The sequence below is a fragment of the Mycolicibacterium vinylchloridicum genome (assembly GCF_013404075.1).
Lineage (GTDB): Bacteria > Actinomycetota > Actinomycetes > Mycobacteriales > Mycobacteriaceae > Mycobacterium > Mycobacterium vinylchloridicum.
The window spans coordinates 1-56761 of sequence record NZ_JACBJQ010000022.1 but is presented as its reverse complement, the minus strand read 5'-3'; the positions used below and the strand labels follow the sequence as shown (position 1 = coordinate 56761).

At 68.7% G+C, this 56761-nt stretch carries 54 protein-coding genes and 1 pseudogene (1 of these 55 cut by a window edge); 14 read left to right on the top strand and 41 right to left on the bottom strand.

Going from position 1 to position 56761, the window contains the following annotated elements:
• From HPC46_RS19135 to HPC46_RS19035, 21 genes are all read right to left on the bottom strand, one after another.
• Positions 1 to 1062, bottom strand: the 5' portion of a protein-coding gene (locus HPC46_RS19135) for a TIGR01777 family oxidoreductase (protein ID WP_179472736.1). Its footprint begins 291 nt before the window's first position; only the first 1062 of its 1353 coding nucleotides appear in the window; its start codon is at positions 1060 to 1062; its stop codon lies off the left edge, out of view.
• Between the two features lie 62 nt (positions 1063 to 1124).
• The gene (locus HPC46_RS19130) at positions 1125 to 1598 is read right to left on the bottom strand and encodes a hypothetical protein (RefSeq protein WP_179472734.1); all 474 of its coding nucleotides are present in this window, start codon (positions 1596 to 1598) and stop codon (positions 1125 to 1127) included.
• Between the two features lie 27 nt (positions 1599 to 1625).
• On the bottom strand, positions 1626 to 2444 hold the full coding sequence (wag31, locus tag HPC46_RS19125) for a DivIVA-like cell division protein Wag31 (protein WP_179472732.1): 819 nt from the start codon (positions 2442 to 2444) through the stop codon (positions 1626 to 1628).
• Positions 2445 to 2648: 204 nt separating this feature from the next.
• Positions 2649 to 2939 (bottom strand): YggT family protein, encoded by a 291-nt coding sequence (locus tag HPC46_RS19120; RefSeq protein ID WP_005144500.1) that lies wholly within the window; start codon positions 2937 to 2939, stop codon positions 2649 to 2651.
• Positions 2940 to 3051: 112 nt separating this feature from the next.
• Positions 3052 to 3726, bottom strand: coding sequence for a cell division protein SepF (locus tag HPC46_RS19115; RefSeq protein WP_005144501.1), 675 nt, complete (start codon positions 3724 to 3726; stop codon positions 3052 to 3054).
• 64 nt (positions 3727 to 3790) lie between these two features.
• Positions 3791 to 4537: a YggS family pyridoxal phosphate-dependent enzyme gene (locus tag HPC46_RS19110; RefSeq protein WP_179472730.1), complete on the bottom strand. Its 747-nt coding sequence runs from the start codon at positions 4535 to 4537 to the stop codon at positions 3791 to 3793.
• Positions 4534 to 5238, bottom strand: coding sequence for a peptidoglycan editing factor PgeF (gene pgeF / locus HPC46_RS19105; RefSeq protein WP_179472728.1), 705 nt, complete (start codon positions 5236 to 5238; stop codon positions 4534 to 4536). Before pgeF ends, HPC46_RS19110 begins: the two co-directional genes overlap by 4 nt.
• A gap of 30 nt (positions 5239 to 5268) precedes the next feature.
• Entirely contained in the window at positions 5269 to 6429 is a 1161-nt protein-coding gene (gene ftsZ / locus HPC46_RS19100) for a cell division protein FtsZ (protein ID WP_179472726.1), read from the bottom strand.
• A 185-nt stretch (positions 6430 to 6614) separates the two neighbouring features.
• The gene (locus HPC46_RS19095) at positions 6615 to 7574 is read right to left on the bottom strand and encodes a cell division protein FtsQ/DivIB (protein ID WP_179472724.1); all 960 of its coding nucleotides are present in this window, start codon (positions 7572 to 7574) and stop codon (positions 6615 to 6617) included.
• A complete protein-coding gene (gene murC, locus HPC46_RS19090; RefSeq protein WP_179472722.1) occupies positions 7571 to 9016 on the bottom strand; it encodes a UDP-N-acetylmuramate--L-alanine ligase in 1446 nt (481 codons plus the stop codon). Before murC ends, HPC46_RS19095 begins: the two co-directional genes overlap by 4 nt.
• Positions 9013 to 10131 carry an undecaprenyldiphospho-muramoylpentapeptide beta-N-acetylglucosaminyltransferase gene (gene murG / locus HPC46_RS19085; protein ID WP_179472720.1) on the bottom strand — a complete coding sequence of 373 codons (1119 nt, stop codon included), beginning with the start codon at positions 10129 to 10131 and terminating at the stop codon, positions 9013 to 9015. The genes murC and murG overlap by 4 nt, the downstream gene beginning before the upstream one ends.
• Positions 10128 to 11789, bottom strand: coding sequence for a putative lipid II flippase FtsW (gene ftsW, locus HPC46_RS19080; protein WP_179472850.1), 1662 nt, complete (start codon positions 11787 to 11789; stop codon positions 10128 to 10130). The genes murG and ftsW overlap by 4 nt, the downstream gene beginning before the upstream one ends.
• A gap of 14 nt (positions 11790 to 11803) precedes the next feature.
• A complete protein-coding gene (murD, locus tag HPC46_RS19075; protein WP_179472717.1) occupies positions 11804 to 13267 on the bottom strand; it encodes a UDP-N-acetylmuramoyl-L-alanine--D-glutamate ligase in 1464 nt (487 codons plus the stop codon).
• A gap of 1 nt (position 13268) precedes the next feature.
• Positions 13269 to 14348, bottom strand: a complete 1080-nt coding sequence (gene mraY / locus HPC46_RS19070) for a phospho-N-acetylmuramoyl-pentapeptide-transferase (protein ID WP_179472715.1) — start codon at positions 14346 to 14348, stop codon at positions 13269 to 13271.
• Entirely contained in the window at positions 14345 to 15883 is a 1539-nt protein-coding gene (locus HPC46_RS19065) for a UDP-N-acetylmuramoyl-tripeptide--D-alanyl-D-alanine ligase (protein ID WP_179472713.1), read from the bottom strand. Before HPC46_RS19065 ends, mraY begins: the two co-directional genes overlap by 4 nt.
• Complete coding sequence (locus HPC46_RS19060; RefSeq protein ID WP_179472711.1) at positions 15880 to 17421, bottom strand: UDP-N-acetylmuramoyl-L-alanyl-D-glutamate--2,6-diaminopimelate ligase; 1542 nt, start codon at positions 17419 to 17421, stop codon at positions 15880 to 15882. The genes HPC46_RS19065 and HPC46_RS19060 overlap by 4 nt, the downstream gene beginning before the upstream one ends.
• Positions 17422 to 17458: 37 nt before the next feature.
• Positions 17459 to 19408, bottom strand: coding sequence for a peptidoglycan D,D-transpeptidase FtsI family protein (locus HPC46_RS19055; protein ID WP_179472708.1), 1950 nt, complete (start codon positions 19406 to 19408; stop codon positions 17459 to 17461).
• A complete protein-coding gene (locus HPC46_RS19050) occupies positions 19405 to 20544 on the bottom strand; it encodes a cell division protein FtsL (protein WP_179472706.1) in 1140 nt (379 codons plus the stop codon). Before HPC46_RS19050 ends, HPC46_RS19055 begins: the two co-directional genes overlap by 4 nt.
• Entirely contained in the window at positions 20544 to 21704 is a 1161-nt protein-coding gene (gene rsmH, locus HPC46_RS19045) for a 16S rRNA (cytosine(1402)-N(4))-methyltransferase RsmH (RefSeq protein ID WP_179472704.1), read from the bottom strand. Before rsmH ends, HPC46_RS19050 begins: the two co-directional genes overlap by 1 nt.
• Positions 21679 to 22110, bottom strand: a complete 432-nt coding sequence (gene mraZ / locus HPC46_RS19040) for a division/cell wall cluster transcriptional repressor MraZ (protein WP_005144518.1) — start codon at positions 22108 to 22110, stop codon at positions 21679 to 21681. Before mraZ ends, rsmH begins: the two co-directional genes overlap by 26 nt.
• Positions 22111 to 22380: 270 nt before the next feature.
• Positions 22381 to 22788: an SCO2097 family morphological protein gene (locus tag HPC46_RS19035; protein ID WP_179472702.1), complete on the bottom strand. Its 408-nt coding sequence runs from the start codon at positions 22786 to 22788 to the stop codon at positions 22381 to 22383.
• 274 nt (positions 22789 to 23062) lie between these two features.
• On the opposite strand from HPC46_RS19035, the gene HPC46_RS19030 reads away from it, so the two are divergent.
• From HPC46_RS19030 to HPC46_RS19015, 4 genes are all read left to right on the top strand, one after another.
• Positions 23063 to 23662 carry a GNAT family N-acetyltransferase gene (locus HPC46_RS19030; RefSeq protein WP_179472848.1) on the top strand — a complete coding sequence of 200 codons (600 nt, stop codon included), beginning with the start codon at positions 23063 to 23065 and terminating at the stop codon, positions 23660 to 23662.
• 23 nt (positions 23663 to 23685) lie between these two features.
• Positions 23686 to 24384 carry an LppM family (lipo)protein gene (locus tag HPC46_RS19025; protein WP_179472700.1) on the top strand — a complete coding sequence of 233 codons (699 nt, stop codon included), beginning with the start codon at positions 23686 to 23688 and terminating at the stop codon, positions 24382 to 24384.
• 114 nt (positions 24385 to 24498) lie between these two features.
• Positions 24499 to 25557: a bifunctional (2E,6E)-farnesyl/geranyl diphosphate synthase gene (gene idsA2, locus HPC46_RS19020; RefSeq protein ID WP_179472846.1), complete on the top strand. Its 1059-nt coding sequence runs from the start codon at positions 24499 to 24501 to the stop codon at positions 25555 to 25557.
• A gap of 3 nt (positions 25558 to 25560) precedes the next feature.
• Positions 25561 to 27069, top strand: coding sequence for an alpha-(1->6)-mannopyranosyltransferase A (locus tag HPC46_RS19015; RefSeq protein WP_179472698.1), 1509 nt, complete (start codon positions 25561 to 25563; stop codon positions 27067 to 27069).
• Between the two features lie 230 nt (positions 27070 to 27299).
• On the opposite strand, the gene HPC46_RS19010 is transcribed toward HPC46_RS19015, so the two are convergent.
• Positions 27300 to 27635: a hypothetical protein gene (locus HPC46_RS19010; protein ID WP_179472696.1), complete on the bottom strand. Its 336-nt coding sequence runs from the start codon at positions 27633 to 27635 to the stop codon at positions 27300 to 27302.
• Between HPC46_RS19010 and HPC46_RS19005 the strand changes: the two genes are divergently transcribed.
• Positions 27622 to 29424, top strand: coding sequence for a YVTN family beta-propeller repeat protein (locus tag HPC46_RS19005; protein WP_179472694.1), 1803 nt, complete (start codon positions 27622 to 27624; stop codon positions 29422 to 29424). The two genes, HPC46_RS19010 and HPC46_RS19005, sit on opposite strands and share 14 nt — an antisense overlap.
• Positions 29425 to 29448: 24 nt before the next feature.
• Here HPC46_RS19005 and HPC46_RS19000 read toward each other — a convergent pair whose 3' ends face one another.
• A complete protein-coding gene (locus tag HPC46_RS19000; RefSeq protein ID WP_325096701.1) occupies positions 29449 to 29853 on the bottom strand; it encodes an Rv2175c family DNA-binding protein in 405 nt (134 codons plus the stop codon).
• Between the two features lie 38 nt (positions 29854 to 29891).
• Here HPC46_RS19000 and HPC46_RS18995 point away from each other — a divergent pair, with 38 nt between their 5' ends.
• Positions 29892 to 31106 (top strand): protein kinase domain-containing protein, encoded by a 1215-nt coding sequence (locus HPC46_RS18995; protein ID WP_179472690.1) that lies wholly within the window; start codon positions 29892 to 29894, stop codon positions 31104 to 31106.
• Between the two features lie 78 nt (positions 31107 to 31184).
• Positions 31185 to 32819, top strand: coding sequence for an FAD-dependent monooxygenase (locus tag HPC46_RS18990; RefSeq protein ID WP_179472688.1), 1635 nt, complete (start codon positions 31185 to 31187; stop codon positions 32817 to 32819).
• Here HPC46_RS18990 and HPC46_RS18985 read toward each other — a convergent pair.
• From HPC46_RS18985 to HPC46_RS18975, 3 genes are read right to left on the bottom strand one after another with little or no spacing between them, the layout of a single operon-like run.
• Positions 32775 to 34172 (bottom strand): class II 3-deoxy-7-phosphoheptulonate synthase, encoded by a 1398-nt coding sequence (locus HPC46_RS18985; RefSeq protein WP_179472686.1) that lies wholly within the window; start codon positions 34170 to 34172, stop codon positions 32775 to 32777. The genes HPC46_RS18990 and HPC46_RS18985 overlap by 45 nt on opposite strands.
• Before the next feature lie 32 nt (positions 34173 to 34204).
• Positions 34205 to 34714 carry a polyadenylate-specific 3'-exoribonuclease AS gene (locus HPC46_RS18980; protein WP_179472684.1) on the bottom strand — a complete coding sequence of 170 codons (510 nt, stop codon included), beginning with the start codon at positions 34712 to 34714 and terminating at the stop codon, positions 34205 to 34207.
• Positions 34715 to 34725: 11 nt separating this feature from the next.
• A complete protein-coding gene (locus HPC46_RS18975; protein WP_179472844.1) occupies positions 34726 to 35538 on the bottom strand; it encodes a hypothetical protein in 813 nt (270 codons plus the stop codon).
• A gap of 146 nt (positions 35539 to 35684) precedes the next feature.
• Here HPC46_RS18975 and HPC46_RS18970 point away from each other — a divergent pair, with 146 nt between their 5' ends.
• Positions 35685 to 36983 (top strand): glycosyltransferase 87 family protein, encoded by a 1299-nt coding sequence (locus HPC46_RS18970; protein WP_179472682.1) that lies wholly within the window; start codon positions 35685 to 35687, stop codon positions 36981 to 36983.
• Here HPC46_RS18970 and HPC46_RS18965 read toward each other — a convergent pair.
• The 5 genes from HPC46_RS18965 to HPC46_RS18945 form a co-directional block, all read right to left on the bottom strand.
• Entirely contained in the window at positions 36925 to 37665 is a 741-nt protein-coding gene (locus HPC46_RS18965) for a lysophospholipid acyltransferase family protein (RefSeq protein WP_179472680.1), read from the bottom strand. The two genes, HPC46_RS18970 and HPC46_RS18965, sit on opposite strands and share 59 nt — an antisense overlap.
• 70 nt (positions 37666 to 37735) lie before the next feature.
• The gene (locus HPC46_RS18960; RefSeq protein WP_179472678.1) at positions 37736 to 38101 is read right to left on the bottom strand and encodes a hypothetical protein; all 366 of its coding nucleotides are present in this window, start codon (positions 38099 to 38101) and stop codon (positions 37736 to 37738) included.
• Positions 38098 to 39384, bottom strand: a complete 1287-nt coding sequence (locus tag HPC46_RS18955; protein WP_179472676.1) for an ArsA family ATPase — start codon at positions 39382 to 39384, stop codon at positions 38098 to 38100. The genes HPC46_RS18960 and HPC46_RS18955 overlap by 4 nt, the downstream gene beginning before the upstream one ends.
• Positions 39385 to 39819, bottom strand: coding sequence for an SRPBCC family protein (locus tag HPC46_RS18950; protein ID WP_179472674.1), 435 nt, complete (start codon positions 39817 to 39819; stop codon positions 39385 to 39387).
• Between the two features lie 96 nt (positions 39820 to 39915).
• Complete coding sequence (locus HPC46_RS18945; protein WP_005144535.1) at positions 39916 to 40305, bottom strand: hypothetical protein; 390 nt, start codon at positions 40303 to 40305, stop codon at positions 39916 to 39918.
• 63 nt (positions 40306 to 40368) lie between these two features.
• On the opposite strand from HPC46_RS18945, the gene HPC46_RS18940 reads away from it, so the two are divergent.
• Positions 40369 to 42141: an AMP-dependent synthetase/ligase gene (locus HPC46_RS18940; RefSeq protein WP_179472672.1), complete on the top strand. Its 1773-nt coding sequence runs from the start codon at positions 40369 to 40371 to the stop codon at positions 42139 to 42141.
• 3 nt (positions 42142 to 42144) lie between these two features.
• Here the strand turns inward: HPC46_RS18940 and HPC46_RS18935 are convergent, their stop codons facing one another.
• The 7 genes from HPC46_RS18935 to HPC46_RS18905 all read right to left on the bottom strand — a co-directional run bounded on the left by HPC46_RS18935 (position 42145) and on the right by HPC46_RS18905 (position 48292).
• Complete coding sequence (locus HPC46_RS18935; protein WP_179472670.1) at positions 42145 to 42909, bottom strand: SDR family oxidoreductase; 765 nt, start codon at positions 42907 to 42909, stop codon at positions 42145 to 42147.
• On the bottom strand, positions 42840 to 44048 hold the full coding sequence (locus HPC46_RS18930; protein ID WP_179472668.1) for an acyltransferase family protein: 1209 nt from the start codon (positions 44046 to 44048) through the stop codon (positions 42840 to 42842). The genes HPC46_RS18935 and HPC46_RS18930 overlap by 70 nt, the downstream gene beginning before the upstream one ends.
• A gap of 17 nt (positions 44049 to 44065) precedes the next feature.
• Positions 44066 to 44710 (bottom strand): cutinase family protein, encoded by a 645-nt coding sequence (locus HPC46_RS18925; RefSeq protein WP_233716503.1) that lies wholly within the window; start codon positions 44708 to 44710, stop codon positions 44066 to 44068.
• 16 nt (positions 44711 to 44726) lie between these two features.
• The gene (locus HPC46_RS18920) at positions 44727 to 45875 is read right to left on the bottom strand and encodes a glycosyltransferase family 4 protein (protein WP_179472664.1); all 1149 of its coding nucleotides are present in this window, start codon (positions 45873 to 45875) and stop codon (positions 44727 to 44729) included.
• Positions 45876 to 45887: 12 nt separating this feature from the next.
• Positions 45888 to 46676, bottom strand: coding sequence for a hypothetical protein (locus tag HPC46_RS18915; protein ID WP_407665527.1), 789 nt, complete (start codon positions 46674 to 46676; stop codon positions 45888 to 45890).
• Positions 46677 to 46728: 52 nt separating this feature from the next.
• Complete coding sequence (gene ripC, locus HPC46_RS18910; RefSeq protein ID WP_179472662.1) at positions 46729 to 47904, bottom strand: peptidoglycan hydrolase RipC; 1176 nt, start codon at positions 47902 to 47904, stop codon at positions 46729 to 46731.
• 166 nt (positions 47905 to 48070) lie between these two features.
• The gene (locus tag HPC46_RS18905) at positions 48071 to 48292 is read right to left on the bottom strand and encodes a hypothetical protein (protein WP_179472660.1); all 222 of its coding nucleotides are present in this window, start codon (positions 48290 to 48292) and stop codon (positions 48071 to 48073) included.
• 135 nt (positions 48293 to 48427) lie between these two features.
• On the opposite strand from HPC46_RS18905, the pseudogene HPC46_RS18900 reads away from it, so the two are divergent.
• Positions 48428 to 50230 (top strand): annotated as a pseudogene (locus HPC46_RS18900) (DEDD exonuclease domain-containing protein); the annotation flags it as partial.
• Here the strand turns inward: HPC46_RS18900 and trpD are convergent.
• Complete coding sequence (gene trpD, locus HPC46_RS35050; RefSeq protein WP_233716500.1) at positions 50168 to 51271, bottom strand: anthranilate phosphoribosyltransferase; 1104 nt, start codon at positions 51269 to 51271, stop codon at positions 50168 to 50170. The pseudogene HPC46_RS18900 and the gene trpD overlap by 63 nt on opposite strands.
• A gap of 91 nt (positions 51272 to 51362) precedes the next feature.
• Between trpD and ctaE the strand changes: the two genes are divergently transcribed.
• From ctaE to qcrB, 4 genes are read left to right on the top strand one after another with little or no spacing between them, the layout of a single operon-like run.
• Positions 51363 to 51974 carry an aa3-type cytochrome oxidase subunit III gene (gene ctaE / locus HPC46_RS18895; RefSeq protein WP_179472656.1) on the top strand — a complete coding sequence of 204 codons (612 nt, stop codon included), beginning with the start codon at positions 51363 to 51365 and terminating at the stop codon, positions 51972 to 51974.
• A complete protein-coding gene (qcrC, locus tag HPC46_RS18890; protein WP_179472653.1) occupies positions 51971 to 52828 on the top strand; it encodes a cytochrome bc1 complex diheme cytochrome c subunit in 858 nt (285 codons plus the stop codon). Before ctaE ends, qcrC begins: the two co-directional genes overlap by 4 nt.
• Entirely contained in the window at positions 52825 to 53979 is a 1155-nt protein-coding gene (qcrA, locus tag HPC46_RS18885; protein WP_179472651.1) for a cytochrome bc1 complex Rieske iron-sulfur subunit, read from the top strand. Before qcrC ends, qcrA begins: the two co-directional genes overlap by 4 nt.
• Entirely contained in the window at positions 53976 to 55655 is a 1680-nt protein-coding gene (qcrB, locus tag HPC46_RS18880; RefSeq protein WP_179472649.1) for a cytochrome bc1 complex cytochrome b subunit, read from the top strand. The genes qcrA and qcrB overlap by 4 nt, the downstream gene beginning before the upstream one ends.
• 57 nt (positions 55656 to 55712) lie before the next feature.
• Here qcrB and HPC46_RS18875 read toward each other — a convergent pair whose 3' ends face one another.
• Positions 55713 to 56402: a DUF2561 family protein gene (locus tag HPC46_RS18875; protein ID WP_179472647.1), complete on the bottom strand. Its 690-nt coding sequence runs from the start codon at positions 56400 to 56402 to the stop codon at positions 55713 to 55715.
• Positions 56402 to 56761 (bottom strand): MmpS family transport accessory protein (locus tag HPC46_RS18870; RefSeq protein ID WP_218894375.1); only part of this gene is annotated, 360 nt, incomplete at its 5' end. The genes HPC46_RS18875 and HPC46_RS18870, both read right to left, overlap by 1 nt.

The following is a 56761-nucleotide window of genomic DNA, read 5'->3' as shown; positions in this document are numbered from 1 at the left end:
GATGTCGAGCAGATCGTCCAGACCGATCCAGGACAGCCACTGCTGGCCGCTGCCCAGCCGGCCTCCCAGGCCTGCGCCGAACAGCGGCCGCATCAGCCGCAGGGTGCCCCCGCGGGCGGACTGCACGATGCCGGTGCGCACGCACACGGTGCGGACCCCGGCGCGGGCCGCCGGTTCGGTGGCCGCCTCCCAGTCGGAGACCACATCAGCCAGGAAACCGTCGCCGCGGGCACTGTCCTCGCACAGGACCGCGTCCCCGCGGTCGTACCCGTAGATCCCGACCGCCGAGGCACTGACGAACGCGCGCAACCCGGCCGTCGCGGCGGCCACTTCGGCCAGCCGCCGGGTCGGTCCGATCCGTGAGTCGCGGATCGCGCGGCGATGGGCCTCGGTGAACCGCCCGGCGATCGAAGCGCCCGCCAGATGAATGACGGCATCGATCCCCTCGAACAGGTCGGCAGCGGGATGGCTTGGATCCCAACGTCGTTCATCGGGCCGGACGGGATCGTTGCGGACCAGCCGGATCACCCGGTGCCCACCGGTGCTCAGCAGGGCGGTCAGCGCGGTTCCGACCAGTCCGGACGAGCCGGTGATCGCCACGGCCAGCCCACTGGCACCCGCCTGCGCGGCGTCCCGGTGAGCAGCGAGATCGTCGGCGAGCTGGCGATGCCGGTAGACGAAGGTCGCGCGCAGTGCCGCACCGGGCACCGTGGTGTCGACCTCGTCGCGCACTTCCGTCGCACCCGGACCCGCTTCGCTGAATCGGTGGGTGTGCCGCCACCACCCGATGATCCGCGGCGGCAGGGTCATCAGGCCGTCCGAGGACAGCACGTCGACGAACTGATGCGGCGGGTCGAAGCCGGCCGGATCGTGCCGCGCGATCCACCGCAGCCCGCCAGGCAGGCCGAGGACCGCGCGGCCGTCGGCCAGTGATTCGGTCTCGGTGACGACATGCATCGGTTGCCACGGCGGAATCAGCCGCCGCATGGCACCGGGTCGGGTGTGCCAGGCGAACACCTCGTCGATGGGATGGTCGATGACGCTGGCGAATTGGATGCCCATGCTGCTCCTTTACCCGTACGGGCAGAAACTGAATATGGGCCCCAACCCGGTGAAGAGCGCAATCAGCGTGAGCCGGACTCGTCCGGTTTCTCCTCTTCGGGCCCTGATTCGGCCTCGGGTTCGGGATCGGCTTCGGGTTCGGGCTCGGGTTCGGCCTCGGACTCCGCTTCGGCAGGCTCCTCGGCCTGTTCCTCGGCCTGTTCCGCGGCGACCGCCTCGTCATCGGGATAGTCGGCGTCGAACGTCGAATACGTGGAGTCGACCGTCTCGTCGGTGTCGGCATAGGCGGTGGTCTCGGCCGTGGCCGAGGACTCCATGGATTCGGCGATGTTTTGGCTGGCCACCGCCGCCGTCACGGGCTCGGCGTCATCGACGCGGCGATGCTGCCGTTCCCGGATCGCGTCGACGATCAGCAGGATGACGCCGATCACGCTGGCCGCAATGCACACCCACGCCACGAGCTCATTGCTGGTGACGACGGCCGTGACCAGGGCCGCGAGGCCGATCACCGCCAGTACCAGCGCAACGATCAGCATCGATCAACCCTCCAGTCCGACAGGAGCTTAGTTATTGCCCCGGTTGAACTGGTTGAACCCGCCGGCGTCGTTGTTGGCACCGGAATCGACCGGCGCGGCCGAACCGCGCTGCCCGAGCTCTTCGAGCTGAGACTCCAGGTAGGTCTTGAGCCGCGTGCGGTATTCACGCTCGAACGTCCGCAGCTGCTCCAGCCGTCCCTCGAGGACAGTGCGCTGCTGGTTGATGGTGCCCATGATCTCGGTGTGCTTGCGCTCGGCATCGGCCTGCAGGGCGTCGGCCTTCTCCTGCGCCTGCCGCAGCTGGGTCTCCGACCGGGTCTGCGCATCGCTGAGCATGGCGTCCGCGCGCTGCTTGGCGTCGGCGACCGTGGTCTCCGCGGTGTGGCGGGCCTCCGAAACGATCTGGTCGGCATTGGCGCGGGCATCGGCGAGCAGCTTGTCAGCCTCGGCCTTAGCGGTGCCGGTCAACCGGTCGGCGGTGTCCTGGGCCAGGGCCAGCACGCGAGCCGCCTTGATGGCCTGCTCCTCGCTGGCAGCCGGGCTCGGCGCCGGGGCCGCCTGCGGGGCGGGAGCGGGAGCCGGTGTGGGCTCCGGTTCCGGCTCGGGCTTGTACAGCGGAATCGCCTGGGTGGGCTGCGGCACGGCGCCCCCGGAGCGGGCGGCACCCAGCTCCTGGTCGAGCTCGGCGACCCGCTGACGCAGATCGGAGTTCTCCTCGATGAGTCGGGTCAGCTCGTTCTCCACCAGATCGAGGAAGGCGTCGACCTCGTCCTCGTTGTAGCCTCGCTTGCCGATGGGCGGCTTGCTGAATGCCACATTGTGCACGTCGGCCGGTGTAAGCGGCATCATCTGCCCCCTCGGGTCTGGGCGGTCAAACCGGTTGCAAAGTTGTAGAACGCGTCCAGCGTTCGTTCCGTACTGTAACTGGCGTCCATCCTGTCACACCAGAACCGCCGGTTGCCTAATTAAGAGCTAATTTCAATTTTTCAGATACCGCTTCCACGGCGTGGCTAATCGCATTTCGCGGCCTCCTGGGGTAGCTTGCCGCTCTCATGCCGCCGCGCCGAATGCCAGCTGCATCCCGATGAAGGCGACCAGCAGCAGCACCATGATCGACAGGTCAAACCGGACGGCGCCGATCGTCAACTGTGGGATAAGCCGACGTAACAGCTTCACCGGTGGGTCGGTGACGGTCATGATCAGCTCGAGGATCACCACGGTGAGCCCACGCGGATGCCAATCTCGGCTGAACGAGCGGATGAACTCGACGACGACCCGGGCGATCAGCAGCAGCCAGAAGACGAACAGCGCGAAGCCAAGGATTTCGAAGAACAGCGACAACTAGAGCCGGCCCTTAATCAACAGCGGATGTGACATTGACGACATCGCTGGATTGCGCCAGCGCGACGCCGTCAGCCTACCTACTACTCCGGAACAGGAGCCGTCAGGCCGCTCACTGGTAGCTGTAGAAGCCCGCCTCCGCGATCCGCCGACGCTCCTCGGCGCTGACGTCGACGTCGGCCGGCGAGAGCAGGAACACCTTGGTGGCCACCTTGTCGAAGGACCCACGCAGGGCGAATGCCAGACCGGCGGCGAAGTCGACCAGCCGCTTGGCGTCGGCGTTGTCCATCGAGACGAGGTCCATGATCACGGGCTGGCCGTCGCGGAAGCGCTCACCGATCGTGCGGGCCTCGCTGTAGTCCTTGGGCCGCAGCGTGGTGATCTTCGACAACGGGCTGCCGGCCTCGAAGAGCTCGGCCATCCGGCGCGGGTCCATCGCCAGTGCGCCGCGGGTCGAGCCGCGCAGCGAGCCGAAGCGGGACGCCCGCGGCATGTCGTGCGGGTGGTCGAACTCGCGCGGGCGGAACCGCGGCTCGTCACCGTACTGGGCACGGAAGCCACCCGTCGGCGCGTAGTCGGCCTCGCGCGGGTCCCGGAGATCCTCGTACTCACGAGCCAGCCGCGGGTCGTCGTAGCGGCCCGGACGGTCGTACTCGTCATCGGCGAAGCGCTCGCGGCGGGAGTAGCCGCGATGAGCGCCGCGGTCATCGTCGTCGTAGTACTCGTCGTCGTAATCGTCCGAAGGCGCCATGCCGAAGTAGGCCTTGACCTTGTGGAGAGTGCTCATCGCTGGACCCTTCTGAATGCGTGAAGTTCGGTGTCTGTGATGAAGATGTGACTGGAGTGACTACTCAGGGAGACGTTAGAGGACGTTGTCCCATAAGCGCGGTTCCGACACGCACACACGTCGAACCGTGTCGCACCGCGGCTTCCAGGTCACCGGACATCCCCGCCGACAGCTCTGTCGCATCGGGGTGGTTCTGCAATATCCGCCGGTGCTCGGCGGCCAGCGCCGCGAACGCGGTGTCGGGGTCGGCGCCCAGCGGCGGGATGGCCATCAACCCGGCCAGCCGCAACGCCGCGGCGCCGGCCACCTGCGCGCACAGGGTGTCTACCGCCGCGGGATCGCCGACGTCGACGCCGCCGCGCGAGGTGTCCCCGTCGAGGCTGATCTGGACGAACACCTGCACGGGTGCGGTGCGGCTGCCTTCTTCCATGGCGCGCGCAGCACCGCGATCCAGTGCGGCGGCCACCTTGGCGGTGCTGAGCGAGTGCACCCTATCCGCCCATGCCGCAACGGCTTTGGCCTTATTGCTCTGAATCTGGCCGACCATGTCCCAGCGCACGTCCGAGGCGCCGGTGAGCTCGCCGAACTCCGCGATCTTGGCCGAGGCCTCCTGCTCGCGGGATTCGCCGAAGGCCCGGCAGCCCAGCCGCCACAGGATCGCGACGTCGGAGGCGGGGAAGAACTTGGTGATGGGCAGTAGCTCGACGTCGTCGACGTCGCGGTCGGCGGCCCGGGCGGCGTCCGAAAGCCGGTCCCGCAACGCGGCCAGGGCGGTCGCGAGATCGGTTTCCCTGCCTGCCGCGACCGTCATTCCATCCAGACCAGACAGGCCAGCCGACCGGTCGGGGCATCCCGTCGATGGCTGAACAAATTCGTGTCGGCCACCGTGCACCGCGGGTCGGCGTCGATGGCGCGCACACCGGCGTCGATCAGTTGGCGGGCGATGCCTGCCCGCAGATCCAACCCCGGCGTGCCCTTCGCGGTCCGGGTGCGGCTGCCGGGCAGGCGGCCTTCGACCTCCGCGGCCATCTCGGCGGGCACCTCATAGTTGGCGCCACTGACGGCCGGGCCCAGCAGGACCGAGATGTCGTGCGTGTGCGCGCCGTTGGCCACCATGGTCTCCAGGGTCCGCAGCACCACGCCGTCGGCGGCCCCCACCCGACCGGCATGCACGGCCGCCACCACGCCGGCGCGGGCGTCGGCCATCAGCACCGGCACACAATCGGCGGTCACCACCGCCAGGGCCAGCCGCGGGGTGGTGGTCACCAGGGCGTCGGTGTCGTCGACGGCGTCGGTGCGGGGTTCGTCGACGAGCGCGACGTTGGCGCTGTGCACCTGGTTCATCCAGATCACGTGGTCGTCGGCGAGACCGATCGCGGCGGCCAGTCGGGCGCGATTGGCCGCAACCGCCTTCGGGTCGTCGCCGACGTGGTCACCGAGATTGAAGGTGTCGAACGGCGGCGCCGAGACGCCACCGGCGCGGGTGGTGGTCACGCGGCGGATGACTGTCACAAGCCCAGTATCCCGGCAGTGCGGGGAACGTCAGTGCCGCATGAACGGCGGCACGTCGACGTCGTCGTCGGAGATACCGCCGTCGTCGCCGCCACCGATGCTCACCGTCGCGCCGTTGGTGTGCGCCGGCACGCTGGCGGCGTCGATCGGGTCGAACAGCGAGGAGCTGAGCTTGCCCGCCGCACCGGGTGCGATGGGCTGGGCGCCGGTGGTCGGCGCCCCGACGACGGGCTTGCGGCTCGGGCTGGCCGAGTCGAAGCCGGCGGCGATGACGGTGACCCGGACCTCGTCACCGAGCGAGTCGTCGATGACCGTGCCGAAGATGATGTTGGCGTCCTGATGTGCGGCGTCCTGCACCAGCGAAGCGGCCTCGTTGATCTCGAACAGACCGAGGTCGCTGCCGCCGGCCACCGAGAGCAGTACTCCCTGGGCGCCTTCCATCGAGGCCTCGAGCAGCGGCGAGTTGATGGCGATCTCGGCGGCCTTGAGCGCACGGCCGTCACCACGGGCCGAACCGATGCCCATCAGGGCCGTGCCCGCGCCGCTCATCACGCCCTTGACGTCGGCGAAGTCGACGTTGATCAGGCCCGGGGTGGTGATCAGGTCGGTGATCCCCTGCACGCCGTTGAGCAGCACCTCGTCTGCGCTGCGGAAGGCGTCCATCAACGAGACCTGGGCGTCGCCCATCTGCAGCAGCCGGTCGTTGGGGATGACGATCAGGGTGTCGCAGCTCTCCCGCAGCGACTGGATCCCGGCCTCGGCCTGGTTCGAGCGGCGCTTGCCCTCGAAGGAGAACGGCCGGGTGACCACACCGACGGTCAGGGCGCCGAGCTTACGGGCGATGGTCGCCACCACCGGTGCACCGCCGGTGCCGGTGCCGCCGCCCTCACCGGCGGTGACGAACACCATGTCGGCGCCGCGAAGCAGCTCCTCGATCTCGTCCTTGGCGTCCTCGGCCGCCTTTCGGCCGACCTCCGGGTCGGCGCCGGCGCCCAGACCACGGGTGGAGTCGCGGCCGACGTCGAGTTTCACGTCGGCGTCGCTCATCAACAGCGCCTGGGCGTCGGTGTTGATCGCGATGAACTCCACACCCTTGAGTCCCTGCTCGATCATTCGGTTGACGGCGTTGACGCCGCCGCCGCCGATGCCAACGACCTTGATAACGGCGAGGTAGTTATGCGGGGGGGTCATCGTCTGTCTTCCTCCCAGGTGGGGATCGGGTCTCTACGACTCTTCCGGCAAACCCTAAACCTCAACCAGAGACTTAGAGTTATGTCAAGTAGCGCCGTGCAACCAGAACGGTATGGCCGGTCGGTGCTGGATGTGGGAGGCGCGCCGACGTGTCGTCGGGCGAATTTGTCGCGGGCGCCCGAGCCTCACTTGACGGTCGGCAGGTCCGGGCTGGAGACGTCGTAGACCTTGCCCGGCTGAGTCAGTAGCGCGGCCAGCTTCTCGGCCTTCTCCTCGGTGCGGTCGGTGGTCCCCCACACCACCGTGCGGCCGTCGGTCAGCGTCAGCGTCACCGACGCCACCGACGGCGCGGCCACCCGGCTGACCTGAGCCACCACCTCCGGGCGCAGCGCCGTCATCACCTCGAGCGCGGCCCGGGTCGGCGGATCGCTCGGACCGGGGTGGTCGACGTCGATGTAGGGCAGCCCGGGCGGCGGCGGCGCGGTCGCGAAATCCACCCCGTCGCGGTCGAACAGGTGCGGGCCGTCGGGATAGTCCTTCACCACGATCGGGATCCGCTCGACGATCGTGATCCGCAGCGTCGACGGATACTCCCGCTGCACACGCGCGCTGGCGACCCGCCGGATACCGGCCACCCGGTCGGCCACGTGGTCGGTATTGATCTGCAGCAGCGGGGTGCCGATTTTGACCTTCGCCGCGTCGATGACCTCGTCCCGGGTGATCGCACCGATGCCGGTGATCACCAGCGAACGCGCCGACATGACCGGGGTGAAATAGAGGATCAGACCCAGCGCAACGCTGACGATCGTGAGCACGATCAGCCAGGTGAGCAGCTTCAGACCGCGAACTGCGCTGCGGCCCAACGCTTTCGGGGCATCGACGGTCTGGCCGCGAACCTTTCGCTTGGCCTCGCGGCGGGCATCTTCGATCGCGGTGGCGCGGGCCTGCGCGGCGCGGCGCTCGGCGCGCTCGCGGCGCTCCCGCATGCGGGGGCCCTCTTTGTCCTTCTCGTCGAGGTCCTTCTCGTCGAGCTCGACGTTCGGCACGCCGTCACTCGCACTTTCGCTGCCATCTGTCGGTTTGGGCAGGATTGGCGGGTCCTCGGGGGGCGCCTCCGGCGGCCCCCCGGCCTCATCCTCGCTCATCGATTCGCCTTGGCATGCAACGCCGCCAGGATCTCCTGGCCGAGCATCGTCACATCGCCGGCACCCATGGTGACCACGACGTCGCCCGGCCGGGCCGCGGCGGCCACCTGCGCAGCCACCGCCGAGAAGTCAGGAATGTAGTGGACCGGCACACTGACATGCTCGGCCACCGATGCCCCGCTGACTCCGGCCATCGGCTGCTCGCGCGCGGCGTACACGTCGAGCACGAACACCTCGTCGGCGATACCCAGGGCATGACCGAACTCACGCGCGAAAGTCTTTGTCCGCGAATACAAATGCGGCTGGAACACGACGATGCTGCGCGCCCCCGTCTTGGTCGGGTGACCGGTGCGATCCTGTTGCGCGATCGCCCGCAGCGCGGTCAGCGCGGCTTTGACTTCGGTCGGGTGATGAGCGTAGTCGTCGAAGACCCGCACCTCGGCGGCCGTGCCGACCAGCTCGAACCGCCGCCGCACCCCCTCGAAGCCGGCCAGCCCGTCGAGCACTTCGTCGACGGGGGCGCCACCCTCGACAGCGGCCAGCAGCGCGGCCAGCGCGTTGAGCGCCATGTGCTTACCCGGCACCGCCAGCCGCATCACCCGCTGGTGTGCCTCGCCGGCCAGCTGGACGGTGGCCACCGCGCCGGTGCCGTGCTGTTCCCAGCCGACCAGCGCACCGGCCAACTCACCGCCCTCGCCCTCGCCATAACGCAGCACCCGAACCCCAAGGGCCGCGCTGCGTTCCGCGAGCGCGGCCGCGCCAGGATCGTCCACACACGCCACCAGCGCGCCGCCGGGCGACAGCCGCTCGACGAACGCGTCGAACACCGCACTGTATGCCTCGGCACTGCCGAAGAAATCCAGATGATCGGCCTCGATATTGGTCACCACCGCCACGTCGGGGGTGTATTCCAGCAGCGAGCCGTCGCTCTCGTCAGCCTCGGCGACGAAGCAGTCACCACTTCCGTTGTGCGCGTTGGTGCCCGCCTCCCCCAGATCGCCGCCGACGGCGAACGACGGATCCAGCCCGGCGTGCTGCAACGCGACGATGAGCATCGAGGTCGTCGTGGTCTTGCCGTGCGTGCCGGTCACCATCAGGGTGCGATAGCCCGCCATCAGCTTGGCCAGCACCACCGGCCGCAGGATCACCGGGATCGCGCGCCTGCGAGCCTCGACCAGCTCGGGGTTGGTCTTCGGGATCGCGGCGTGGGTGGTGATCACCGCGGTCGCACCGCCGGGCAGCAGGTCCAGGTTGGCCGCGTCGTGGCCGATGCTGATCGCCGCGCCCCGCGCGCGCAATGCCACCACCCCGCGGGACTCCTTGGCGTCGGAACCCGACACCAGGCCGCCACGGTCGAGCAGGATCCGGGCGATCCCGGACATCCCGGCGCCGCCGATGCCGACCATGTGCACCCGCTGCAGTTCGGGTGGCAGCGCGTTCATCGCCGGCCCTTTCTGGCGACCTCGAGGGCCACCTCGGCGACCCGCTGTGCCGCGTCGCGATGGCCGACCAGTGCGGCGGCGGCCGTCATCGCCTGCAGCCGCCGGCCGTCGGTGAGCAGGCCGGCCACCTCGCGAGCAACGTATTCGCGGTTCAGTGCGGAGTCCTCGACCAGCAGTCCACCGCCGGGGTTGACCACCGGCAGCGCGTTGAGCCGTTGCTCGCCGTTGCCGATCGGCAGCGGCACGTAGACCGCGGGCAGTCCGACGGCGGACACCTCGGCCACCGTCATCGCCCCCGACCGGCAGATCGCCAGGTCGGCGGCGGCGTAGGCCAGGTCCATCCGGTCCAGGTAGGGGACCCCCACGTACGGCGGGTCACCGGGTTTGGGCGCAGGCAGGTCGAGGGTGTTCTTGGGGCCGTGGGCGTGCAACACCGAAATACCCGCGGCGGCAAGGTCTTCGGCGGCAGCCGCCACGGCGCGGTTGATCGAGGCCGCACCCTGCGAACCGCCGAACACCAGCAGCACCAGGGCGTCGTCGGCGAAGCCGAAATACTCGCGGGCCTTGGCCCGCAATGCGACGCGATCCAGGGACGTGATCGACGCCCGCACCGGCATGCCGACCACCTCGGCACGCCGCAGTCCCGAATCGGACACCGCCGAAAGCACTCGCCGGGCCGTGCGTGCGCCGACCCGATTGGCCAGCCCGGCACTGGCATTGGCCTCGTGGACGACGACCGGCACCCGGCGCCGGTGCACCGGCCCGCCGCGGGCGGCCAGATAGGCCGGCAGTGCCACGTAGCCGCCGAAGCCGATCACCACGTCGGCGTCGACGCCGTCGAGCACGGCCCGGGTTTCGCGCACCGCGCGGCGCACCCGCATGGGCAGGCGCACGAGGTCCCCATTGAGCTTGCGCGGCAGTGGCACGGGCGTGATGAGCTCCAGGTCGTAGCCCCGGTCAGGCACCAGCCGGGTCTCCAGTCCACGCGGGGTGCCCAGCGCAGTGATCCGGATGTCCGCGTCCAGCGCCCTCAACGCATCGGCAACCGCCATGGCCGGTTCGACATGTCCGGCGGTGCCTCCACCGGCAAGGACGACCGACACCGAACCACTCACCCGTAACGTTGACCTTCCAAAGCGCGGGACCGCCGTGCGCGACTGCTTCCCTCATGCGGATGCTGCGCGCTGTTGCGCGGAGCGTCACCATGATGCCCTGAGCGCCGGGTGGGTCGCTGGGCCGTCCGGGTTTTGGCAGGTAGAGCGGCACGGTCGCGGGTGGATTGGGTTTGTCGGGCCGGTTTCTTGGCGGGCTTCCGGGCGGCCGGCTTGGCGGGTTTGACGGCCTTAGCGGACTTCTCCCCCGGCTTGGCCCGCAGCCGGTCACGCAGCGCCTCCACCCGGGACGGCACGTAGGCCTCGGGCAGCGGCAGTCGCAGGATCCGGTTCATCCGGTCTTCGCGGCCGGCGCGCAGCGCGGCCACCGCCTCGGGTTCGTGACGGGCCGCGTTGGCCATCAGTCCGATCATGAATAGTGTTGTGGCCGTTGATGTTCCGCCAGCCGAGATCAAAGGGAGCTGGATGCCGGTGACGGGCAGCAGGCCGATGACATAGCCGACGTTGATGAAGACCTGGCCGATGACCCACATGGTGGCGGCGGCGGTCAGCAGCCGCAGGAACGGGTCGGCCGAGCGCCGGGCGATCCGCATCCCGGTATAGGCGAACAGCCCGAACAGCGCCAGCAGTCCGAACGCGCCGACGAAGCCGAGTTCCTCGCCGATGATCGCGAAGATGAAGTCGTTGTGCGCGTTGGGCAGATAGTTCCATTTCGCGGTGCCCTGGCCCAGCCCGTCGCCGAAGACACCGCCGTTGGCCAGCGCGAACTTGGCCTGGCGGGCCTGATACCCCGACCCCTGCGCGTCAGCGGAAGGGTCCAGCCACGACCGCACCCGGTCGGAGCGGTAGCCCTCCGAGATCGCCAGCACGGCGGCCGCGCCGACCGCGGCCAGCAGGGAGCTGACGAACACCTTCAGTGGCAGGCCCGCGTACCAGAGCAGGGCCAGCAGGATGATGCCCAGCGACACCGTCTGCCCGAGGTCGGGCTGGGCGACTATCAGCACCAGCGCGACGACCGCGGCGGGAATCAACGGGATCAGCATCTCGCGCAGCGACGCCCGCTCCATGCGCCGGGTGGCCAGGATGTGCGCGCCCCAGATGGCGAAGGCGATCTTCGTCAGCTCGGAGGGTTGCATGGACAGCCCGGCGACGACGAACCAGCCTCGGGTGCCGTTGGATTCGTGGCCGATACCGGGGATCAGCACCAGCACCAGCAGCACGATCGTGACGGCGAATGCGGAGAACGCCGTGTTGCGCAGGAAACTGACCCGGACCCGCAGCGCGATCCAGAATCCGACCAGACCAACAACGGTCCACAGCACCTGGCGGGCGAAGATCGCCCAGGGTGAGCCGTCCTCGTCGTAGGAATGCACCCCCGACGCGGACAGCACCATGGTCAGACCGAGCGTGACCAGTAGCGCGGACACCGAGATGATCAGGTGGAACGACGTCATCGGCCGCCCGAGCCAGGCACCGAACTTGCGCGGAACCGCGAACCGGGATTTCGCGGTTGCCTCGGGGGCCGCGACGGGTTCGGTGGCGACTTCGGTATCGGCCGCGACGTCGATGCCCTCGTCGGCGACGTCGGCGTCGGCCGCCTCGGCTGAGTCTGCGGTATCCGGGGTGTCCGCCGTGCCGCGTCGCCGCAGCCGGGACAGCATCTTGGCCACGGCGGCTACCGGGCCGCGGCGCGCACGGCGGCGGCGAACGTGTCACCACGGTCGGCGTAGCCGGCAAACTGGTCGAACGAGGCGCCGGCGGGAGCCAGCAGCACGGTGTCCCCGGTTCGGGCCAGCGTGGCCGCGGCGGCGACGACCTCGGTCATCACCCGGGCACCCAGGCCTGGCGCGGAGGCGTCGACCACGCGAGTCTCATGAGTAACGCCTGACTCATTGGTCTCATGCACCACAGCATCCTCCCGCGTCACAACCTGGATGACGGGGACATCGGGCGCGTGTCGCGATAACGCGTCGGCAACCACGGCCCGGTCCCGGCCGATCAGCACCGCCCCGACCAGCCGGTTCGCGACGCGGATGACCATCTCGTCGACCGACGCGCCTTTCAGCAGGCCACCGGCCACCCACACCACCCGCTCGTAAGCCAGCAGCGAAGCCTGCGCAGCATGCGGGTTGGTGGCCTTGGAGTCGTCGACGTAGGTGACGCCGTCGACGACGGCGACCCGTTCGGCGCGGTGGCGGCCGACCTGGAAGTGGGCCAGAGCGTCGGCGATCGAGGCGGGTGCGACGCCGACCGCGCGGGCCAGCGCGGCCGCGCCGAGCGCGTCGAGGATGCCGACCGGGCCGGCGACCGGGATCGAGGCCACGGGCGCGAGGTCGAGATCGGCGGCGAAGGCCCGATCGACGAGCATGCCGTGGCGGACCCCGAGCTCGCCGGCACCCGGCTCGCCGAGCCGGAAGCCGGTCTTGACCGCCGCGGCGGCATTCGGCAAAAGGCCGGCCGCAACCGGGTCATCGAGTCCGACGACCGCGACCCGGCCGTCGAGCGCGCGGGCTTTGGCAGCGGCGTAAGCATCCATCGAGCCGTGCCAGTCGAGATGGTCTTCGGCGACGTTGAGCACCGCGCCCGCCTCCGGGCGCAGTGACGGCGCCCAGAACAGCTGGAAGCTGGACAATTCCACGGCCAGTACGTCGGCCGGCTCGGCCAGCACGTCGAGCACCGGGTCGCCGATGTTGCCGCACAGCACCGCGCGGCGGCCGTCGGCGACCAGCATCGCGTGCAGCATCGAGGTGGTGGTGGTCTTGCCGTTGGTGCCGGTGACCACCAGCCAACGCCGCGGCGGCCCGTAGTGGCCGGCCGCATCCAGGCGCCAGGCCAGCTCGACGTCACCCCAGATCGGGATCCCGGCCCCCGCCGCGGCGGCCAGCACCGGCGCGGTCGGCGGGAAGCCCGGGCTGGTGACCACCAGGGCATAGTCGCCGATCCCGGCTACCGCCTCGGCCGGCGTGACGGTTTGAATACCGTTGGCCGCCAACGCTTTCAGAGAATCGGCATTGTCGTCGCAGACCCGAATGCGGATATCCCAGGACGCCAGGGCGGCGACCACCGCACGTCCGGTGATACCGGCGCCGGTCACCAGGACCTGCGCCCCCGGGGTCAGCTCGGCCAGACCGGGATGCACCTCAGGCCCCGATGGCCGACAGCCACTCGCCGTAGAACAAGGCCACCCCGAGCCCGCAGGCGATCGCGGTGAGCAGCCAGAACCGGATGATCACCGTCGTCTCGGCCCAGCCGACCAGCTCGAAGTGGTGGTGGAACGGCGCCATCCGGAACACTCGGCGCCCGGTGGTCCGGAACGCGAGGATCTGCACCACCACCGAGGTGACCTCGGCGACGAACAGCGCACCCAGCACGACGGCCAGCACCTCGGTGCGGCTGGTGACCGACAGCCCGGCGATCATGCCGCCCAGCGCCAGCGATCCGGTGTCGCCCATGAAGATCTTCGCGGGCGCGGCATTCCACCACAGGAAGCCGATGCACGCCCCGGCGGTCGCGGCGGCCAGCACCGCCAGATCCAGCGGGTCGCGGACGTTGTAGCAGCCCAGCCCCGGCGCGGTGGCGCAGGCATTGCGGTACTGCCAGAACGTGATCAGCACATAGGCGGCACTGACCATGGCCATACTTCCGCCGGCCAGCCCGTCGAGGCCGTCGGTGAAGTTCACCGCATTGGACCAGGCGCTGACGATGACCACGCAGAACAGCACGAACACACCGGAGCTCAGTGTGACGGTGGCGATCTCGCGTACGTAGGACAGCTCCGGGCTGCCCGGCGTCAGGCCGTCGGCATTGCGGAACTGCAGCACGAGGATGCCGAACAGCACGGCGGCGGTGAGCTGGCCGACCGTTTTCGCGGTCTTGTTCAGGCCGAGGTTGCGCGAGCGGCGGATCTTGATCAGGTCGTCGACGAAACCGACCGCACCCAGCGCGGTGCCCAGGCCGAGCACCAGCAGCCCGGAGGCCGACGGGCCGTCCCCGTCGAGCGCGACGCCGACCAGGTGGGTGCCGAAATACCCGGCCCAGATGCCGGCCAGGATCGCGACGCCGCCCATCGACGGGGTGCCGCGTTTGGTCTTGTGGCTCGGCGGGCCGTCCTCACGGATCTCGTGGCCGAGGCCCTGGCGGGTGAACAGCCGGATGAGCGCCGGAGTCAGCAGGATCGACACCGCCAGCGAGATGCCGACGGCGATCAGGATCAGTCTCATGAGGCGTCGCCCCGATTGCCTCGCTCCTCCTCGGCCTCGTTCCTCGGCCGCATCGTCGACTCGGCGTCGCCCAGCAGGGCTTCGGCCAGCTTCCCCAGGCCCGCCGAGTTCGATGCCTTGACCAACACGACATCACCGGGCTCCAGCTCGGCGCGCAGCAGTTCCAGGGCGGCGTCGGCGTCGTCGACCATGGTGGATTCCGAACCCCAGGATCCCTCCATGACCGCCCCGTGGTGCATGGCGTTCATGGGCCTCCCGGTTCCGACGACGACGAGTCGACTGATATCTAAGCGCACGGCGAGTCGACCGACACGATCATGCTCGGTTATCGAGGAGTCCCCCAGCTCCGCCATCTCGCCGAGCACGGCCCAACTGCGCCTGCGCTCACCGGAGCGCGCCATCACCGCCAGGGCCTGCAGGCCGGCCTTCATCGAGTCCGGGTTCGCGTTGTAGGCGTCGTTGACGACGGTCACGCCGTCGGCGCGGGTGTGCACCTCCATGCGGTGCCGCGACGCCGGGCCCGCGGCGGCCAACGCAGCGGCCACCTGTTCGGGTGTTGCCCCGCATTCCAGTGCCACCGCGGCCGCGCTGCACGCGTTGCCGACCTGGTGTTCGCCGTGCACGGCCAGCTGCACAGCGGCGGAGCCCGCCGCGGAGACCAGCGTGAAGCGGGGCCGGGCCAGCTCGTCGAGTTCGACATCCACGGCGCGAACGTCGGCCGCCGCGGACTGCCCTACCCGCACCACCCGCGCCGCGGTCCTGGTGGACATCGCCGCCACCATCGGGTCATCGGCGTTGAGGATCACCACCCCCGAAGACGGAACTGCTTCTGCCAGTTCACCTTTCGTGGCCGCGATGACCTCGCGGGAGCCGAACTCGCCAAGATGAGCGGTGCCGACGTTGAGCACGACCGCGATCGACGGCGGGGCGATGGCCGCCAGCGCGGCGATATTGCCGGGATGCCGGGCCGACATCTCCAGCACCAGATAGTCGGTGGCCTCGGTCGCCCGCAGCACGGTCCACGGGTGACCCAGCTCGTTGTTGAACGAGCCCGGCGGGGCGACGACTTCGCCCAGCGGGCGCAGCACCGCGGCGATCAGATCCTTGGTCGAGGTCTTGCCTGACGATCCGGTGACCCCGACGATCGTCAGCCCGCCCGCGACCAGTTCGGCGGCGACGGCGGCGGCCAACTTCGCCAGTGCAGCCAGCACGGCCGCACCGGAGCCGTCGACGTCGTGTTCGAGAACCCCGGCATGCGCATCGGTGGCCGTTGCGGCCGGTACCACGATCGCGGGCACCCCGACCGGCCGCGCCGCGAGCACCGCGGCGGCACCCGCCTCGATCGCGGCCTTGGCGAAGTCATGGCCGTCGGTGCGGGCACCGGGCAGCGCCAGGAACAGACTGCCCGCGGTGACGGCACGCGAGTCGAACTCGACGGTTCCGGTGACGGTGCGCGAGGCCGCCTCGCCAGCGCTGATATCGGCGAGCGTTCCCCCGACGATCTCGGCGATCTGGGCGACGGTCAGGGCGATCACCGGGCCGCTCCCCGCTCGTCGAGGGCGGCGGCGAGCTCCTCACGATCGTCGAACGGACGGGTCTGCCCGCCGGCGGTCTGACCCTTCTCGTGGCCCTTGCCCGCAATCACCACGACGTCCCCGGCGCGGGCCCAGGCCACGGCGTGCCGGATCGCCGCGCGCCGGTCGGAGATCTCGACGACTTCAGCGCCGTCGGCACCTCCGGCGCCGGCCACGATCGCGGCCCGGATGCTCGCCGGGGCTTCGTTTCGGGGGTTGTCGTCGGTGACGACGACGAGGTCGGCGAGCTCAGCGGCGATGCGGCCCATGGGTTCTCGCTTGCCGGGGTCGCGGTCACCACCCGCACCGAACACCACCGCGAGCCGGCCTTGGGCCGGCTTGAGGGTCTCCAACACCGCCTGCAGCGCACCGGGCTTGTGGGCGTAGTCGACGACGGCGAGAAAGTCCTGGCCTCGTTCGACGGGTTCCAGCCGGCCCGGCACCGACGCGTCGCGCAGGCCGGGTGCAGCCTGCTCAGGCGACACCCCGACAGCGTCGAGCATGGCCAGCGCCAGCAGCGCGTTGGCGACGTTGTAGCGGCCGGGCAGCCGGATCCGCAGCCGGTGGTGCACACCGGCGGGGTCGACCGCGGTGAACTCCTGCGCGCCGCCGTCGAGCACCACGACGTCCTCGGCCCGCCAGTTCGCGGGGTGGCCGGCGGCGGACACCGTGACTGCATCGGTGGCGCGCCGGGCCATGTCGCGGCCAGCGTCGTCGTCGACACAGATCACCGAGACGGCGGCGTGCGCGGGCGAGGCCGGGTCGAACAGCCGGGCCTTGGCCTCGAAGTAGGCCGCCATCGTGGGGTGGAAGTCGAGGTGGTCGCGGCTCAAGTTGGTGAAACCGCCCGCGGCGAACCGGATGCCGTCGGTACGGCCGAGTTCGAGGGCGTGGCTGGAGACCTCCATGACGGCGGTGTCGACGCCGCGCTCGGCCATCACGGCCAGCAATGCCTGCAGGGCCGGGGCTTCCGGGGTGGTCAGCGCACTTGGCACGTCGGCCCCGGCGATCCGCACACCCACGGTGCCGATCAGGCCGGGAGTACGGTCGGCCGAGGTCAGGCCGGCCTCGATCAGGTGGGTCGTGGTGGTCTTGCCGGACGTGCCGGTGACCCCCAGCACCACCACACGGTCCGAGGGGTGCCCGTAGACCGCAGCGGCGAGTTCACCGAGCACCGCGCGCGGAGCCGGATGCACGAGGATCGGGACGGGCGCGGATTCGCCGAGCGTGCGGTGAATGACCGCCAGCCCTTCGGCGTCGGTGAACACCGCGACGGCGCCGTTCTCGATCGCGTCCCTGGCGTAACTGGCGCCGTGCGACGACGAGCCGGGCAGCGCGGCGAACAGGTCACCGGCCAGTGCGTCCTGGCCGCGGAGGGTGACGCCGGTGACGCGGACCGCGGGCGCGACACCGCCGGCGGCGGGTACCGCGCCGACCCGGGCGGCCAGCGTCGGCAGGCTCAGCGCCGGGGTGGTGCGGGGCCGCAGGGCATTGGTCATCGGGTGCTCACCCTACCCAGCAACCGGGCTCGGCCGGCTACGTGGCCTGCAGGATCAGCGGCGCGCCGGGGTCGGCCGAGAGCGGGACGTTCTGCCGCTGCAGCAGCCAGGCGGCGATGTTGTGGAACAGCGGCGCGGCCGACGAGCCGGGCGTGCCGTCGGCGGCGCGGTGCGGGGCGTCCATCATGATGCCGATGACGTAGCGCGGGTCGTCGGCGGGCGCCATCCCGGCGAAGGTGATCCAGTAGACATCGCTGTAGTAGCAGCCGCAGGCCGGGTTGATCTGCTGGGCGGTGCCGGTCTTGCCGGCGATCTGATAGCCGTCGACCGCCGCCGCCGGACCGGTGCCCTGCTGGTATCCCATCGGGTCGCGCTGCACGACGGCACGGAACATGTTGCGCACCGTGCGGGCCGTCTCGGGCGTGACCACCTGGATGCCGGGCGGCCGCGCCTCCTCGGTGCGGGTGCCATCGGCGGCGATCGTCGCCTTGACGATCCGCGGCGGGATGCGCACCCCGTCGTTGGCAATCGTCTGATAGATCCCGGCCATCTGCAGCAGGGTCATCGAAAGACCCTGCCCGATCGGCAGGTTGGAGAACGTGCTGCCCGACCACTGGTCGATCGGCGGTACCAGGCCGGAACTCTCGCCGGGCAGCCCGACTCCTGTGCGCTGGCCGAGACCGAACTTGCCGAGCATGTCGTAATAGCGCTCCGGCCCGATGCGCTGAGCCAGCATCAGGGTGCCGACGTTGGACGACTTCCCGAAGACGCCGGTGGTGGTATACGGCATCACACCGTGGTTCCACGCGTCGTTGACGGTGACGCCGCCCATGTTGATCGAGCCGGGAACCTGAAGCACCTCGTCGGGGTTCGACAGCCCGTACTCGATCACCGACGAGGCGGTGATGATCTTGTTCACCGACCCCGGCTCGTACGGCGAGGTGACCGAGAGGTTGCCCATCTGCTTGTCCTGCTGGCGCCCGATGTCCTGGCTGGGGTCGAACGTGTTGTCGTTCGACATGGCAAGCACTTCACCGGTTTTCGCGTCCAGCACCACCGCGGAGACGTTCTTGGCGCCGGAGGCGTCCTTGGCCAGTTGCACCTGCTGCTGCACGTAGTACTGGATGTCGTCGTCGATGGTGAGCTGGATGGTGGAGCCGTTGACCGCGTCATGCTTGTTGCGGTAGCTGCCGGGGATGACGACGCCGTCGGAGCCGCGGTCGTAGGTGATCGAGCCGTCGGTGCCCGAGAGCTTGCCGTCCATCGAGTCCTCGAGACCGAGCAGACCGTGGCCGTCCCAGTCGATGCCGCCGACGATGTTGGCCGCCAGCGCACCGCCCGGGTACTGGCGCAGATCCTGGCGTTCGGCGCCGATCTCCGGGAATTTCTTGGTGATCGCGTCGGCGATCGCCGGGTCGACGGCACGGGCGAGGTAGACGAAGGTCTCGTTGCTGCGCAGCTTCTTCAGCAGGGTGGCCGCGTCGGGCTTGTTGCCCAGCTTGCCCGCCACCTCGGTGGCGATCTGAGTGAGCCGCTTGTCGGGATCCGGTGCGGCAGGCGACTTCTCCTTGGCCTCGGCCAGCTGCTTGCGGATCTTGGTCGGCTGGAAGGTCAGCGCCCTGGCCTCGATCGTGAACGCAAGCTTGTCGAAGTTTCGGTCGACGATGCTGCCGCGGACCGCCTTCTCGACATCGGTCACCTTGAGCTGGCCGGCGGCCTGGGCCCGCAGACCCGCGGCCTGCGGCACCTGGAGGTTGAACAGCTGGACGGCGGCGAGCCCGAGCGCAAGAAAGATGACGATGTTGCCCGCGCGGTGGCGGAACACGAATGACGCTGTCCGGCCGCCACTTTCGATCAGCTGGCGGGTACGACGCGCCTTGGCGGACCGGCCCGGCCCCGGCTCCGGTTGGGTCGTGACGACCCGGGCGCGCCGCCGGGTCGCCTTGGCGGGTCCGGCGGCCTTGTCGGACGTGGTCCGACGACTCACTGGCCCGCTCCGGCGGGTGCGGCGGGCGCGACCGGCATGGCGGCAGCGACGTCAGGCGTCAACGCCGGCGGGGCGGCGTCGACCGGGGCCGGCAGCGGCGCGGGCGGCGCTTCGACGGCCGGGGCAGGCAGCGCCGCCGGGGCCTGGGCCGGCTGCGCCAGCACACCGGGTTGCGGTGCCAGCACCGGCGGGAGTACGACGCCGGGGACGGGCACTGTCGCTGGCTGGGGCAGCGTGCCGGGCGCCAGAACAGTTCCGGGCGGGAGCGTCGCGGCGCCGGGCGGCAAAGTCACTGCACCATTGAACGGCAGGCCGCCGAGCGGAGTCGTCGCGACACGCACGGGAACCTCGGGCGAACTTCCCGGCTTCGGCGCCGCCGCGGCGGGCGGGGCGGGTGGGGCCGGCGGTTGCGGCACGGCGTCGGGCAGTTTGTTGTTCAGCGGCGGCGGCGGTGCACCCTCGGCAGGCTTGGGCTTGCCGACGACGGTCCAGTTGCCCGTCGGGTCCTGTACCAGATGCGCAGTGTCCTTCGACGGGATCATGCCCAGGTTGCGCGCGGACTCGGCGAGCGCGGGCGCGGACTCGGCCTCGAGCACATCGCGTTCGAGCGCTTCCTTCTGCTGCGAGAGCGCTTCATTGGTGGACCGGGCATTGCCCAGCTGATAGGACCGCTGCGCGGCATCGGTGGACAGCCACAGGGTGACGGCCAGCCCGACACCGAGCGACCCGATGACCAGGACCACGAACGGGACCTTGGCCATCAAGGTCTGCGGACGCAGGTCGATGCCGGCCAGCCGGGCGATCAGCCGGTCGCGTAATGGCGGCCGAACAACCTTGGGGGCCTTGGCCTTACGGGCCTTTGCCCGGGCTTTGGCCTGGCTGACGTTCTTGGCCCGCGCGGGGCGTTCGGCCGGCCGGGCGACGGGCGCGGTCTGCGGGCCCTGCCGCAGCGCGCGCGGCTCGTGCGGCCGGCGAGCCGACGCACGTCCGGGTCGTGCGGGATTCTCGGCACCGCGCCGACGGGCCGCGGCCGTGCCGGTCTTCGACTTCTTGGCGGCCTTCTTCGGATCTTCCCTCTTGCCCCGCTTGACTTCTGCGCGATCTCCCGGACCCGCTGGCTTGCGCCCGACCTTCATCAGCCCTTCCCTCCCCGTCGAGGATTGCCCGGCGTCACGCGTTGCAGTGCCCGCAGCCGGACCGGCGCACTACGTGGATTACGTTCGATTTCGGCAGCATCAGCACGCTCGGCACCGCGGGTGAGCGCACTGAATTCTGGTTCATAGCCGGGCAATTCGACGGGCAGGCCCTCCGGCGACCGGGAGGTCGTCGCCGCGGCGAACGTGGCCTTGACGATCCGGTCCTCAAGCGACTGATACGACATCACCACGATGCGACCGCCGTCGGCCAGCGCGGCCAGCGCCGCGGGCAGGGCCGCCGACAGCGAGTCCAGCTCGGCATTGACCGCGATCCGCAGCGCCTGGAACGTCCGCTTGGCCGGGTGACCGCCGGTGCGCCGGGCCGGTGCCGGGATGCCGGCGTAGACGATCTCGACGAGCTCACCGGTGGTGGACAGCGGCGCCTGCCGGCGGCGCTCGACGATCAGCCCCGCGATCCGGTGGGCGAACTTCTCCTCGCCGAAGCGGCGCAGGATGTCGGTGAGCTCTTTGCGGTCGTAGGTGTTGAGGATGTCGGCGGCTGTCAGCGGGGCGTCGGTGTCCATCCGCATGTCCAGCGGAGCGTCCTTGGAGTAGGAGAACCCGCGCTCGACCTGATCGAGTTGCATCGAGGAAACCCCGAGATCCAACAGCACGCCATCGACGGAATCCGAAGGCGTGCAACCGGCTTCGGCCAGCGCGTCGGCGATGCCGTCATACCGCGTGTGAACCAGGCTGACCCGGTCGGCGAACGGAGCGAGCCGGGCACGGGCGATCGCCAGCGCACCGGGGTCACGATCGAGGCCGATCAGGCGCAGCTCGGGGAACTGGGTCAGGAAGCGCTCGGCGTGCCCGCCGGCACCCAGAGTGCCGTCGACCAGGACGGCTCCCGGCCGGGCCAGCGCAGGGGCCAGCAGTTCGACGCAGCGCTCCAGCACGACGGGGACGTGCCCGTGGTCGGATTCGTCAACCACGACGGGACCTCCGATTGGGACACGGTGCGCCCCTGGATCGAGGTCCCTGTCCGAGATCGCGAACCTGGCGTTGGGGAAGTACGTCAGGGTCGGTTCGGGCAGAGACCACGATGCAGGGGCCACCTCCGGCTGGGTGGCCAGCTCAGATGATGTCGCTGAGGGCTTCATCGCTGGCCGCGGAGAAGTTCTCTTCGTGGGCTTCTTGGTATTCCTGCCAGGCCTGGGCGTCCCAGATCTCGAGGAAGTCGACGGCGCCGATCACCACGCAGTCCTTGGACAGGTTGGCGTAGCGCCGATGGTCCGAGGACAGCGTGATCCGGCCCTGGGAGTCGGGGTGCTGCTCATCGGTGCCGGCCGCCAGGTTGCGCAGGAACGCACGCGCCTCCGGATTGCTGCGCGAGGTCTGCGTAGCCCGCCGGGCCAGCTGTTCGAACTCCGCGCGCGGGTAGACGGCGAGGCTGTGATCTTGACTCTTGGTGACCATCAACCCTCCTGCCAGCGCGTCGCGGAACTTGGCGGGCAGTGTCAGCCGCCCCTTGTCGTCGAGCTTGGGCGTGTAGGTGCCGAGAAACATGCTGCGCACATCCCTTCACACCTACCGCCCCGGAGCCGTCGCTCCGTTGACCGCCACAATACCCCACAATCCCCCACTTTGCTCCACATTATCGGCCGTTATCCGACAGCATCCACCACTCTCTGCCACCACGGCCATTTCCGGCCCCATACCCGCACCGCTGTGGGCATCAAAAGCCCAGCTCAAACCCGGGTGGGGCGTTGTGGGGACTACCGAGACAAAGAAAAACGGGGCAGCCGAACGGCTACCCCGTGTGCGAGAACCTGCAGCTCACTCGTCGAAACGACGCCGGAAGCGATCCTCCATGCGGCTGGTGAACGATCCGCCGCCGCCCTTGGCCTTGCGCTGACGCGGCCCCGACGACGAGGACGGGCCGGACCTGTCTCGCCCGCCGGCGACGCGCGGGCCGGTGATCGCGAACACGACGCCGCCGAACATGACGATGAAGCCGACGACCGACAGGATCGGGAAGCTGCCGATCATCGTGGCTTTGAACGCGACTCCGGCGACCAGCATCGCCAGGCCGATCACGAACAGACCGGCGCCCTGCAGTCGCCTCCGCGTGGAAGGGGCCCGCAAGGTTCCACCCCGTACGCTCGAGGCGAACTTGGGATCCTCGGCGTAGAGAGCGCTCTCGATCTGATCGAGCATGCGCTGCTCATGATCGGAGAGTGGCATTCGTCCCTCCTTGCCGACACGGCCGGTCACGATTCCGATAAAACTTGGCTGCCCAGCGATTACCCGGGCAACTAACCAAATGATACGAGCTGAAGGTGCGCCGTACCACCTAGTTGGTCCACCCGATTGTAGCTGTGTCCAGGGGTTGTTCTGTTCCCGCCATGACCGTGTAAGAGGCCCGTCATCACCTCACCGGTGAATGCCGGGGCCGGACTGCACCGATAATGGCCCTACACCCATGACCGATCAGCAGACTCCGAAGGGCACCGAGGCGTTGGCGACTTTCCTCATCGATCTGTCGCCGAACGACATGGCGCAACGCCTCCACGACGCCCTGACCGTGTACGTCGACGCCATGCGCTACCCCAGGGGGACCGAGGGCCAGCGGGCGGCGATGTGGCTCGAGCACACCCGCCGCCACGGCTGGAAGGCCGTCGCCGCCGTGGAGACCGCCACCGCCGCGGGCGAACCGGCCGGTCCCGAGGCGCTGCGCAGCGCCCCCCTGCTCGGCATCGCCTATGGCTACTGCGGGGCCCCGGACCAGTGGTGGCAGCAGCAGGTGGTGGCGGGCCTGCACCGGATCGGTATGCCCGCCGACGACGTCGGCCGGCTGATGGGCAACTACTTCGAGCTCACCGAACTGCACATCCACCCGAGCGCGCAGGGCCGCGGCCTTGGCGAGGCACTGGCCCGGCGGCTGCTGACCGGCCGCAGCGAAGCGAACGTGCTGCTGTCCACCCCGGAGATCATCGGCGAGGCCAACCGCGCCTGGCGGCTGTACCGGAGGCTGGGCTTCACCGATGTCATCCGCGGCTACCACTTCGCCGGCGATCCGCGCGCGTTCGCCATTCTGGGCCGCAGCCTCCCGCTTTAGCGCGGATCTGGCACGATACCCACGTGCGCGACCGATCCCGCCGCCTGCGCCTGCGCGCCCTGGCGTTGCTGCTGCTCCTCGTGGCGCCACTGGCCGTCGGCTGCGTGCGCGTGCACGCCTCGATCACGGTGTCGCCCGACGACCAGGTCTCCGGCCAGATCCTCGCTGCGGCAAAACCGCGCGATTCCAGCGATCAGGGGCCGCAGTTCGACCTCAATGTGCCCTTCAGCGAAAAGATCTCGGTCTCAAAGTACGACACGGACGACTACGTCGGCTCCCAGGCGGTGTTCTCGAACCTCAGCTTCGCCGAGGTGCCGCAGCTGGCCAACCTCAACCGCGAGGCGGCCGGGGTGGACATCTCGCTGCGGCGGGCGGGCAACCTGGTGATCCTCGAAGGCCGGGTCGACCTGACCGGCGTCAGTGACCCCGACGCCGACGTGCAGCTGACGGTTTCCTTCCCCGGCGAGGTGACCTCGACCAACGGCGACCGGATCGACACCGACGTCGTCGAGTGGACATTGAAGCCGGGCGTCGTCTCCACGATGAGCGCCCAGGCCCGGTACACCGACCCCAGCACCCGCTCGTTCACCGGCGCGGCACTGTGGCTGTGTCTCGGCGCGCTGGTGGTCTGCGGTGTGATCGGGTCGCTGGCGTGGGTCAGCCGCGACCGCTCGCCCCGGTTCGCCAGCACCGATCAGCCTGACGAGTTGAGCGGTCGATAGGCCTTCATACGACCGGGGCTTCCCCGACGCCTTACTCTGATTGCGCACCCACCCTCATACACAGAAAGGGGCGCCGCGCTGAGCGTCGAAGCAGCAGCCCCGTCGGCCGTCCAGCTGGCCGGCGCAGTCACCGATCAACTGCGGGGATACCTGGCGGGCCGCCGGGCCGACGCCGCTTACATCGGTACCGACTACGACGGGCTCATCGCCGCTCTCGAGGATTTCGTCCTGCGCGGTGGCAAGCGAGTCCGCCCGGCCTTCGCCTACTGGGGTTACCGCGCGGTGACCCCAGAGCCCGACGCGAGCGTGGACGACGGGATCCTGCTGCTGTTCTCGGCGCTGGAGCTGCTGCACGCCTGCGCTCTGGTCCACGACGACGTCATCGATGATTCGGCGACCCGGCGCGGCTGGCCCACCGCCCACGTCCACTTCACCGACCTGCATCGCGGCCGTGGCTGGCGCGGGAACTCCGAGCAGTTCGGCCGCTCGGCGGCCATCCTGCTCGGCGATCTGTCGCTGGTGTGGGCCGACGACATCGTCGCCGGGGTGGATCTGCCCGTCGACGGCCAGCGTCGTGTCCAGCGGGTGTGGTCCGACATCCGCACCGAGGTGCTCGGTGGCCAGTACCTCGACATCGTCGCCGAATCGAGCGGCGCCGAATCGATCGAGTCGGCGATGAACGTCAACACGTTCAAGACCGCGTCCTACACCATTTCGCGCCCGCTGCAGCTGGGTGCGGCCGCCGCCGCGGACCGGCCCGATGTTCAGCGCATCTTTTACGAGCTGGGCACCGACCTCGGTGTCGCGTTCCAGCTTCGCGACGACGTCCTCGGCGTCTTCGGCGATCCCGCCGTGACGGGCAAGCCGTCGGGCGACGATCTTCGTTCCGGCAAGCGCACCGTGCTACTGGCCGAAGCCGTCGAGCGCGCCACCGCCACGGATCCGGCCGCCGCCGACCAGCTGCGCACCGGCGTCGGTAACGAGCTCTCCGATGCCGCAGTGCGCCAGCTGTGCGACGTCATCGAGTCCGTCGGCGCACTGGCTGCGGTCGAAAGCCGCATCGAACTGCTCACCAACCGCGCGCTGGGGCTGCTCGACAGCGCCCCGATCAACGCGCCGGCCAAGGCCGGGTTGACCGAGCTCGCCAGATTGGCCGCCAACCGCTCGGCCTAGGACATGTCAGCTCTTCCCTCTACTCCCCCCAAGCCCCAGGCTGGCCTCGCGCGGCTGGCGGCTTTCACCGTCGGCGACGAGGGCCGGCCGGCGCTGCTGGGCTTCCTCGGCGCGGTACTGATCACGCTCGGCGGGCTGGGCGCCGGGAGCACCCGCCAACACGATCCGCTGCTCGAGTCGATGCATCTGTCCTGGCTGCGGTTCGGCCACGGCCTGGTGGTGTCCTCGGTGCTGCTGTGGGGCGGCGTCGTGGTGATGCTGGTGGCGTGGCTGTGGGTGGGCCGACGGGTCGTCGACAAGGATGCGGGCGTCAGCGACTACACGATGATCGCGACGACCGGGTTCTGGCTGGCGCCGCTGCTGCTGAGCGTTCCGTTGTTCAGCCGCGACACCTATTCCTATCTGGCGCAGGGCGCACTGCTGCGCGACGGTCTGGACCCGTATGCCGTCGGTCCGGTGGAGAACCAAAACTCGTTGCTGGACAACGTCAGCCCGATCTGGACAACCACCACCGCGCCCTACGGGCCGGCGTTCATCCTGGTGGCCCGCTTCGTCACCGGCCTGGTCGGCGACCACGTGGTGGCCGGCACGATGCTGCTGCGGCTGTGCATGCTGCCGGGATTGGCGATGCTGATCTGGGCTGCGCCGCGGGTGGCCCGCCACATCGGCGCGAACGGCGCGGTGGCCCTGTGGATTTGCGTGCTCAACCCGCTGGTGATCATCCACCTGATGGGTGGCGTGCACAACGAGATGCTGATGGTCGGGCTGATGATGGCCGGCATCGCGCTGACGTTCGCCCGCCATCATGCCGCGGGCGCGACGCTGATCGCCGTCGCCGTCGCCGTCAAGGCCACCGCGGTGTTGGCGCTGCCGTTCATGGTGTGGGTGTGGATGCGGCACCTCCGTCAGACCCGTAACTTCGGTGCGACAAGGGCTTTCACGACCGCATCGGCGGCATCGGTGACGCTCTTCGTCGCGGTGTTCGCGGTGCTGTCCTGGGTGGCCGGGGTGGGATTGGGCTGGCTGACCGCGCTGGCCGGTTCGGTGAAGATCATCAACTGGCTGACCATCCCGACGGCGATCGCCAACCTCACCAACGCCATTGGCGGACTCTTCGTGCCGGTGAACTTCTACGCTGTCCTCGACGTCACCCGCATCGCCGGAATCATCATCATCGCGGTGTCACTTCCACTGCTGTGGTGGCGGTTTCGTCACGACGACCGCGAGGCGCTGATGGGCATCGCCTGGGCGATGCTGATGGTCGTGCTGTTCGTGCCTGCCGCGCTGCCGTGGTACTACACCTGGCCGCTCGCGGTGATGTCCGCCCTGGCCCAGTCCCGCGCGGCGATCGCGCTGATCGCCGGGTTCTCGACGTGGATCATGGTGATCTTCAAGCCGGACGGCTCGCACGGCATGTACTCGTGGATCCACGTGCTGCTGGCCACCGCCTGCGCGCTGGCCGCGTGGTATTCGCTGCGCTCAGTGGGCATTCGCCACGAGCGATGCCGATAGCTGGCACCAGCGAAACAACCGTGGTAAGTATCTGACGCCGACGACAAATCAATGAGGCCAGCGGAGGCTGTCATGACGAGAACGTCCACTCCCGTGGACCGGGTAGCGTCAGCCAAGCCCGGTACCCGCCGTTCGGTCACCCCCTACGGCTGGCTGGGCGCCGGAGCCGTCACACTCGGCATGGGCATCGCGATGGTCAACGGGATCGCGACCGCTCACGCCGACGACGGTCATTCCGGCGCTCCGTCGGGCAAGACCACCGCTACCCATCCAGTACAACCGAAGACATCAGCTAAGAGCTTGTCATCATCGAAGGTCCGCGGCGCAGCGAAAGTTTCCCAAATCGTTTCAGCGACAACAAAATTCAGACCTGCGACGGCCACCACCGGACCGTCGAACAACTCCGGGTCACCCGATCCCTCAACCCAGTCAACCACGGTGGCCCTCGCCGCGGCCCGGCGCGAATCCGTTGCGCACGCCGCGCGCAGAACGTCCGCAACACCAGCATTGGCCGCGACAAGAACACTCGCGGCGGCGGCTATCGGACCGACGGTGATCGCGACCATCCCCAACGTAATCGCCGGGACCGTAGTCGTCAGCCCTGATGGCCGCTCCGTCTACGTCACCAGAGGAGACGCCAGCGGTTATGCACTGCTATCCATCAATCCGACCACCGGTGCCAGCACCGTTATCGGCAGCATCCCCGTCGGCAGAGGCAGTTTCCAAACCCCGGTAGCCGTCTTCAGCCCCGACAGCCACTACGCCTACGTCGCCGCCGCCGACGGTCGCAGCGTCTCGGTCATCGACACCAGAACCAGCACCGTCACCGCCACGGTCCCTATCGGCGGATACGGCCTATCCACGCTGGCGGTCAGCCCCGACAGCCACTACGCCTACGTCGTCGCCGGGGACTCTGCCTCGCGGGTCCTGTCACTGTCGGTGATCAGCCCTGTCACCGGCACCGTCACCGCTACCATCCCGATCGGATACGACAGAGGCTACGAAGGTGCCGTGACGCTGGGCACGAGCCCCGACGGCCACCATGTCTACGTCACGACCAATACCGGTTTTCTCGGGGTCGTCGACACCACCACCAACACGGGTAGTGCCATCGCCAGGCCTGACGGCCACCAGTTTTTGAGGGTGGTGGCCAGCCCCGACAGCCAGTACGCCTACGCCGACATCGTCCGCGTCGGTGGTTACGAAGACGCGGTGTTGGTGATCAACTCCACCACCGGTGTCAGCACCGCTATCCCTATCGGCAACACCAAAACCTATTTCGGGCTGGTCGTCAGCCCCGACAGCCGCTACGCCTACATCGCCAACTGGTATGACGGCACCGTATCGGTCATCAACCCGGTGACCGGCACCGCCACCGCCATCCCCGTGGGCAGCGGCCCCAGCAGCGTGGCGGTCAGCCCCGACAGCCGCTACGTCTACGTCACCAACGCCAGCGACGGCACGGTATCGGTCATCAATCCCGCGACCAACACCGCCATCGCCACCATCCCGGTCGGCAACGGCCCGACCAGTGTGGTCGTCAGCCCCGACAGCCGCCACGCCTACGTCACCAACGCCGGCGACCGCACCGTGTCGATCATCGATCCGGCCACCCGCACCGCCATCAGCATCCCCGTCGGGAAAGACCCGGGCTCTCTGGTGGTCAATGGTGATGGCACCCGCCTTTACGTGGTCAATTCCGGCGACAACACAGTGTCCGTCATAAACATCACCAGTCGCGTCGTCACTACCGTCCTCGTCGGCAACCATCCGTCCCGCGTAACGCTCAGTCCCGACGGCACCCACGCCTACATCACGAACATGGCCAACAACTCCCTGTCGGTGATCGGCAAACCCGGCAGCTCCGGCGGCGGAAGTGATGACGGCTCGACCAATCCGATTGACGTGATTCTGGGATCTCTCGACGCGTCGAACGAGCTCACCAAATGGATCACCAATCTGTCCAAGGTCTACGACTGGTCCGCACTGCTGAAGGGCGCGTCATTGGTGCAAGGGGTGATCAAGGTCGCCGACGGCCTATCCAAAGGCGACTTGCGCGAAATCGGCGACGGCGTGACCGACATTCTGTCGGTGCCGCTTCTCGGACCAGTCGCTCTCGTCGTCAGCGGCGTCAAACTGCTCGTCTCGATCTTCTACCCGATGAGCGACGAGCAAGAAGAGAAATTCTTCTCGTTCCGGGTCCGGTGCATGTTCCACAAGAATCAAGACGACCTCACCCCTAAAGAAGCGCAGCAGCTTGTTGACCGATACAGCCTGCCGGGCATCCTGGTCAACTTGCCCGTGGATTACGCGAAATACAACGTCGGTGGATTCTTTGGCCACTCTGTCTGTTGATGGAGTCTCCCGCGCCGCGGCCGCTCAGTAAGCCATGGCCTGAGCGCGCCGTACCACCTCGCGAGCCTGATGAGCGTGCAACGCATCCACCGGGCGAGCGTTACTGATCGACTCCCGTGACCCGTCGCGGGTCACCGTCAGCGAAGGATCCGCGGTGAACAGCCAGCGCAGGATCTCGGTCTCCTTGTAGCCGCCGTCGCGCAACACGTCCAGCAGCCCGGGCAGGCTCTTGACCACCTCGCCGTGCGGGGTGAGAAAGGCCTTGGGAATCATCGGCACACCGCCGCGCTTGACGGCGATCAGGTGGCCGTCGCGTAGCTGCTGGTGCACCTTGGTCACCGGGACTGCCAACAACTCGGCGACTTCGGGAAGGTTGTAGACGGGCTCGTCGGGATCCAGAACATCGTCACCGGCAGGAATGCTGCTCACCCGCCCCAGTCTAGAACTCCTTTGCCGCGACATACCATGTGTCGGTGACGTCGGACCCACTCAGCGGCGTGCTGCTGGAAGGCCGGTACCGCGTCGACACCAAGATCGCGACCGGCGGAATGTCGACGGTGTACCGCGGTCTGGATGTCCGTCTGGATCGCCCGGTGGCACTGAAGGTGATGGATGCGCGCTACGCCGGCGACAGCCAGTTCCTCACCCGCTTCCAGCGCGAGGCCCGCGCGGTGGCCCGGTTGAAGGATCCTGGGCTGGTCGCCGTCTACGACCAGGGTGGCGGCGGATCGAGCCAGGAGCCTCCTTTTCTGGTCATGGAGCTGGTCGAGGGCGGCACGCTGCGCGAACTGCTGCGCGAGCGCGGTCCGATGCCCCCGCATGCCGCCGCGGCGGTGCTGCGGCCGGTCCTCGGCGGCCTGGCCACCGCACACCATGCCGGGCTGGTACACCGCGACGTCAAACCCGAGAACGTCCTGATCTCCGACGACGGCGAGGTCAAGCTCGTCGACTTCGGCCTGGTGCGCGCGGTGGCCGAGGCCGGTATCACCTCGACCAGCGTCATCCTGGGCACGGCGGCCTACCTGTCCCCCGAGCAGGTCAGCAGCGGCGCCGCCGACGCCCGCAGCGATGTCTACGCCGTCGGGATCCTGGCCTACGAATTGATCACCGGCACAACACCGTTCACCGGTGACAATCCGCTCACCGTGGCCTATCAGCGGATGGACAACGATGTGCCGCTGCCCAGCACGGCGATCAGCGGGGTGCCACGCCAGTTCGACGAGTTCATCGCCCGCGCCACCGCCCGCAATGCCGACGATCGGTTCGCCGACGCCGAGGAGATGGCCGACGATCTCGACGCCATCGCCGCGGAGCTGGCGCTCCCGAAATTCCGCGTGCCGGCGCCGAATAACTCCGCCCAGCACGCCGCGGCAACCGCCTTTCACAGCCGGCCCACCGACGACTATCGGGCCGCCCAGTCCGCCCCGCCCGCGCCGGCACCCGTAAAGAATCCCACCCGGCAACTCGTTCGCGAGCCACAGGACTGGGAGCCCGCCCCGGCCGAGGACGAAAACCCGACAGTGGCAAGCCAATTCGCCGGTATCGACATCGGCGAATTCATCTGGGAACGCCAGCGGGCCCGGCGTTCACTGGTGTTCTGGGTGCTGATCGTGCTGCTGCTCACCGGTGGCGCGGCCGCGGCCGGCTGGACGCTCGGCACCAACCTCACCGCACTGATCTAGACAGATCCACCCTTGACAATCACTACACCCGTAGTGATACTGGAATTCATCCAATGATGAATTGTGGAGGTGATGGACATGACCGCACCCGATCTCGACGTCCTGGTCGTGGGCGCGGGTCCGACCGGATTGCTGCTGGCGAACGAACTGGTACGGCACGGCGTCACGCCGCGGATCATCGATCGGGCCCCGCAACCGGCGACCACCTCGCGCGCCCTCGTTGTCCAGCCCAGGACCCTGGAGATCTTCGACGACCTCGGTGTGGCCGACCAGGCCATCGCGGCGGGCACGTCAGCGTCCGAGCTGACCATCACCTTCGCCGACACGACGGTCGACATCGATTTCGCGGGCCAGCTGACCGGGCCGCAGAACCACACCGCCTACCCCGAGCCGCGCACGCTCTCGCAGCACGACACCGAACGCATCCTCACCGATCTCCTGGCCACCCGCGGCGTCACGGTTGACCGCGACGTCGCACTCACCGATCTCACCCAGGACGGCGACACCGTGACCGCGACATTGCGCCACGGCGACGGCTCGACCGAATCGGTGCGCTGCCGGTGGCTCGCCGGATGCGACGGCGCACACAGCGCGGTGCGCAAAGCCAGCGGGATCCCGTTCTCCGGCGACACGTACCGCGACGAGTTCATCATGGCCGACGCCGAACTCGACTGGAAGCTGCCGCACGGCGGGCTCTACGGATTCCCCAGTCCGGCAGGAATTTTCGCGGCCTTCTCGATGCCGGGGCACAACCGCTACCGCATCTTCGGGAACTTCCCGCCCCTGCCTGATGTCGCCGGCGGACCGGCTCCCGGATCCGACGGCCCGAGCGCCGAGTACAGCGAGCCGACGCACGACGAGTTCCAGGCCATGGTCGACGAGCGAGTCCCCTTCCCCGCGACCGTCGTCAAGGAGTTCTGGGTCACCCGCTACCGGGTGCACAGCCGCACGGTGCCGCGCTACCGGGACGGCCGGATCTTCCTGGTCGGCGACGCCGCCCACGTGCACAGCCCCGCGGGCGCACAGGGCATGAACACCGGCATCCAGGACGCCTACAACCTCGGCTGGAAGCTTGCGTTCGTGGTGCGCGGCCTCGCCGACGAGTCACTGGTGGACAGCTACAACGCCGAGCGGCACCCGATCGGCGTGCAACTTCTCAAGACCACCGACCGGATGTTCTCGGTCTTCGGCGGACAGAACCCGTTGGCGCGCTTGGCTCGTGGCCGAGTAGCGCCCGTGCTGGCCCGCCGGGTGCTCACCCGCGACTGGGTCCGCAGGCGCTTCATCGGCGTGTTGGCTCAGCTGCGGCTGCACTATCCGGACAGCCCACTGAGCGCCGAGGACGGGTCGGGCTGGCGCGGTGCCCCCGCTCCCGGCGACCGGGCCCGCGAGGCCGATGTGCTGATCGACGGCCGGCAGGGGCGCCTCTACGACGTGTTCCGCGGCACCCATCACACCGTGCTGCTGTTCACCGGGCTCGACGACAATGCCCGGCCGGCAGTCGAATTGTGCCGGCTCGCCGAAGAACTGGAAGCCGCGCATCCCGGGTTGGTGAAAGCCCACGTCGTCGACACCCGCTCGGCGCACCGTCAGTACGGCGTGACCAAGCCCAGTGCCTTCGTGATCCGGCCGGACAAGTACATCAGCTACCGCGGCCGCCCCGTCGAACTAGTCGCGCAGCATCTCCGCGACCAGGAACGCCAGCTCCAGTGACTGCTGGGTGTTCAGGCGCGGGTCGCAGGCCGTCTCGTAGCGGCCGGCCAGGTCGGAGTCCGAGATGTCCTGCGCCCCACCGAGACATTCGGTGACGTTCTCGCCGGTGATCTCGACGTGTATACCCCCGGGGTGCGTGCCCAGCGCTCGGTGCACCTCGAAGAAGCCCTGCACCTCGTCGACGATGCGGTCGAAGTGCCGCGTCTTGTAACCGGTGGACGACTCGTGGGTGTTGCCGTGCATCGGATCGCACTGCCAGATGACCTGGTGTCCCGAGGCCTGCACCTTCTCGATGATCGGGGGCAGCACGTCGCGCACCTTGTGGTTGCCCATCCGGCTGACCAAGGTGAGCCGGCCGGGCTTGTTGTTCGGATCGAGCCGCTCGACATACTCCACGGCCAGTTCGGGCGACGTGGTCGGGCCGATCTTCACCCCGATCGGGTTCGCGATCGTCTCGGCGAAGGCGACGTGGGCGCCGTCGAGTTGGCGGGTGCGCTCGCCGATCCACACATAGTGCGCCGACAGGTCGTAGAGCCGCGACTCGGGCGCTTCGGCCGGGAACTCCTCCGAAAGCCGCAGCATCGCGCGCTCGTAGTCCAGCACCAGCGCCTCGTGGCTGGCGTAGATGTCGGCGGTGTCGAGATTGCGATCGTTGACCCCGCACGCGCTCATGAACTTCAGACCGCGGTCGATCTCACCGGCCAGCTGCTCGTAGCGGGCACCGGCCGGCGAGGTGCGGACGAACTCGCGGTTCCAGTCGTGCACCAGGTGCAGCGAGGCCAGGCCCGACGACGTCAGGGCGCGGACCAGGTTCATCGCCGCGCTGGCGTTCGCGTAGGCACGCACCAAACGCGACGGATCGTGTTCGCGCACAGCGGCATCCGGCGCAAAACCGTTGACCATGTCGCCGCGGTAGGACTTCAGCCCCAGCGCATCGGTGTCCGACGAGCGCGGCTTGGCATACTGCCCCGCGATGCGGGCCACCTTGACCACCGGCAGGCTGGCGCCATAGGTGAGCACCACCGCCATCTGCAGCAGCGTGCGGATGTTGGCGCGGATGTGCGGCTCGGTGTTGTCGGCGAAGGTCTCGGCGCAGTCGCCGCCCTGCAGCAGGAAAGCCTCGCCGCGGGCGACGGCGGCCAGCTGGGCGGACAGCTTCTCGATCTCGGAGGGCACCGTGACCGGCGGCACGCTCTCCAGAACCGTCCGCATCGCCTGCGCCTGCCCGGCGTCCCAGCTGGGCTGCTGAGCGGCCGGCTTGCTCAGCGCGGCATCGAGCCGTCCGCGCAGATCAGCGGGCAGCGGCGGCAGCGACGGCAGCTGTTCGATGGGTACGTCAACGGTCCAGTTCACCCGACCATGGTAACCGGGCCACGCACCCCCTTTTACCGCTGAGCAGCGGCAGCGCCGACGTCGACCCCGGTGGTCATCAGCACATAGCGGCGCAGGTTGTGGCGGGCGTCGACGAGCGCATCGTGGGTGTCATGCGGCCGGGGTGGCATCCGGGGGCAGCCGCGGTCCTCCCAGAATTGGCGCAGCTCCCGGGTGAACCGCGGGATCTGCGGGGGCAGGCTGGTCATCGGCCCCCACAGCTGGCACAGCGCGACATGGTCGTAGGCGGACACCCAGGCCCACAACTCGATCGGCTCGTCACCGTCGATGTCGAAGAACTCCTCCAGACCCTCCCGGATCTGGCGGCGCGACCGCCACAGCTTCGACGACGGGCTCGGCAGTTTCGGCAGCACGTTGTTGCGCACCCACTTGCCGGCGGACTCCGGGTCGAATTCGGTGGAGATCGCGTAGAACTCGCGCCCGTCCTCGGCCACCACGCCGATCGAGATCAGGTCGATGATCCGGCCGTTGTCGATGAACTCGGTGTCGTAGAAATACCGCACTGGCGCACACCCTATCCCGTCGCGTCGACGGGCTGTGGCGGCGGCGCGGCGTGGATCTCCCTGTCCAGCTCGGCGTCGACTTCGGCATCGGCCGGGAAGGTGGGCTCGCCGGCGATGATGTGCTGCAGCCACAGCTTCGCCTGGACCACGGGCCTGCGCATATAGCGCTCCCGCTCCAGGGCCTTGTGCATCTTCTTGGGTTTGTCCTGGTAGTGCCAGCGCGCCCACGGGGCGTGCGGCCGCGACAGCCGGATCGCGCCGATGAACAGCAGTGGGGTGATGAACATACCGACCAGGCCGGTCCACACCTTGCCTTTGAGCAGCACGACCACCGCCAGTGCCAAGGTCATCGCGGCAAGGACGACGACGGCGGCGCGCGCCCCGACCGAGTTGTCCGCGCGCCAGATCCCGATCTCGAAGAACGACAACGGGTTGAACCCCATGATCAGCAGGCCCGCGACGGCGATCGCGGCGAACACCGCGTCCACCGAGGTGCGGCCGTCCTCGGCCCAGTACACGTCCTGCAGGTGCAGGATCAGCGCGAACTCGTCCAGAACCAGGGCGGCGCCGACCCCGAAAACGATTGCCGCTGCGGTGAATTCACCGACTCCGCCCTCGGTGGCCAACGTCACCATGCTGACCCCGGAGATCATCACCAGGACGACGCCGATCACGACGTGATGGATGTGCAGCCCACCGCTACCGGAGATGTTGCGCGGCTGCCACCACTTGCGGGGAGCATCGTTGCCGGCGTTGTGACGGATGTAGCGCACGATCGTCCGGGTCACGAAGAACGTCAGGATGAACGCGATCAGACACCACATCAGCGGTATGCGCCCCGGGGCGACGACGTCGAAGTGCAGTCCGAAGTTCACGGGGACCGAAGATACGCCGGATAACCACTGATGGGGGGCGGCACGGCCGGGATGAGTCCCGGCGCGTCGCAACGCACCGATAGTCTGATGGCGACATGAGGATGCGGCGGTTGCCCGAGCTGGGCAGTGTGGCGGCGCGGCCCTGGCTGACCGCGGGATGGCGCGTGACACAGGTCACCATCGTCGCGCTGCTGGTCAACGCCGGATGGTTACTGTTCGGCAAGATCCCCTACCGGATCGACATCGAGGTCTACCGCATGGGCGGGCAGGCCTGGCTGGACGGCCGGTCGCTGTACGCCGGCGACGCCACCTTCCACACCCTGATCGGGCTGGATCTGCCGTTCACCTATCCCCCGTTGTCGGCGATCCTGTTCAGCCCATTCGCCTGGATGCCATTCCCGGTGGCCAGCGTGACGATCACGGTGATCACGCTGGTGCTGGTGCTGTTGTCCACCTGGATCGTGTTGACCCGCCTGGCGGTGTGGCCGGCCTCGACGGTCACCAAGGAGCCGGCGTGGCTACGGCGGGCCTGGCTCGCGGCGGGCATCGTGGCGCTGGCGGTCATGTACCTCGAGCCCATCGACGCCAACTTCGACTTCGGTCAGATCAACGTCGTGCTGATGACGCTGGTGATCGCCGACTGCCTGCCGCGCCGCACGCCCTGGCCCCGCGGGATGCTGCTGGGCATCGCGATCGCGCTGAAGCTGACCCCCGCGGTGTTTCTGCTCTACTTCGTCCTGCGCCGCGACGGCAGGGCGGCCTTGACCGCACTCGGCACGTTCGTCGCAGCCAGCCTCCTGGGATGTGCGCTGGCCTGGCGCGATTCGGTGGAGTACTGGACCACGACCATCCGGCACACCGACCGCATCGGCAGCGCGGCGCTGAACACCAACCAGAACATCGCGGGCGCCCTGGCCCGGCTGGGCCTGGACAAGAGCACCCACTTCATTCTGTGGACCCTGGCCTGCTTCGCCGTGCTGGCCCTGACGATCTGGGCGGTCCGCCGGGTACTGGCCGCACACGAACCGACGCTGGCGCTGATGTGTGTGGCCCTGTTCGGCCTGGTGGTCTCGCCGGTGTCGTGGTCACACCACTGGGTGTGGGCGCTGCCGACGGTCATCACCGGTGCGGTGATCGCCTACCGCGGCCGCAATCTCGCCCTGGGTCTGGTCACCGCCGTCGGGGTGGTGCTGATGATGTGGATTCCGCTGGAGCTGCTACCCAAGCATCACGAGGAGACGGCGTCCTGGTGGCGCCAGCTCCTGGGCATGTCCTACGTGTGGTGGGCGCTCGCGGTGATCGTGGTCGCGGGGCTGACCGTGGTGACGGCCCGCACTAGCCCGCGGCGCTCTCCGGGATCCGCGCCGGTGGCTGACCTGGTTCACCCGGCTTAGGTTTTTCGGGGTCGTTGTTCTTCAGCGTCGCGGCGTAGATGTCGACGTACTCCTGGCCGGAGAGCTCCATCAGTTCGTACATGACCTCGTCGATGACCGCTCGCTCGATGAACCGGTTGCCCGCCAGGCCGTCGAATCGGGAGAAATCCATCGGCTTGCCGAAGCGCACCGTCACCCGGCCGAAGCGCCACATCTTCGAGCCGGGCGGGTTCACGACATCGGTTCCGATCATCGCGACCGGAATCACCGGAACCTGGGTCTGCAGGGCGAGGCGGGCCAGCCCGGTCTTGCCCTTGTAGAGCCGGCCGTCCGGCGAGCGGGTGCCCTCCGGGTACATGCCGAGCAGCTTGCCTTTCTTCAGCAGTCGCTCGGCGGTGTTCAGCGCCGCCTCGGCGGCGTCGGCGTCGGTGCGGTCGATCGGCACCTGGCCGGCGGCCGTGTAGAACCACCGGGTGAACCAGCCCTTCACACCGGTTCCGGTGAAATATTCGGACTTGGCCAGGAACGTGATCCGGCGGCTCACCACCAGTGGCAGATAGAAACTGTCCGCCACCGCCAGGTGATTACTGGCCAGGATGACCGGTCCGGAACTCGGAACGTATTCCAGCCCTTCGACTTTCGGCCGACCGAGCAAAGCCAACAGGGGTCCCATGAAGATGTACTTGAACAGCCAGTACCACATGGGGCCTCCGATCGGTCACGCGCTTTCGGCTAACTCTACCCAGGCCTGCGGACGCCGACCACAGCTCGCGTCACTCCTCGACGCTCACCGGGATGTGTTGGTAGCGGGCCGGCCCGGGATCGGGCGAATCGGGACCGGGCTCATCAGGCGGTGCTCCGTCCGGCCCCGGCTCGGCTGGGTCATCCTCGTCGATCATCGCCCGCAGCATCGTCACCAGGGCCACGCTGTGCTCGGCGACGACGGTCAGCAGCGGGTGCTGCTCACCGTTGACCAGTGCGGCCAGCGCACACACCGGGCACCACACCTGCTGGCACTTGCCCTGCGCGCTGCCCGCCGTCATCGCGACGCCGGCGCGGACGGCGGGGTCGAGCCGGTCCAGGATCGCCTGGGCCAGCGCGCGAAGTTCGGGACCCAGGTCGGGATGCGGGCCGGTCACGCGGGCCACACCTCCGGGTTGGGTCTGAAGCGCACGGTCAGCTCGGTGCCGCGCAGTGCCGCATCCACCACGATGCACCGCCGCAGGACCGACGCCAGTCGCACGCGGCGCCGCATTCCTGCCGCGCCGATGATCAAGTCGTCGTCGACCCGGCCCAGCGTCAGCGTCCCCGGATCGATTTGCGGCAACTCTAACCGCATGCGGTAGATCGCATCGACTCCTGAGCCGGATTCGCGATCCACCACTGGTTTCAGCGGTCCCGGCGGCGGTGAGCCGTCGCGCCTGCGCGCGCTGTCGAGCAGCTGGCCCAGCGCCTTGGCCCCGATCGGCTCGCCCGCCAGGTGCGGAGCCAGGACCAGTTGGACATCGCCGATCGCGGTGGTCAGCTCGTCGAGCACCGCCTGCTGCTCGACGATCCGCTCCGAGTACCAGTCGAAGGCCGGATGCTCGGGAAGGTTGCGGTACTCGTACGAATCATCCTGGACCAGAATCTGATTGACCAAGAGCTCAGCAACCCGCACGCCCATCAGCACCAGCGAGCCCAGCGTGCGCACGGCCTCGGCGGCCACCACCCGTTCGGCGGTGAGCACCAGATGGGCGCTGACCCGCTGCCCGTCGGTGAGCAGTGCGGACAGCCCCTCGACCCCGCCGGCGATCCCCTCGATCACCGCGACGGTGACCGCACTGTGCGCGCTGTCGATCGCCGCGCTCAGCCGGCGATGCCGGGGCCAGGCCCGCTCGAGGTACATCGCGAACGTCGCCGGCAGTGTCAGCATCCGCATCGCGTCGGCGGTCGAGGCACAGTCGACGACGACGTAGTCCCACCGGCCGGAGTCCGCCAGCGCGGCCACCTCGGCAAGGCCGAGCACCTCCTGAACACCGGGCAGCGCGGAAAGTTCTTCCGGGGCAACGCCTTTGAGATCGGAGTTGGGAAACCGGTCGGCGAGTACCGGCGCAATCGCCCGCCACCTGCCTTCCAGCAGCGCCAGGGTGTCCAGGGCCAGGGCGTCGAGGTGTCCGCCACCGACGGCGTCGGTGCCCTCCTCGGTGAGAATTCGCACCGGCTCGCGCCCACCGGTCGGCGGTACCGCAACGCCGAGCACGTCACCCAGCGAGTGGGCCTGGTCGGTGGACACCGCCAGCACCCGTTCGCCGGCCAGCGCCGCCCGCACCGCCGTCGCGGCCGCCAGCGTCGACTTGCCCACGCCACCCTTGCCGACGAAGAAGCTGATCCGGGCCTGGTCGGTCAGGCCCGCATCGGCGGGGGCGGCGTCGGGGGTCACTCAGCCCTCGACCCATTTCTTCAGGTCCTTGAGCGCGGTGTCCGTGAGTCGTCGCTCGGCTTTGCGCTTGAGCAGCCCGATCATCGGGATGATCAGGTCAACCGAGAGCTCGTAGGTGACATCAGTTCCAGAACCCTTGGGAGTCAACGTATATGCGCCGTCGAGCGCCCTCAGCAGCGAGCTCGAGACCAGCGACCAGCGCACCGACTTGCGATCGGCGGGCCAGTCGTAGGACAGCACCATGGTGTCTTTGAGCACCGCGGCATCCAGAACCAGCCGGGCGGTCAGCGGGTAACCCTGTTCGTCGGAATCGAGAACCTCGGTCTCCTTGTATTCCGAGACCCACTGCGGGTACGCCCCGATATCGGCGATGGCGTCCATCACAGTGCGAGGATCTGCGTCGATGTAGATGGTCTGCGCCGTCTTGTCAGCCACTGTTGCCAATTCCCGTCGCTTTACGCTGCCCGACCCGACAGGTCGCGCTCCCTCGGCCACAAACGGTACCCTCCCCGTTGCACGTGTGACCCGATATCAGTGCCCGGGTGCAACCCCCACCGGGCGACCCGCCTCCAGTGTGGATTTCACCTCGAACGCCATCCGTTTTCCCGCTACCCGACGCTGATGGTTCAGCTTGGGCAAGTTCATCTTGGCAAGCTGCCAGGCCGCGACACCGGACGGCTCGGCGTGCAGAAAGTAGTGCAGCAGCACGCCGTCGAGCACCGGCTCCAGCCAGATTTCCATGGTGCCGGTCAGCGGACCGGTCAACGTCCAGCGCACACCCTTGTCGGCCCGGTCCTCGACGACCTCGAGCCGCAGATCCGGCCACCATCGCCGCCAGCTCGCCCGGTCGGCGACCGCACGCCCCACCGCCGCCGGATCCGCCGCGATGAACGTCTCGTCGGCGACCTGGATGCTGTTCATGGGCACAAGCTTCACATATCGGGCCCGTCCGGCCGCCGCCACCCGTTGACTAGGCTGGTCGTTATGCGTGAATACAGCGTTCCGGCGTCGTTCACCATCGGTGAACACGACCATGTGGCCAGCCCGGTCTATGAGCACGAACGCACCGATCCGAACTACGTGATCCTGCAGCGACTGGTCGAGGGCGCCTGGACCGACGTGACCTGTGCGGAGGTGGCCGCCCAGATCCGCTCGGCGGCCCTGGGTTTGATCGCCGAGGGCGTGCAGCCCGGTGACCGGGTGGCGATCCTGTCGGCGACCCGATATGAGTGGGTCATCCTCGATTACGCGATCCTGTCGATCGGCGGGGTCACCGTCCCCATCTACGAGACGTCGTCGGCCGAGCAGGTCCAGTGGGTGCTGGAGGATTCCGGCGCCGTACTGGCGTTCACCGAGACCGAGGCGCACGCCCAGATGGTCGCCGAGTTGCGCAACACGCTGCCGGCCCTGCGCAAGACCCTGCGCATTCAGTCGATCGGCGAGCTGGGCGGCGTCGATCCCGCAGAACTGGACCGGCGCCTGGAACAGCTGCGCTCGAGCGACCCGGCGACGCTGATCTACACCTCGGGCACCACCGGCCGACCCAAGGGCGTCGCGCTGACCCATACCAATCTGCTGTCCGAGACCCGTGGCGCCACAACGTGTTTCCCGACGCTGCTGCGCCAGAACGAACGCCTTCTGGTCTTTCTGCCGTTGGCCCACGTATTGGCCCGCGCCCTGTCGATGACGGCGTTCGCCAACAAGGTCACCCTCGGCTACACCAGCGACATCAAGAACCTGGTGCCGATGCTGCAGGTGTTCAAGCCGACGATCGTGGTTTCGGTGCCCCGGGTGTTCGAAAAGGTCTACAACACAGCGGAATTGAATGCCAGCGACAGCGGCAAGGGCCGGATCTTCGAGCTGGCGGCCAAGACGGCGATCGCCTACAGCGAGGCGTTGGAAACGGGCTCACCGAACCTGCTCCTCAAGGCAGGCCACGCGGTGTTCGACCGGCTGGTCTACGGCAAGCTGCGCGCCGCCCTCGGTGGCGACTGCCACGCCGCGATCTCCGGCGGTGCGCCGCTGGGCAAGCGGCTCGGCCACTTCTACCGCGGCGTCGGATTGTCGATCTACGAGGGGTACGGACTGACCGAGACCAGCGCGGCGATCACGGTGAACCGGATCGGCGAGCTCAAGGTGGGCACGGTGGGCAAGTTGGTGCCGGGTAACAGCATGAAGGTCGCAGCGGACGGCGAGTTGCTGGTCAAGGGCGGCGTGGTGTTCGACGGGTACTGGCGCAACGACAAGGCCACCGCCGAGGCGATCATCGACGGCTGGTTCCACACCGGCGATCTGGCCAGCGTGGACGCCGACGGCTTCCTGTCGATCACCGGCCGCAAGAAGGAGATCATCGTGACCGCGGGCGGCAAGAACGTCGCCCCCGCCGTACTCGAGGATGCGTTGCGGGCGCATCCACTGATCAGCCAGGCGATGGCGGTCGGCGACAACCAGCCGTTCATCGGCGTGTTGATCGCCATCGATCCCGAGGCGTTCGACGTGTGGAAGTCCCACCACGGCAAGGCCACCGGCGCATCGGTCGCGGAGCTGCGGGAGGATCCCGACCTGGTCGCCGAGATCGAATTGGCGATCAAGGACGCCAATCAGCATGTGTCACATGCGGAGTCGATCCGCAAGTTCCGGATCCTGCCGGCTGACTTCACGGAAGCGACGGGTGAGCTGACACCGACGCTGAAGGTGAAGCGCAATGTGGTGGCGCAGAAGTTCGCCGGCGATATCGAGGCGATCTACGCCAAGTAGCGGCTAGGCCGGCCAGTCGGCGCCCAGCAGCGTGATGCCACCATCCACGACCAGCAACTGGCCGGTGATCCAGGACGCGTCGTCGGACAGCAGGAATGCCACCGCTGCGCCGATATCGTCAGGAACGCCAAGCCTTTTGAGCGGGTAGGTGGCGGCCACCTCCCCCTCACGGCCTTCGTAGAGCGAGGCGGCGAACCGAGTCTTGACGGTGGCGGGTGCGACGGCATTGACGCGGACGGCCGGGCCGAGCTCGGCGGCCAGTTGCTGGGTCAGGTACGTGAGCATCACCTTGGTGGCGCCGTAGAACCCCATGTCAGGGGCCGGCCGGATGCCGGCCACCGAGGACACGTTGACGACGGCGCCGCCGTGCTCGCCCATCCAGGCCCGGTGCGCGTGCTGCACCCAGGACAGCGCGGCGATGCAATTCACGTCGACGGTCTTCCTGGCGTCGGCTGGGTCGGTGTCCACCAGGGGCCCGTGGCAGTAATTGCCTCCGGTGTTGTTGACGAGCAGGTCGAGGCTGCCGAACGCGTCGATCGCGCAGTCGACCACCGTGGCCTGATGCCCGGGGTCATCGGCGGACCCTGCCAACCCGACCGCGTGTGCGGGGCCGCCGAGGGTCCCGACGGCCTCGTCGAGGGTCTGCTGGGTGCGCGCCGTGATGACGACGCGGGCGCCGCCCTCGATCAGGCGCTGCGCTACTGCCAGCCCGATGCCGCGGCTGGCTCCGGTGACGACCGCGGTCTTGCCTTCGAATGTGCCGGCCATGTCCGCTCCCTCGCACTGGTGAGCCTGTGCAACAGCCAGGCCAAGGGAATCGTGACGCCCAGAGTCAGAACGTACAAGCCCGTCAGCGACCCGGTGAACAACGGCCAGCCCAGCACCGCCCCCAGCACGACGGCCATCACCAGCACGTGCAGCAGGAAGATCTCGTAGGAGATCCCACCCAGCCACACCATCGGCCTGCTGCTCAGCAGCCGGTCGAACATCCCGCCCCCGCCCAGCGTCGGCGCCGCCACGACGAGCGTCGCGATCGCGGCGTACAGCAGCGCCTTGGCCACCGGCTGCCACAGCGGTACCGGACCCATCGTGATCGCGCCGGCGAGCGGGGTGGACACCACCAGATAGAGCGCACCGGCGGCAGGCACCAGAAGGCCGGCGCGCGAGCGCATTCCCAGGACCTGCAGCACGGCCACCGCCATGCCGCCGGCGAACGAGGCCAGCTGCGCGGGCAGCCACATCCCTGCCGAATTCGGCAGCCAGTCGCCCGCGTTGACCACGATCAGCCACACCGGACTGATCGCGGCCAGGCCCGCCAGACCGGCCAGCAGCCTCCCCGGCCGCCACCGATCACCGCACAGCACCACCAGCAGCAGGTGGGCCAGCAACGGCAGCACCGCGTAGAACGCCGCCTCGACCGCCAGGCTCCAGGTCTGTGACAGGCCGCGGTGCAGGTAGGTGAGCAGATAGTTGTCCGTGTAGATCTGGGTCAGGGTGAGGTGGCGGATCAGCCCCGACCAACTCTGGCCGGGATTGGGGCCGGTCGAATAAAAGGAATAGACGCCGTAGGCCAACAGGACGGTCACCACGTAGGCGGGCATGATGCGGCGCAGTCTGCGCCGGGCATAGGTCCGTGCCGACGGCGCCGCGGTCGCATCGGCCGCCGCGACGACCCATGGGCGGAACAGCAGGAAGCCGGACAATGCGAAGAAGATCGATACCCCGATCTCCATCCGCGCCCAGACCAGGCCGATGTAGCCGTGGGCGAGCGTGCCGGTCGCGAACGCCGCGTGGGTGCCGACCACCAGCAGCGCCGCCAGCGCGCGCAGTCCGGTCAGTGAATCCAGCCGGCCGCCGACCGACCGGGGTACACCGGTGCGAAGGTCGAGGTCAGGGCTGGCGAGCACCCCGGCGAGGGTACCCGTCAGATCAGGCCGGCCACGAAACCCGCCGCTTGATCGGGGTAAGGAGGCAGCTCGTAGTTGCTGTGCGCGGCGCGGTCGAGGCCCGCCGAGCAGATCGGGTCACCGCCGCTGCAGATGTCGATGGCCCGGCCGGCGAACTGGCCGGTGCTCGACAGCGGTGATCCGAACCGCGCTCCCGGGTTGCCGAACACCGCGACCGCGGCGACGCGGCCGGCCGCGGCCGGCGGCAGCGGCGGAGCCGACCCGATGCTGCCGATCCGCTGCCCCACGGGCGGCACACCGGCCAGCATCGACACCGCCGCCGCGCCCTGAGAGAACCCGCCGAGCACCAGCGAGGTCTGCGGGCAGCGCGCGCTCATGTCGGCGATGCGGCCGGCTGCGTCATCCGCGCCGGACGATGCCGCCAGGAAGTTGAAGCTGGCCGGGTAGTTCACCGCGTAGGTGTCCATGGTCCGCCCGCCCAGCCGCGGCGCGAGCGCGTCGGCGAAGGCCTGCCCCACCCGCCCGAGGCCCGGTGGTTCACCGGTACCGCGGGCAAAGATCACCTCGACGTCTGGGCAGTCGTCGGCCGTGGCCACACCGGCCGGAACCAGCAGCGCCGCCGCGGCGGCCAGGACGCCGCCGAGTGCGGCGATCCGGGACATGCTCATCGGCACATCGTCACACGGTGTGATCGGCCGCACGCAGGAGTTCGGAAAGCCTCGCCGTGTGGGCCGACCAGCTCCAGTCCGTCTGCACCCACCGTCGGCCCGCCTCTCCCATCCGCGCGGCCAGCTTCGAGTCGGCAAGGATGCCCGAGACCGCGTCGGCGATCTGCTCGACCGAACGCCCGTCGACGACCCGTCCGGTCTCGCCATCGACGACCGCCTCGGGGGCGCCGCCCGAGTCACCGGCGACCACCGGCACCCCGGTGGCCGACGCCTCCAGGAACACGATCCCGAGACCTTCCACGTCGAGGCCGGAACCCCTTGTGCGACAAGGCATCGCAAAGACGTCGGCCATCGCGTAGTGGCCCGGCAATTCGGCGCCGGGAACCGCCCCGGTGAACACGACGTTGTCTTTGACCCCGACGGTGTCGGCCAGCTTGTGCAGGTCCTCGGCATAGGGGCCACCGCCGACGATCACCAGGACCGCATCGTCGATTCGGCGGCGGATCTCCGGCAGCGCTTTGATGAGCATGTCCTGTCCCTTGCGCGGCACCAGCCGGGACAGGCAGAGGACCGTCGGCCGCTCGCCAAGGCCATGGCGGGCGCGCAGTTCAGCCCTGGCCACGGGGTCCGGCCGGAACCGGTCGGAGTCGACGCCGGGCGGCAGGTGTTCCAGCGCAGCCGCCGGGCCGAACGCGGAGGCGATCCGGCCCCGGGTGTAGTGGCTGACGTAGGTCACGACGTCGGCGTCGGTGCCGATGCGCCGAAGCGCCGAGCGGGCGACCGGCAACATCGACCAGCCCACCTCGTGGCCGTGGGTGCTGGCCAGCACCCGGCGCGCACCGGCACCGCGGGCCCGGTTGGCCAGCAGCGCCAGCGGAGCGGCAGCGCCGAACCACACCGTCTCGATGCCGTGCTCGGCGATCAGGGCGCGCATCCGGCGGTCCACCCCCGGCTCGGGCAGCATCAGCGTGCCGGGGTGGCGCACGATGCGATATCCGGCGGCGCGGTCGTACGCAAGGGCACCCTTCCACTTCGGGGCGTAGACGGTGAGCTGGTGTTCGCCGGTAGCGGCGAGCCGGTTGACGAACTGTTCGAGATAGGACTGGATGCCGCCACGGCGGGGCGGAAAGTCATTGGTGACCAGCAGGATCCGCGTCATCGCTTACCTACGCTAGCCGGTCAGCCAGCGCGCCCAGCGGGCGCGTAGCGCGGCGGTGTCGGTGCCGAGTGCGCGCTGCACCGCGGTCGCGAAGTCGCCGTGTCCGGGCCCGCAGGCGTCGATGTAGAGCCGGCGCAGCGCCTCGACACCGTAGGTGTCGGCGACGAACCGGGCGAACCACCAGGCGCGGTCGTAGCCGCGTTCGCGCTGCGGCCCGGCCACGTCGAGGTCGGCGTCGTCGGGCAGCGCGGTGTTCGCCGCGGCATCCGGAGGCGGTGGCTGCGGTGGTCGCGCAACGAAATCGGCCACCCCCTCGACCAGCCAACGCGGCGCGTCGAGGGCGGTGTCGGCGCGGGCGGCGAGGTGAAACAACTCATGGGTCAACACGATTCGCAGCGACACCTCGCTCATGTCGGCCGCGCCGGGGGCGAAAACCATGCGCTGTCCGCTGGCGTGATGGTGTTCGAAGTCGACGCTGTCGGCGACCGATACCGCGGCGATGTCCTGCCATTGTCCGTTCGGCGCGAGGCCGGCCTGCTCGACGAACTGTGCTTGCGAGTCGGTGGCGATCACGACGATCTCGCGGTCCCAGTCGGTGCCCCAGAACTTTTCGACGGCACCGACGGCGTCACCGATCTCCCCGGCGATCCGGGTGAGCAGCCCGTCGGTGCGGCTGCCGCCCAGGCTGATCAGCCGCACGGTACGGCCGTCGCCGACCACCAGGGGGGCCGGCGCGGGAATCGCGGCGGGCCGTTGCAACGGCGGAGCGGCCGACGGCGTCGCGATCAGGGCCGACGCCACGAGCAGTTGGGCGACCAACGCGACGGTGAGGGCAGCCCGCCACCGCGGCCGGTCAGTAGCGGCGGACGTTGTAGATCGGGGCGTTGTTCACCGGGGAGATCATCACCGGCCGGCCGAACGTCGAGGCGTGCACCATCATCCCGTCGCCGATGTAGATCGCCGAGTGCGAGGCGTCGGAGTAGTAGTTGACGACGTCACCGGGCTGCATCTGGTCCATCGAGACCGGCTGGCCACCGTGGGCGAGGGCCTGGCTGGAGTGCGGAAGGAAGATGCCGGCCTGTTGGAAGGCCCACATGACCAGGCCGGAACAGTCGAACTGGTTGGGACCCGAGCCACCCCAGACGTAGGGGTCGCCGATCCGGGTGAGCGCGGCCTGCACGGCTACGGCACCCTGATCGCTACCAGGACCGGGGACCGCGGCCATCGGGATGACCTGGGCGGCGTCCGGCGGCGGCGGCGCATCCGGCGGCGGCATACCCGGGGGCAGCGCATCCGGCGGCGGCGCATCGACCAGCGGCGGCAGTCCTTCGGGCGCCGGCGCGGCGAGGATGTCCGCGGGCGGAGGCGGTCCGGGGGCGGCCAGCGCGGTGCGCTGATCCGGGGTCAGGGTCTGGTAGCGCGACTTCACCGCCGCGATCTGGATCTGCAGCTGAGACTGCTTGCGTTGCAGGTCGGCGCGCACTGCCGCCGCCTGCTCGGCGGCCGTCTTGGCGTCAGCTGCCGACTTCGCCGAGGCGGCCTCGGCCTGGCGAAGTTCGTCGTTGGCCCGGCGGTAGCTCTCCATCTGGGCGGACATCTCGGTGGCCATCGCGCGCTGAACGGTCAACTTGTCGATCAGGCCCTGCGGCGACTCGGCGGTCAGGATGGCGCTGAGGCCATCCGTGCTGCCACCCATGTAGACCGCGACAGCAAATTTGTCGACCTTCTGCTGGTAGGTCGCCAGCTGGGCTTTGGCCACATCCGCCGCGGCGAGGTCATCGGTGTGCTTCTTCTCCGCAACGCTCTCGGCCTGCAGCTTCGCGTCGAGATCGAGCTGAGCGGAATGCATCGACTCGGTGAGCTGTTCTGCCTGTCGTGACAGTTCATTCAGCTTGGCCAGACCGTCTTCGGCGGGGTCGGCGTGCACCGATCCGGAGATAACGCCGGAGAACACGATGAGCCCCGCGATACCACCTACTAGAGGGCGTTTGAAAACGCGTTTAGCCAGGTACCTGCGGTCAAAGCTCAAAATTGCGTTCCTTTAAGTGCCGTCGATGTTTGTGCATCGAGTGCCTTAGGTCTCGATCAGGTTACGAAATGGCATCGGCGTTGTCCAACCAGGGAGCCACTTCTCAAGAGACTCTCAGCCTCATCGGCCACACCGGCCACAACCTGCCAACCAACCTATCAGGCCACTAGCTCGCCAGCCCGGAACCCCCGCGGCGGTGGATCGGCACCAGCTTCAAGCGCGGCGCCAGACCGGCTTCTGCCAGCACTTCCAGCGCTGCCCGCTCGTCCTCCAGCAAAGTCTCGGGCACGCCGAGCAGCACGCTCACCACGCAATCGCGGCAGCCCGGCCCGCGTACCGCACAGTCGTCGCAGTCGATGACGACCGGTTCGGTCGAGTCTGTTCCCATCGCGGGACTCCCTTTCCTCGTGTTGGCCGCACGCTAACGCCGGCCACCGACAAGTCCCGCCGGCTGGCAACCCGGTTCACCCGCGCCGGAGTGGCACCACATCTGTGTCGGTGGGGCTGCCTACCGTGACTTGCTGTGGCGAGTTCACCGACTGACGTGCAGCTGAGCTTCGCCGACGTCGACCCGGCCGCCGATATCTCGCTGCGGGAAACCACCTTCGTGGTCGTCGACCTGGAGACCACCGGCGGGCGTGCCACCGCCTCGGCCGACGGCTCACGCGACGCGATCACCGAGATCGGCGCCGTGAAGGTCCGCGGCGGCGAGGTGCTCGGCGAATTCGCCACCCTGGTAGACCCGCAACGGTCCATCCCGCCGCAGATCGTCCAGCTGACCGGGATCACCACCGCGATGGTGCACGATGCACCCACCATCGCCGCGGTGCTGCCGATGTTCCTCGAATTCGCCCGCGGCGCCGTGCTCGTCGCGCACAACGCCGGCTTCGACATCGGCTTCCTGCGCTCTGCCGCCGAACAGTGCGGCATCTCCTGGCCGCGCCCGCCGGTGCTGTGCACGGTGAAGCTGGCCCGTCGGGTGCTCACCCGCGAGGAGGCGCCCAGCGTGCGGCTGGCCACGCTGGCCGCACTCGTCGGCTCCGCCACCCAGCCGACCCACCGGGCCCTGGACGACGCCCGCGCCACCGTCGACGTGCTGCACGCCCTGATCGAGCGGGTCGGCAATCAGGGCGTGCACACCTACACCGACCTGCGTGGGTACCTGCCCAACATCGCCAATGCCCAACGCGCCAAACGGGTTCTGGCCCGTAACCTGCCGCACCGGCCCGGGGTGTACCTGTTTCGCGGGCCGACCGGCGAGGTGCTCTACATCGGCACCGCCACCGATCTGCACCGCCGGGTCGGCCAGTACTTCACCGGCGCCGACCCGCGCGGGCGGATGAAGGAGATGGTCGGCCTGGCCACCAAGGTCGACCACGTCGAATGTGCGCACCCGCTGGAGGCGGGGGTGCGCGAACTGCGACTGCTGGCCGCCCACGCCCCGCCGTACAACCGCCGCTCGCGCTTCCCACACCGCTGGTGGTGGGTGGTGCTGACCGACGAGGCGTTCCCCCGGCTCTCGATCGTCCGCGAGCCGCGCCACGACCGTGCGATCGGCCCGTTCCGGTCGCGGGCCGACGCCGCCGACACCGCCGACCTGGTGGCCCGGTTCACCGGGGTCCGCACCTGCACGGCCCGCATCGGGCGCGGCGCCGAGCACGGCCCGGCCTGCCCCGAACGCGAGGTGTCCCCCTGTCCGGCACCGCGCGGCATCGCCGCGCCCGCCTACGCGGACGCCCCGCGGCGGGCGGCCGCACTGATCGCCGGACTGGACAACAGTGCGCTCGGCGCGGCCGTCGAGCAGGTGAGTGAGCTGGCCGGACGCGCCCGCTATGAAAGCGCGGCGCGGCTGCGCGATCACATCGCCGCAGCCGTCGACGTGCTGTGGCGCGGTCAGCGCCTGGGGGCGCTGGCCGCGCTCGAGGAGCTGGTGGCCGCCGCGCCGGACGGCGCGGGCGGCTGGCAACTCGCGGTCGTGAGACACGGACAGCTCGCGGCAGCCGGCGTCGCACCCCGTCGCGTCCCGCCGATGCCCGTCGTCGAAGCCCTGCAGGCGTGCGCGCAAACGATCCTGCCCAGACCTGCGCCGCTGGGCGGGGCGCTCGTCGAGGAGACTTCCCTGATCGCCCGCTGGCTGGCCGCACCAGGGGTTCGAATAGTCTCGGCCACAACAGGTTTGGCCTCACCACTGCGGTCAGCGGGCTACTGGGCGCAGTGGTCTGCGAGTGCCCGATCCGCTCGACTCGCGGCCGAACAGCTCAGCTCAGAGTCCTTGCGTGAACCGCACCCATCGCGCCAGGAGTTGCTCGGCCGCCCCGGAGTCGATCGCCTCGGCGGCACGGGCCAGGCCGTCCTCCCAGCACGGCAACCATTCGGCGTGGCTGGATAGTCCGCCGTGGGCGACCAGCGCCCCGGCCGCGTTGAGAATCACTGCGTCCCGCACGGGTCCCTGCGCGCCGCCCAGCACCTCGCGCGCCGACTGGGCGTTCTCCTGCGCCTCCCCGCCGACCAATTCCTCGATGCGGGCCCGCGCGAAACCGAATCCCAGCGGATCGAAGGTGAGTTTGTCGATGGTGCCGGCCTGCACCCGCCAGATGGTGCTGGTGGTCGTGGTGGTCAGCTCGTCGAGACCGTCGTCGCCGTGCACCACGAGCACACTGCAGCGCCGCGCGGCGAACACCCCGGCCATCACCTCGGCCAGATCGCCGAACGCGCAGCCGATCAATCCCGCGCGGGGACTTGCTGGATTGGTCAGCGGCCCAAGCAGATTGAATACCGTCGGCGTGCCGATCTCGCGGCGCGGCGGCCCGGCGAACTTGTAGGACGGGTGGAATACCGGCGCGAAGCAGAACCCGATACCGACCTCTTGCACACTGCGGGCCACCTCGTCGGGACCCAGGTCGATACGCACGCCGAGCGCCTCGAGCATGTCGGCCCCGCCGCTTTTCGACGAGGCCGCGCGGTTGCCGTGCTTGACCACCGGCACGCCCGCTGCGGCGACGACGATCGCCGCCATCGTCGAGAGGTTGACGGTGTTGGCTTTGTCGCCCCCGGTTCCGACGATGTCGACGGTGTCAGTGCCGATGACATCGGTGGGCACCATGCGCGCGTAGTGCAGCATCGTGTCGGCCAACTCACGCACTTCCGCCGGCGTTGGACGCTTCATCTTCATCGACACGCCGAAAGCGGCGATCTGAGCGGGCGTCGCGACCCCGGTCATGATCTGGTTCATCGCCCAACTCGCCTGCCCCGGGATGAGTTCGAGGCTGGCCGTCAACCGGTCCAGGACCTGCGGCCATGACGAATTCGGCGCCTCGGCGCCGGGGACGGAATCAGGGTGAGTCACGCGCCGATATTCCCATGCCATACGGGAACTCCACAGCCCGGTCAGCCGACAGTTCTGACTAATTCGCCCCCTGGCTGTACCTCAACAACTACAAAGCGTCATACTTCTTCATGTGACGAGCGCTGTTGGCACCTCGGGAACTGCGATCACATCGCGCGTACATTCGCTGAACCGGCCGAACATGGTCAGTGTTGGCACCATCGTGTGGCTTTCCAGTGAACTGATGTTCTTTGCTGGACTGTTCGCGATGTACTTCACTGCCCGTGCTCAGTCCGGTGGGGCATGGCCGCCGCCGCCGACCGAACTGAACCTGTATCAGGCGGTTCCGGTGACGCTGGTGCTGATCGCGTCGTCGTTCACCTGCCAGATGGGTGTGTTCGCGGCCGAGCGCGGTGACGTCTACGGCCTGCGCCGCTGGTATGTGATCACGTTCCTGATGGGTCTGTTCTTCGTCGGCGGCCAGGCCTACGAGTACTTCCACCTGGTCACCCACGGCACGACCATCCCGGGCAGCGCCTACGGCAGCGTGTTCTACCTCGCCACCGGCTTCCACGGCCTGCACGTCATCGGCGGTCTGGTCGCCTTCATTCTTCTTCTGCTGCGCACAGCGATGAGCAAGTTCACGCCTGCCCAGGCGACTGCGGCCATCGTCGTGTCCTACTACTGGCACTTCGTCGACATCGTGTGGATCGCCCTGTTCGCGACGATCTACTTCATCCGATGAGAAGGGGTTCGATGCTCAAGAGATCGGCGCGGGTGAAGGAACCGATCAGCGACAAGTCGCGTCGTCGGCTTCGTCGCCGCCTGACCGGAGCGGTGCTGCTGCTGGTCGGCCTCGGTGTCGCCGGCGGACTTGCCGCCACGCTGACGCCCACACCGCAGGTCGCGGTGGCCGACGAATCGCAGTCGGCCCTGCTGCGCACCGGTAAGCAGCTGTTCGACACCTCGTGTATCAGCTGCCACGGCGCCAATCTCCAGGGCGTACAGGGCCGCGGCCCCAGCCTGGTCGGCGTCGGAGAGGCCGCGGTGTACTTCCAGGTCTCCACCGGCCGCATGCCCGCGATGCGCGGTGAAGCCCAGGCCCCGCGCAAGGACCCGATCTTCGACGAGGCCCAGATCGACGCGCTCGGCGCCTACGTCCAGGCCAACGGCGGTGGCCCGCTCGTTCCGCGGGACGCCAACGGTCAGGTCGCCGACCACTCGCTGCTCGGCAACGACGTCGCCCGCGGCGGCGACCTGTTCCGGCTCAACTGCGCCTCATGCCACAACTTCACCGGCAAGGGCGGCGCACTGTCGTCGGGCAAGTACGCCCCCGACCTCGAGCCGGCCACCCCCGCGCAGATCTATACCGCCATGCTGACCGGTCCGCAGAACATGCCCAAGTTCGGTGACCGCCAGCTCTCACCCGAGGAGAAGCGGGACATCATCGCCTACGTGCGCATGGCCACCCGCGCGCCGGATCCCGGCGGCTACGGCCTCGGCGGTTTCGGACCCTCGTCCGAAGGTATGGCGATCTGGATAATCGGCATGGTCGCCTGCATTGCGGCGGCGCTGTGGATCGGAGCGAGATCATCATGAGTGACGTGAATCGGCCGAGCGACGAACAGCTCGCTGCGATGTCACGCGAAGAGCTCCTCGAGCTCGGCGGCAAGCTCGACGGCGTCGACATCATCCTCAAGGAGCCGCGCTGGCCGGTCGAGGGCACCAAGGCCGAGAAGCGTGCCGAGCGTCTGGTGGCGATCTGGCTGCTGTTGGGTGGCCTGTTCGGCCTGGCGCTGCTGCTGGTGTTCATCTTCTGGCCGTGGCAGTGGGACGGCTCCAACGGGTTCTCGCTGTCCGAGTACGCCACTCCGCTCTACGGGCTGACGTTCGGTATGTCGATCCTGGCGATCGGCATCGGTGCGGTGCTCTACCAGAAGAAGTTCATCCCCGAAGAGATCACCGTCCAGGACCGCCACGACGGACGTTCCCCGGAGATCGAACGCAAGACCGTGGTGGCCAACCTCACCGATGCGCTGGAAGGCTCGACGATCAAGCGGCGCAAGCTCGTTGGGCTGTCGCTGGGGCTCGGGCTCGGGGCGTTCGGCGCGGGCACGCTGGTGGCGTTCATCGGCGGCTTGATCAAGAACCCGTGGAAGCCGGTGGTTCCGACCGCCGAGGGCAAGAAGGCCGTCCTGTGGACGTCGGGCTGGACCCCGCGGTTCACCGGCGAGACCATCTTCCTGGCCCGGGCAACCGGACTTCCGGGACAGTCGCCGTTCGTCAAGCTGCGGCCCGAGGACATCGACGCCGGCGGCATGGAGACGGTGTTCCCGTGGCGTGAGAGCGACGGCGACGGCACCACCGTCGAGAGCCACCATCGGCTGGGCGAAATCGCGATGGGCGTGCGTAATCCGGTGATGCTGATCCGCATCAAGCCGGTCGACATGGGCAAGGTGGTCAAGCGCGCCGGCCAGGAGAGCTTCAACTTCGGCGATCTGTTCGCCTACACGAAGGTCTGCTCGCACCTGGGCTGCCCGGCCTCGCTGTACGAGCAGCAGACCTACCGCATTCTGTGCCCGTGCCACCAATCGCAGTTCGACGCACTGCATTTCGCACGGCCGATCTTCGGTCCGGCTGCGCGCGCGTTGGCGCAGCTGCCGATCACCATCAATGAGGACGGGTATCTGGTCGCCAACGGCGACTTCGCCGAACCCGTCGGACCCGCATTCTGGGAGCGCACATCATGAGTCCGAAACTCGCCGATGTCATGGCCGCACAGGGCGACGCGATCGATTCTCGCTACCACCCGTCGGCGGCGGTGCGACGGGGCATCCTGAACAAGGTCTTCCCCACGCACTGGTCGTTCCTGCTGGGCGAGATCGCCTTGTACAGCTTCATCGTCCTGCTGCTCACCGGCGTGTACCTCTCGCTGTTCTTCGACCCGTCGATGGCCGAAGTCACGTATCAGGGTGTCTACCAACCCCTTCGGGGCATCGAGATGTCCAAGGCGTACGCGTCGACCCTCGACATCAGCTTCGAGGTCCGCGGCGGCCTGTTCGTGCGGCAGGTCCACCACTGGGCCGCCTTGCTGTTCGCCGCGGCGATCATGGTCCACCTGGCGCGCATCTTCTTCACCGGCGCGTTCCGCCGGCCCCGCGAAGCCAACTGGGTGATCGGTTCGCTGCTGCTGATCCTGGCCATGTTCGAGGGCTACTTCGGCTACTCGCTGCCGGACGACCTGCTCTCAGGTATCGGCCTGCGCGCCGCGCTGTCGTCGATCACGATGAGCGTGCCGATCGTCGGAACCTGGATGCACTGGGCACTTTTCGGTGGCGACTTCCCCTGCGGCGGGGTCGGCTACCAGTGCAGCGCGGTCGGCACCATGCTCCCCCGGATGTACGCCCTGCACATCCTGCTGATCCCGGGAATCATCTTGGCGCTCATCGGTGCTCACATGGCGCTGGTGTGGTTCCAGAAGCACACCCAGTTCCCCGGCCCCGGCCGCACCGAGAAGAACGTCGTCGGCGTGCGCGTCATGCCGGTGTTCGCGGTGAAGTCCGGTGCGTTCTTCGCGATGACCACCGGCATCCTCGGCCTGATGGGCGGTCTGCTGCAGATCAACCCGATCTGGCAGCTCGGCCCCTACAAGCCGTCGCAGGTGTCGGCCGGTAGCCAGCCCGACTTCTACATGATGTGGACGGAAGGCCTGGCCCGTATCTTCCCGCCATGGGAGCTCTACTTCTGGCACCACACGATCCCTGCCGCGTTCTGGGTCGCGATATCCATGGGAATCGTGTTCGGGTTGCTGATCGCCTATCCGTTCCTGGAGAAGAAGTTCACCGGGGACAACGCGCACCACAACCTGTTGCAGCGCCCGCGGGACGCTCCGACCCGCACCGCGATCGGCGCAATGGCCATCTCGTTGTACATGGTGTGGACGCTGTGTGCGATGAACGACGTCATCGCGTGGAAGTTCCACATCTCGCTCAACGCGACGACGTGGATCGGCCGGATCGCGTCCCTGGTGCTGCCCCCGCTGGTGTTCTTCATCGCCTACCGGTGGGCGGTCGGCCTGCAGCGCAGCGACCGCGACGTGCTCGAGCACGGTATCGAGACGGGAATCATCAAGCGGCTGCCGCACGGTGCCTACATCGAGATCCACCAGCCGCTGGGCCCGGTCGACGACCACGGCCACCCGATCCCGCTGGAATACGCCGGCGCGGCGCTGCCCAAGCGGATGAACAAGCTGGGTTCCGGCGGCAAGACCGGTCACGGCAGCTTCCTCACCGCAGACCCGCCGGCCGAGGATGCCGCGCTCAACGAGGCAGCTCACGCCTCCGAGCACCGTGCGCTCACCGCTCTGCGCGAATGGCAGGACGCCGAGCACGGCAATGGCAACGGAAGCGGCAACGGCCAGCACTAGGCATCACGAAAGAACCCCCGGGCCGGAACGGCTCGGGGGTTCTTTCGATGAGGCAGTCTAGGCGGGCACAGCCTCTTCCACCGCGCCGTGCAGCTGGCGCAGATAGGTCACCGGGACGGCCGGCATGGCGATGGTGATGACGGCGGACAGGCCCAGCGCGACCCAGGCGGCGGTGTCGTTGTCCACCGCCAGCAGATAGGTCGCAGTCGAGACCCCGACCAGCGCCAGGCCGATCGCACCGATGAGCATCACGGTGCAGCGCAGCCAGAGCCGGTCCAGCTCGGTGGCCGGGATCAGCGGATCAGCCCGCCGCGACGCCGACGACTGGGCGAAATCGGGCTGATAGCGCTCGTACGGGTCCACCGTCGAGCCGAACACCTTCAGCTTCTCCGTGGGCGCCTCAGTGCCGCGCACAGGGGCCACGGGCGGCGCAGCGGGGCGTTCCGACGCCTTGGCCGGCTCAGGCGGACTCAGCCGGGCATCGGCCAGGGCGGTACGCCGCGCCCGGATCAGCAGCGGGATCGCGCCGACGATGATCAGCGCTGATACCGCGATGATGCTGTACAGCAGCCACGGGGTGCGTGAGCCGTCGTTACCCGCGGTGTGGCCCCGGCTCATGTCGACCAACGCGACGATCGCGATCACCGTCACGGCCAGCAGCACCAGCCAGATCGCACCGCACACGCCGACCAGCAGCCGATCCACCGTCTCCGGTGATCGCCGGTCCTCTTCGTCGATAGTCGTCATCAGCAGCTCGTCTGCGCGGCGTTGTTCTGATTGGACGACAAAACCACTCCGTCGCTGGTCGTGATCGAGCAGTTCAGCCTGCTGACCAGGAACAGGCTGGACGCCTGCACCGAGCCGACATCGGACTGCGAGATCGGTGTCACCGTCAGCGACCACGGGATGTAGACGTTGCGCTGCGTGCGCTGCCGGCCGGAGGCGTCCACGTAGGTCACCGAGATGATGTCACCGGGAGCCTTGGTGCCGGTGATCGAATAGGTCACCTGACGCGGCCCGGCCGGGGTGGTCGTTGTGGTCGTCGGGGGCGGTGGTGCCGTCGTAGTGGTCACGGGTGGTGGTGCCTCCGTCGTTGCTGGCGGGGG

What these genes read in the sequence shown, in the direction of transcription:
- HPC46_RS19060 (WP_179472711.1), bottom strand. Translation starts at nt 17,421, where the DNA reads ATGACCAATGCCCTGCGGCCCCGCACCACCCCGGCGCTGAGCCTGCCG.
- HPC46_RS19035 (WP_179472702.1), bottom strand. Translation starts at nt 22,788, where the DNA reads ATGCCACTCTCCGATCATGAGCAGCGCATGCTCGATCAGATCGAGAGC.
- HPC46_RS18905 (WP_179472660.1), bottom strand. Translation starts at nt 48,292, where the DNA reads ATGGGAACAGACTCGACCGAACCGGTCGTCATCGACTGCGACGACTGT.
- HPC46_RS19130 (WP_179472734.1), bottom strand. Translation starts at nt 1,598, where the DNA reads ATGCTGATCGTTGCGCTGGTACTGGCGGTGATCGGCCTCGCGGCCCTG.
- murC (WP_179472722.1), bottom strand. Translation starts at nt 9,016, where the DNA reads ATGAACGCGCTGCCACCCGAACTGCAGCGGGTGCACATGGTCGGCATC.
- HPC46_RS19110 (WP_179472730.1), bottom strand. Translation starts at nt 4,537, where the DNA reads ATGACGGTCGCGGCAGGCAGGGAAACCGATCTCGCGACCGCCCTGGCC.
- HPC46_RS18965 (WP_179472680.1), bottom strand. Translation starts at nt 37,665, where the DNA reads ATGTGGTACTGGCTGTTCAAGTACATCTTCATGGGACCCCTGTTGGCT.
- HPC46_RS19050 (WP_179472706.1), bottom strand. Translation starts at nt 20,544, where the DNA reads ATGAAGGTCGGGCGCAAGCCAGCGGGTCCGGGAGATCGCGCAGAAGTC.
- trpD (WP_233716500.1), bottom strand. Translation starts at nt 51,271, where the DNA reads ATGGCATGGGAATATCGGCGCGTGACTCACCCTGATTCCGTCCCCGGC.
- rsmH (WP_179472704.1), bottom strand. Translation starts at nt 21,704, where the DNA reads ATGAAGCCCTCAGCGACATCATCTGAGCTGGCCACCCAGCCGGAGGTG.
- qcrC (WP_179472653.1), top strand. Translation starts at nt 51,971, where the DNA reads ATGAGAAGGGGTTCGATGCTCAAGAGATCGGCGCGGGTGAAGGAACCG.
- HPC46_RS18990 (WP_179472688.1), top strand. Translation starts at nt 31,185, where the DNA reads ATGACCGCACCCGATCTCGACGTCCTGGTCGTGGGCGCGGGTCCGACC.
- wag31 (WP_179472732.1), bottom strand. Translation starts at nt 2,444, where the DNA reads ATGCCGCTTACACCGGCCGACGTGCACAATGTGGCATTCAGCAAGCCG.
- HPC46_RS18975 (WP_179472844.1), bottom strand. Translation starts at nt 35,538, where the DNA reads ATGTGGTGTCTGATCGCGTTCATCCTGACGTTCTTCGTGACCCGGACG.
- mraZ (WP_005144518.1), bottom strand. Translation starts at nt 22,110, where the DNA reads ATGTTTCTCGGCACCTACACGCCCAAGCTCGACGACAAGGGGCGGCTG.
- HPC46_RS19095 (WP_179472724.1), bottom strand. Translation starts at nt 7,574, where the DNA reads ATGAGCGAGGATGAGGCCGGGGGGCCGCCGGAGGCGCCCCCCGAGGAC.
- HPC46_RS19010 (WP_179472696.1), bottom strand. Translation starts at nt 27,635, where the DNA reads ATGGTCGCGATCACCGTCGGTCCGATAGCCGCCGCCGCGAGTGTTCTT.
- HPC46_RS18945 (WP_005144535.1), bottom strand. Translation starts at nt 40,305, where the DNA reads ATGAACAGCATCCAGGTCGCCGACGAGACGTTCATCGCGGCGGATCCG.
- HPC46_RS18925 (WP_233716503.1), bottom strand. Translation starts at nt 44,710, where the DNA reads ATGTCCCGGATCGCCGCACTCGGCGGCGTCCTGGCCGCCGCGGCGGCG.
- HPC46_RS18920 (WP_179472664.1), bottom strand. Translation starts at nt 45,875, where the DNA reads ATGACGCGGATCCTGCTGGTCACCAATGACTTTCCGCCCCGCCGTGGC.
- HPC46_RS18940 (WP_179472672.1), top strand. Translation starts at nt 40,369, where the DNA reads ATGCGTGAATACAGCGTTCCGGCGTCGTTCACCATCGGTGAACACGAC.
- HPC46_RS19115 (WP_005144501.1), bottom strand. Translation starts at nt 3,726, where the DNA reads ATGAGCACTCTCCACAAGGTCAAGGCCTACTTCGGCATGGCGCCTTCG.
- HPC46_RS19015 (WP_179472698.1), top strand. Translation starts at nt 25,561, where the DNA reads ATGTCAGCTCTTCCCTCTACTCCCCCCAAGCCCCAGGCTGGCCTCGCG.
- qcrA (WP_179472651.1), top strand. Translation starts at nt 52,825, where the DNA reads ATGAGTGACGTGAATCGGCCGAGCGACGAACAGCTCGCTGCGATGTCA.
- ftsZ (WP_179472726.1), bottom strand. Translation starts at nt 6,429, where the DNA reads ATGACCCCCCCGCATAACTACCTCGCCGTTATCAAGGTCGTTGGCATC.
- HPC46_RS18935 (WP_179472670.1), bottom strand. Translation starts at nt 42,909, where the DNA reads ATGGCCGGCACATTCGAAGGCAAGACCGCGGTCGTCACCGGAGCCAGC.
- ftsW (WP_179472850.1), bottom strand. Translation starts at nt 11,789, where the DNA reads ATGCTGTCCCGGCTGCGGCGACGCGGCACGGCGGACACCCCGGATACC.
- qcrB (WP_179472649.1), top strand. Translation starts at nt 53,976, where the DNA reads ATGAGTCCGAAACTCGCCGATGTCATGGCCGCACAGGGCGACGCGATC.
- mraY (WP_179472715.1), bottom strand. Translation starts at nt 14,348, where the DNA reads ATGAGACTGATCCTGATCGCCGTCGGCATCTCGCTGGCGGTGTCGATC.
- HPC46_RS18970 (WP_179472682.1), top strand. Translation starts at nt 35,685, where the DNA reads ATGAGGATGCGGCGGTTGCCCGAGCTGGGCAGTGTGGCGGCGCGGCCC.
- HPC46_RS18875 (WP_179472647.1), bottom strand. Translation starts at nt 56,402, where the DNA reads ATGACGACTATCGACGAAGAGGACCGGCGATCACCGGAGACGGTGGAT.